General features: G+C 61.7%; 58 protein-coding genes and 1 tRNA gene (2 of these 59 cut by a window edge). 28 read left to right on the top strand and 31 right to left on the bottom strand.

The genetic code is table 11. From position 1 onward, the window contains the following. The 5 genes from DM826_RS11860 to DM826_RS11875 form a co-directional block, all read right to left on the bottom strand. Positions 1-154, bottom strand: partial view of an argininosuccinate synthase gene (locus DM826_RS11860; protein ID WP_120103631.1) — the start only. It extends 1,073 nt beyond the left edge of the window; only the first 154 of its 1,227 coding nucleotides appear in the window; the start codon lies at positions 152-154; its stop codon lies beyond the left edge, outside the window. A gap of 107 nt (positions 155-261) precedes the next feature. Next, positions 262-402: a hypothetical protein gene (locus tag DM826_RS13120; protein WP_165853311.1), complete on the bottom strand. Its 141-nt coding sequence runs from the start codon at positions 400-402 to the stop codon at positions 262-264. A gap of 61 nt (positions 403-463) precedes the next feature. After that, positions 464-1,081 carry a diacylglycerol/polyprenol kinase family protein gene (locus DM826_RS11865; RefSeq protein WP_120103632.1) on the bottom strand — a complete coding sequence of 206 codons (618 nt, stop codon included), beginning with the start codon at positions 1,079-1,081 and terminating at the stop codon, positions 464-466. A gap of 49 nt (positions 1,082-1,130) precedes the next feature. Next, positions 1,131-2,924 carry a glycine--tRNA ligase gene (glyS, locus tag DM826_RS11870; protein ID WP_120103633.1) on the bottom strand — a complete coding sequence of 598 codons (1,794 nt, stop codon included), beginning with the start codon at positions 2,922-2,924 and terminating at the stop codon, positions 1,131-1,133. After that, a complete protein-coding gene (locus tag DM826_RS11875) occupies positions 2,924-3,781 on the bottom strand; it encodes a CBS domain-containing protein (protein ID WP_120103634.1) in 858 nt (285 codons plus the stop codon). The genes glyS and DM826_RS11875 overlap by 1 nt, the downstream gene beginning before the upstream one ends. 103 nt (positions 3,782-3,884) lie before the next feature. On the opposite strand from DM826_RS11875, the gene DM826_RS13125 reads away from it, so the two are divergent. The 3 genes from DM826_RS13125 to DM826_RS11885 all read left to right on the top strand — a co-directional run bounded on the left by DM826_RS13125 (position 3,885) and on the right by DM826_RS11885 (position 5,454). Beyond that, positions 3,885-4,052 carry a DUF7556 family protein gene (locus tag DM826_RS13125; protein WP_165853312.1) on the top strand — a complete coding sequence of 56 codons (168 nt, stop codon included), beginning with the start codon at positions 3,885-3,887 and terminating at the stop codon, positions 4,050-4,052. Positions 4,053-4,216: 164 nt separating this feature from the next. Then, positions 4,217-4,501, top strand: a complete 285-nt coding sequence (locus DM826_RS11880) for a hypothetical protein (RefSeq protein ID WP_120103635.1) — start codon at positions 4,217-4,219, stop codon at positions 4,499-4,501. A gap of 653 nt (positions 4,502-5,154) precedes the next feature. Beyond that, the gene (locus tag DM826_RS11885; protein WP_120103636.1) at positions 5,155-5,454 is read left to right on the top strand and encodes a hypothetical protein; all 300 of its coding nucleotides are present in this window, start codon (positions 5,155-5,157) and stop codon (positions 5,452-5,454) included. A gap of 118 nt (positions 5,455-5,572) precedes the next feature. On the opposite strand, the gene polC is transcribed toward DM826_RS11885, so the two are convergent. Together polC and DM826_RS11895 are read right to left on the bottom strand one after the other, a co-directional pair. Beyond that, positions 5,573-10,639, bottom strand: a complete 5,067-nt coding sequence (polC, locus tag DM826_RS11890; RefSeq protein WP_120103815.1) for a DNA polymerase II large subunit — start codon at positions 10,637-10,639, stop codon at positions 5,573-5,575. A gap of 107 nt (positions 10,640-10,746) precedes the next feature. Then, positions 10,747-11,166: a PPC domain-containing DNA-binding protein gene (locus tag DM826_RS11895; protein WP_120103637.1), complete on the bottom strand. Its 420-nt coding sequence runs from the start codon at positions 11,164-11,166 to the stop codon at positions 10,747-10,749. Here DM826_RS11895 and DM826_RS13310 point away from each other — a divergent pair. Together DM826_RS13310 and DM826_RS11900 are read left to right on the top strand one after the other, a co-directional pair. After that, positions 11,165-11,293, top strand: a complete 129-nt coding sequence (locus tag DM826_RS13310; protein WP_267899986.1) for a hypothetical protein — start codon at positions 11,165-11,167, stop codon at positions 11,291-11,293. The genes DM826_RS11895 and DM826_RS13310 overlap by 2 nt on opposite strands. A gap of 84 nt (positions 11,294-11,377) precedes the next feature. Further along, on the top strand, positions 11,378-11,662 hold the full coding sequence (locus DM826_RS11900) for an amphi-Trp domain-containing protein (RefSeq protein ID WP_120103816.1): 285 nt from the start codon (positions 11,378-11,380) through the stop codon (positions 11,660-11,662). A gap of 20 nt (positions 11,663-11,682) precedes the next feature. Here DM826_RS11900 and DM826_RS11905 read toward each other — a convergent pair whose 3' ends face one another. Both DM826_RS11905 and DM826_RS11910 read right to left on the bottom strand, forming a co-directional pair. Then, positions 11,683-12,726 (bottom strand): enolase-like domain-containing protein, encoded by a 1,044-nt coding sequence (locus DM826_RS11905; RefSeq protein WP_120103638.1) that lies wholly within the window; start codon positions 12,724-12,726, stop codon positions 11,683-11,685. A 104-nt stretch (positions 12,727-12,830) separates the two neighbouring features. Then, on the bottom strand, positions 12,831-13,010 hold the full coding sequence (locus tag DM826_RS11910) for a hypothetical protein (RefSeq protein ID WP_120103639.1): 180 nt from the start codon (positions 13,008-13,010) through the stop codon (positions 12,831-12,833). 141 nt (positions 13,011-13,151) lie between these two features. Here DM826_RS11910 and DM826_RS11915 point away from each other — a divergent pair, with 141 nt between their 5' ends. Continuing rightward, positions 13,152-14,270: a sulfite exporter TauE/SafE family protein gene (locus DM826_RS11915; RefSeq protein ID WP_120103640.1), complete on the top strand. Its 1,119-nt coding sequence runs from the start codon at positions 13,152-13,154 to the stop codon at positions 14,268-14,270. A 95-nt stretch (positions 14,271-14,365) separates the two neighbouring features. Here the strand turns inward: DM826_RS11915 and DM826_RS11920 are convergent, their stop codons facing one another. The 5 genes from DM826_RS11920 to DM826_RS11940 all read right to left on the bottom strand — a co-directional run bounded on the left by DM826_RS11920 (position 14,366) and on the right by DM826_RS11940 (position 18,035). Beyond that, positions 14,366-15,376 carry an NADP-dependent oxidoreductase gene (locus DM826_RS11920; RefSeq protein ID WP_120103641.1) on the bottom strand — a complete coding sequence of 337 codons (1,011 nt, stop codon included), beginning with the start codon at positions 15,374-15,376 and terminating at the stop codon, positions 14,366-14,368. A 285-nt stretch (positions 15,377-15,661) separates the two neighbouring features. Next, positions 15,662-16,021 (bottom strand): NifU family protein, encoded by a 360-nt coding sequence (locus DM826_RS11925; protein ID WP_120103642.1) that lies wholly within the window; start codon positions 16,019-16,021, stop codon positions 15,662-15,664. Between the two features lie 156 nt (positions 16,022-16,177). After that, complete coding sequence (locus tag DM826_RS11930) at positions 16,178-16,498, bottom strand: DUF5783 family protein (RefSeq protein WP_120103643.1); 321 nt, start codon at positions 16,496-16,498, stop codon at positions 16,178-16,180. A gap of 245 nt (positions 16,499-16,743) precedes the next feature. Beyond that, positions 16,744-17,364 carry a DUF7504 family protein gene (locus DM826_RS11935; RefSeq protein ID WP_120103644.1) on the bottom strand — a complete coding sequence of 207 codons (621 nt, stop codon included), beginning with the start codon at positions 17,362-17,364 and terminating at the stop codon, positions 16,744-16,746. A 209-nt stretch (positions 17,365-17,573) separates the two neighbouring features. Continuing rightward, positions 17,574-18,035 carry a chemotaxis protein CheW gene (locus tag DM826_RS11940; protein ID WP_120103645.1) on the bottom strand — a complete coding sequence of 154 codons (462 nt, stop codon included), beginning with the start codon at positions 18,033-18,035 and terminating at the stop codon, positions 17,574-17,576. Between the two features lie 245 nt (positions 18,036-18,280). On the opposite strand from DM826_RS11940, the gene cheB reads away from it, so the two are divergent. The 5 genes from cheB (at position 18,281) to DM826_RS11965 (ending at position 24,568) form a co-directional block, all read left to right on the top strand. Continuing rightward, complete coding sequence (gene cheB / locus DM826_RS11945; protein ID WP_165853315.1) at positions 18,281-19,303, top strand: chemotaxis-specific protein-glutamate methyltransferase CheB; 1,023 nt, start codon at positions 18,281-18,283, stop codon at positions 19,301-19,303. Beyond that, complete coding sequence (locus DM826_RS11950; RefSeq protein WP_120103647.1) at positions 19,300-21,609, top strand: chemotaxis protein CheA; 2,310 nt, start codon at positions 19,300-19,302, stop codon at positions 21,607-21,609. The genes cheB and DM826_RS11950 overlap by 4 nt, the downstream gene beginning before the upstream one ends. Then, positions 21,606-22,418: a CheR family methyltransferase gene (locus tag DM826_RS11955; RefSeq protein WP_120103648.1), complete on the top strand. Its 813-nt coding sequence runs from the start codon at positions 21,606-21,608 to the stop codon at positions 22,416-22,418. Before DM826_RS11950 ends, DM826_RS11955 begins: the two co-directional genes overlap by 4 nt. Before the next feature lie 5 nt (positions 22,419-22,423). Continuing rightward, positions 22,424-23,632: a HEAT repeat domain-containing protein gene (locus DM826_RS11960; RefSeq protein ID WP_120103649.1), complete on the top strand. Its 1,209-nt coding sequence runs from the start codon at positions 22,424-22,426 to the stop codon at positions 23,630-23,632. 72 nt (positions 23,633-23,704) lie between these two features. After that, on the top strand, positions 23,705-24,568 hold the full coding sequence (locus DM826_RS11965; RefSeq protein ID WP_120103650.1) for a CheF family chemotaxis protein: 864 nt from the start codon (positions 23,705-23,707) through the stop codon (positions 24,566-24,568). A gap of 53 nt (positions 24,569-24,621) precedes the next feature. On the opposite strand, the gene DM826_RS11970 is transcribed toward DM826_RS11965, so the two are convergent. Next, positions 24,622-25,491: a CheF family chemotaxis protein gene (locus DM826_RS11970; RefSeq protein ID WP_120103651.1), complete on the bottom strand. Its 870-nt coding sequence runs from the start codon at positions 25,489-25,491 to the stop codon at positions 24,622-24,624. Positions 25,492-25,648: 157 nt separating this feature from the next. Between DM826_RS11970 and fer the strand changes: the two genes are divergently transcribed. Next, positions 25,649-26,038 carry a ferredoxin Fer gene (gene fer, locus DM826_RS11975; RefSeq protein ID WP_120103652.1) on the top strand — a complete coding sequence of 130 codons (390 nt, stop codon included), beginning with the start codon at positions 25,649-25,651 and terminating at the stop codon, positions 26,036-26,038. Between the two features lie 116 nt (positions 26,039-26,154). Here fer and hmgB read toward each other — a convergent pair whose 3' ends face one another. The 4 genes from hmgB to DM826_RS11995 all read right to left on the bottom strand — a co-directional run bounded on the left by hmgB (position 26,155) and on the right by DM826_RS11995 (position 29,708). Beyond that, a complete protein-coding gene (hmgB, locus tag DM826_RS11980; RefSeq protein WP_120103653.1) occupies positions 26,155-27,495 on the bottom strand; it encodes a hydroxymethylglutaryl-CoA synthase in 1,341 nt (446 codons plus the stop codon). A gap of 71 nt (positions 27,496-27,566) precedes the next feature. Further along, entirely contained in the window at positions 27,567-28,157 is a 591-nt protein-coding gene (locus tag DM826_RS11985; protein WP_120103654.1) for a DUF2150 family protein, read from the bottom strand. A gap of 22 nt (positions 28,158-28,179) precedes the next feature. Beyond that, a complete protein-coding gene (locus DM826_RS11990) occupies positions 28,180-29,070 on the bottom strand; it encodes a TatD family hydrolase (RefSeq protein ID WP_120103655.1) in 891 nt (296 codons plus the stop codon). Positions 29,071-29,138: 68 nt separating this feature from the next. After that, on the bottom strand, positions 29,139-29,708 hold the full coding sequence (locus tag DM826_RS11995) for an HIT family protein (protein ID WP_120103656.1): 570 nt from the start codon (positions 29,706-29,708) through the stop codon (positions 29,139-29,141). A gap of 101 nt (positions 29,709-29,809) precedes the next feature. Here DM826_RS11995 and DM826_RS12000 point away from each other — a divergent pair, with 101 nt between their 5' ends. Both DM826_RS12000 and DM826_RS12005 read left to right on the top strand, forming a co-directional pair. Beyond that, entirely contained in the window at positions 29,810-30,037 is a 228-nt protein-coding gene (locus DM826_RS12000; RefSeq protein WP_120103657.1) for an antitoxin VapB family protein, read from the top strand. Continuing rightward, entirely contained in the window at positions 30,024-30,437 is a 414-nt protein-coding gene (locus DM826_RS12005; protein ID WP_120103658.1) for a type II toxin-antitoxin system VapC family toxin, read from the top strand. Before DM826_RS12000 ends, DM826_RS12005 begins: the two co-directional genes overlap by 14 nt. Positions 30,438-30,478: 41 nt before the next feature. Here the strand turns inward: DM826_RS12005 and DM826_RS12010 are convergent, their stop codons facing one another. The 3 genes from DM826_RS12010 to map are packed head-to-tail and all read right to left on the bottom strand — an operon-like array spanning position 30,479 to position 32,156. After that, positions 30,479-30,898 carry a PIN domain-containing protein gene (locus DM826_RS12010; protein WP_120103659.1) on the bottom strand — a complete coding sequence of 140 codons (420 nt, stop codon included), beginning with the start codon at positions 30,896-30,898 and terminating at the stop codon, positions 30,479-30,481. Continuing rightward, entirely contained in the window at positions 30,895-31,194 is a 300-nt protein-coding gene (locus DM826_RS12015; protein ID WP_120103660.1) for an AbrB/MazE/SpoVT family DNA-binding domain-containing protein, read from the bottom strand. Before DM826_RS12015 ends, DM826_RS12010 begins: the two co-directional genes overlap by 4 nt. Before the next feature lie 56 nt (positions 31,195-31,250). Then, the gene (gene map / locus DM826_RS12020) at positions 31,251-32,156 is read right to left on the bottom strand and encodes a type II methionyl aminopeptidase (RefSeq protein ID WP_120103661.1); all 906 of its coding nucleotides are present in this window, start codon (positions 32,154-32,156) and stop codon (positions 31,251-31,253) included. 432 nt (positions 32,157-32,588) lie between these two features. Between map and DM826_RS12885 the strand changes: the two genes are divergently transcribed. Together DM826_RS12885 and DM826_RS12025 are read left to right on the top strand one after the other, a co-directional pair. After that, complete coding sequence (locus DM826_RS12885; RefSeq protein WP_133304677.1) at positions 32,589-33,548, top strand: hypothetical protein; 960 nt, start codon at positions 32,589-32,591, stop codon at positions 33,546-33,548. Next, entirely contained in the window at positions 33,545-34,144 is a 600-nt protein-coding gene (locus DM826_RS12025; RefSeq protein WP_133304678.1) for a PGF-pre-PGF domain-containing protein, read from the top strand. The genes DM826_RS12885 and DM826_RS12025 overlap by 4 nt, the downstream gene beginning before the upstream one ends. A 1-nt stretch (position 34,145) precedes the next feature. Here DM826_RS12025 and DM826_RS12030 read toward each other — a convergent pair whose 3' ends face one another. Continuing rightward, positions 34,146-35,891 (bottom strand): ATP-binding protein, encoded by a 1,746-nt coding sequence (locus DM826_RS12030; protein ID WP_165853313.1) that lies wholly within the window; start codon positions 35,889-35,891, stop codon positions 34,146-34,148. A 186-nt stretch (positions 35,892-36,077) separates the two neighbouring features. Here DM826_RS12030 and icd point away from each other — a divergent pair, with 186 nt between their 5' ends. Beyond that, on the top strand, positions 36,078-37,340 hold the full coding sequence (gene icd, locus DM826_RS12035; RefSeq protein ID WP_120103664.1) for an isocitrate dehydrogenase (NADP(+)): 1,263 nt from the start codon (positions 36,078-36,080) through the stop codon (positions 37,338-37,340). A gap of 134 nt (positions 37,341-37,474) precedes the next feature. Next, positions 37,475-38,446: a polyprenyl diphosphate synthase gene (gene uppS / locus DM826_RS12040; RefSeq protein ID WP_120103665.1), complete on the top strand. Its 972-nt coding sequence runs from the start codon at positions 37,475-37,477 to the stop codon at positions 38,444-38,446. Positions 38,447-38,461: 15 nt separating this feature from the next. Here the strand turns inward: uppS and DM826_RS12045 are convergent, their stop codons facing one another. Next, on the bottom strand, positions 38,462-39,067 hold the full coding sequence (locus DM826_RS12045; protein ID WP_120103666.1) for an undecaprenyl diphosphate synthase family protein: 606 nt from the start codon (positions 39,065-39,067) through the stop codon (positions 38,462-38,464). 122 nt (positions 39,068-39,189) lie between these two features. Here DM826_RS12045 and DM826_RS12050 point away from each other — a divergent pair, with 122 nt between their 5' ends. Beyond that, a complete protein-coding gene (locus DM826_RS12050) occupies positions 39,190-40,521 on the top strand; it encodes a DUF92 domain-containing protein (protein ID WP_120103667.1) in 1,332 nt (443 codons plus the stop codon). Next, complete coding sequence (locus tag DM826_RS12055; protein ID WP_120103668.1) at positions 40,521-41,003, top strand: GNAT family N-acetyltransferase; 483 nt, start codon at positions 40,521-40,523, stop codon at positions 41,001-41,003. Before DM826_RS12050 ends, DM826_RS12055 begins: the two co-directional genes overlap by 1 nt. Here DM826_RS12055 and dnaG read toward each other — a convergent pair. Then, positions 41,000-42,625, bottom strand: a complete 1,626-nt coding sequence (dnaG, locus tag DM826_RS12060; protein ID WP_120103669.1) for a DNA primase DnaG — start codon at positions 42,623-42,625, stop codon at positions 41,000-41,002. The genes DM826_RS12055 and dnaG overlap by 4 nt on opposite strands. 225 nt (positions 42,626-42,850) lie before the next feature. On the opposite strand from dnaG, the gene DM826_RS12065 reads away from it, so the two are divergent. The 5 genes from DM826_RS12065 to DM826_RS12085 all read left to right on the top strand — a co-directional run bounded on the left by DM826_RS12065 (position 42,851) and on the right by DM826_RS12085 (position 47,705). After that, positions 42,851-43,066 carry a DUF3311 domain-containing protein gene (locus DM826_RS12065; protein WP_120103670.1) on the top strand — a complete coding sequence of 72 codons (216 nt, stop codon included), beginning with the start codon at positions 42,851-42,853 and terminating at the stop codon, positions 43,064-43,066. Further along, positions 43,059-44,600, top strand: coding sequence for a sodium:solute symporter family protein (locus DM826_RS12070; RefSeq protein ID WP_120103671.1), 1,542 nt, complete (start codon positions 43,059-43,061; stop codon positions 44,598-44,600). Before DM826_RS12065 ends, DM826_RS12070 begins: the two co-directional genes overlap by 8 nt. Before the next feature lie 285 nt (positions 44,601-44,885). Then, positions 44,886-45,335, top strand: coding sequence for a hypothetical protein (locus DM826_RS12075; RefSeq protein ID WP_120103672.1), 450 nt, complete (start codon positions 44,886-44,888; stop codon positions 45,333-45,335). Between the two features lie 67 nt (positions 45,336-45,402). Beyond that, positions 45,403-46,236, top strand: a complete 834-nt coding sequence (locus DM826_RS12080; RefSeq protein ID WP_120103673.1) for a DUF7504 family protein — start codon at positions 45,403-45,405, stop codon at positions 46,234-46,236. A 53-nt stretch (positions 46,237-46,289) separates the two neighbouring features. Beyond that, entirely contained in the window at positions 46,290-47,705 is a 1,416-nt protein-coding gene (locus DM826_RS12085; protein WP_120103674.1) for a cryptochrome/photolyase family protein, read from the top strand. A 12-nt stretch (positions 47,706-47,717) separates the two neighbouring features. On the opposite strand, the gene DM826_RS12090 is transcribed toward DM826_RS12085, so the two are convergent. The 4 genes from DM826_RS12090 to trmY all read right to left on the bottom strand — a co-directional run bounded on the left by DM826_RS12090 (position 47,718) and on the right by trmY (position 50,102). Then, on the bottom strand, positions 47,718-48,449 hold the full coding sequence (locus tag DM826_RS12090; protein ID WP_120103675.1) for a hypothetical protein: 732 nt from the start codon (positions 48,447-48,449) through the stop codon (positions 47,718-47,720). A 36-nt stretch (positions 48,450-48,485) separates the two neighbouring features. Next, on the bottom strand, positions 48,486-48,959 hold the full coding sequence (locus tag DM826_RS12095) for a hypothetical protein (protein WP_120103676.1): 474 nt from the start codon (positions 48,957-48,959) through the stop codon (positions 48,486-48,488). Positions 48,960-49,385: 426 nt separating this feature from the next. Continuing rightward, positions 49,386-49,458 (bottom strand) — tRNA-Pro (locus DM826_RS12100). 50 nt (positions 49,459-49,508) lie between these two features. After that, positions 49,509-50,102: a tRNA (pseudouridine(54)-N(1))-methyltransferase TrmY gene (gene trmY, locus DM826_RS12105; RefSeq protein ID WP_120103677.1), complete on the bottom strand. Its 594-nt coding sequence runs from the start codon at positions 50,100-50,102 to the stop codon at positions 49,509-49,511. Positions 50,103-50,345: 243 nt separating this feature from the next. Between trmY and DM826_RS12110 the strand changes: the two genes are divergently transcribed. Then, positions 50,346-51,869, top strand: coding sequence for a globin-coupled sensor protein (locus tag DM826_RS12110; RefSeq protein WP_120103678.1), 1,524 nt, complete (start codon positions 50,346-50,348; stop codon positions 51,867-51,869). A 26-nt stretch (positions 51,870-51,895) separates the two neighbouring features. Here DM826_RS12110 and DM826_RS12115 read toward each other — a convergent pair whose 3' ends face one another. Further along, positions 51,896-52,705 carry an ABC transporter permease gene (locus DM826_RS12115; RefSeq protein ID WP_120103679.1) on the bottom strand — a complete coding sequence of 270 codons (810 nt, stop codon included), beginning with the start codon at positions 52,703-52,705 and terminating at the stop codon, positions 51,896-51,898. Beyond that, positions 52,702-53,754: an ABC transporter ATP-binding protein gene (locus DM826_RS12120; protein ID WP_120103680.1), complete on the bottom strand. Its 1,053-nt coding sequence runs from the start codon at positions 53,752-53,754 to the stop codon at positions 52,702-52,704. The genes DM826_RS12115 and DM826_RS12120 overlap by 4 nt, the downstream gene beginning before the upstream one ends. Positions 53,755-53,968: 214 nt before the next feature. Between DM826_RS12120 and DM826_RS12125 the strand changes: the two genes are divergently transcribed. Both DM826_RS12125 and rnhB read left to right on the top strand, forming a co-directional pair. After that, the gene (locus tag DM826_RS12125; protein ID WP_120103681.1) at positions 53,969-55,270 is read left to right on the top strand and encodes a tRNA pseudouridine(54/55) synthase Pus10; all 1,302 of its coding nucleotides are present in this window, start codon (positions 53,969-53,971) and stop codon (positions 55,268-55,270) included. A gap of 6 nt (positions 55,271-55,276) precedes the next feature. Then, a protein-coding gene (rnhB, locus tag DM826_RS12130) for a ribonuclease HII (RefSeq protein ID WP_120103682.1) crosses the window boundary here: on the top strand, positions 55,277-55,500 show its start. Its footprint extends 436 nt past the window's final position; 224 of the gene's 660 nt are visible here — the first part of the coding sequence; it begins with the start codon at positions 55,277-55,279; its stop codon lies beyond the right edge, outside the window.

Raw genomic sequence — 55,500 nt, forward strand, 5'->3', positions numbered from 1 at the left:
CAGTCTCCCGAGCCTCCTCGAACTCATCATCCGGCTGGCCGACATCGACGGTGACGCCGATCACTTCGTCGTAGCCGTACTCCTCTTCGAGAACCGGCACGCAGACGGTGGTATCGAGCCCACCGCTGAACGCCAGTGCCACGCGGTTTGTCATTACCTACACCAAACGGGGAGTAGGCCTTAAATTCAGTGATTTACAAATCCGAAAATAGCCGGATAGACGGTTCTACATGGCTGAAAACAGGATTTTCGCGGAATGAATCAGCGACGGTCGAACCGAAATGAGGCCTCCCGGCCCGACCGTCGAGACGAGGCGAGGCCGCCGGTCGGCCCCGCTCGCGGTAGTCGCCGCAGCCGCCGCTGGCCGACAACAGGCACAGCAGAGCGACGGTCAGCGGTCATTAGTGGTTCCTTGGTGGTCGGCTACAAAACGATTTCGTGATCGCTTCGTGTGGAGCCGATTTCAGGCCCACAACGGATCGAATCCAACGTCGACGCCGAACAGCCAGAACGTGACGACGATGCCCGCGGCCGCGACCGGCGGAATCGTGAGGTTGTCGTCGACGCCGATGCCACGGATGACCGGCTTGACGCCGTCAGCGACCGCGCCGACGGCCGCACCGACCCCTGCCGCGGCGACGCCGACTGTAGTGCTGCTGCCAGCAACTGTGAACGGCACAGCCAACAGAAAACAGACCCCGAACGTCGCGGCGACGACGGCGGGCCGTTTGTGCTCGTCGGCCGCGTTGTCGCCGAGCATCCCGCTGACTGGGTCGCCCAGAATCAACATCAACATCGCCGGAATCGTCACCGACGGGCCGAACAGCACGGCGACGGTGGTCATGCTGAGCATATAAAGCGCGTAGCCGGCGACCGCGTGCTGTTCGTACGGGCGGGTGATCTCGTCGTAGAGCCGGTGGTTGAGGCCGACGACCAGCCGGAGAAATTCGAGGGTGAAGACGATCCCCGTCACGACGAGCATGAAGTATCGGAGCTCCCGCCACGTGACGATGTCCAGCAGGTAGATCGCCGGCATCCCGACGCCGCTGGCGTGGATCGCCCGCCGGCCGTACTCGCTCATGGGCGTTGTCTCAGGACTGACCAGGATGTCGATACTGCTCGGTGCATCGTCAGTCAGTCGTCACGTCGGTGTCGACGCGCTCGTAGCGATCCTGCAGATCGGCGAACTCGCGGTCGCCGTCGAAGACAGCTTCGAGTTCGGCGGCGAGCTCAGCGACCGGCAACCGGAGTTGGGCCGCCGAATCGCGCTCACGCAGGGTGACCGTCGTCTCGTCGTCGCCCTCCAAGCCGTCCTGGTCGACAGTCACGCAGAACGGCGTGCCGACCTCGTCCTGGCGGCGGTATCGCCGGCCGATCGAGCCGGAGTCATCGTAGCTGACAGAGATGCCGGCCGCTCGGAGCTCGTCGGCGAGGTCGCTGGCAACGTCGATGAGTGCATCGTCGTTGCTGATCAGCGGAAAGACGGCCACATCGGTCGGCGCGATCTCGGGTGCTAACGAGAGGTAGGTTCGCGTTTCGTCGTCGACTTCGTCCTCGCTGTAGGCGTGTTCGAGCAGCGTGTAGACTGTCCGCCCGACACCGAAGGAGGGTTCGACGACGTGCGGCGTGATGTGTTCGCCGTTTTCGGTCTGTTCCTCGACGGAGAAGTTTGCGACCTCGGTGTCAACGGTGTAGCTCTCGCCATCGGTCTCGACAGTGACTTCGTCGCCATCGAAGGCATCGGGGTCGCTCTCGGCGAGCTCCTGCAGGGCATCGGCCACGTCGCCGGCCGCGCCGCCGAACTCGGGGCCGAGGGCGGCCATATCTGGATCGACGGTCGCGCGTTCGACCGTTTTCGGCTCGTCGTAGCGTTTGAACACGGTAAACCGATCCTCGGAGTGCTCGCCGTGTTTCGTGAGATCGTAGTCGCCGCGGTAGGCGAAGCCGGCGATCTCAATCCAGTTACCGCCGATCTCGCTTTCAGCATCCCAACAGTCGGCGGCGTAGTGGGCGCGCTCGCCGGAGAGGTGCTGGCGGAACCGGAAGCGATCCATGTCGACGCCGACCCGTTCGTACCAGCCCTGGGCGACACCGAGGAAGTAGGCGACCCACGGCGAGGTGATGATCGCGTCATCGACCGCCTCGCCGATGGTTGTCTCGATATACTCGCCGTCGTCGGCGTGCTGTTCACTGACAGGGTAGAGCGTGACCTCGACATCTTCGACAGCTTCGAGCGGCGGCTCATCTTCCTCGGGATCGATGAACTGTTCGAGTTCGGCTTGGGTGAACTCCCGGACGCGAATGATCCCGCGACGCGGGCTGATCTCGTTGCGGTAGGCCGGGCCGATCTGGGTGATGCCAAAGGGGAGTTGCCCGCGAGCGTACTCCTTGAGTCGCGGGAACTCGACGAAGATCCCTTGGGCGGTTTCTGGTCGCAGATAGCCGGGCTGGCCGCTGCCGGGGCCGATCGAAGTCTCGAACATGAGGTTGAAGTCCTCGACCGGTTCGCCGGCGAGGTCGGCCCCGCAGGTCGGACACGCGAGGTCGTGCTCGCGGATGAGTTCTTCAACGCGGTCGACGCCGAGGGCTTCGGCGTCCTCGATGTCGGCGACGGCGTCTTCGATCAGGTGGTCGGCACGGTGACTTTCGCCGCACTCGGCGCATTCGATGAGCATGTCGTCGAAGCCGTCGAGGTGTCCCGAGGCCTCGAAGACGGGTTCGGGCATGACAGTTGGGGCTTCGATCTCCTCATTGCCGAGTCGGAGCGTGAACTGCTCGCGCCACGCGGCCTCGACGTTACGTTTGAGGGCCGCACCCTCCGGGCCGAAGGTGTAGAAGCCCGCCGTCCCGCCGTAGGCCTCGTTGGCACCGAAAAAGAAGCCCCGGCGTTTGGCGAGTTCAGTGAGAGCCTGTTGGCTGGCCATCAGAGCCCCTCCAGCAGGTCGATATCGCGGACGATGCCGATCAGCTCACCACCCGAAACGAGCGGGATCTGCTCGATCTCGTTGGAGATCATCGTCTGGGCGGCGTCGGTCGCGGTTTTCGTCTTACCGATGGTGATCACATCGCTGGTCATGATCTCAGCGACCGGTTCCGCGGGGATCTCAACGTTGCGGGTCGGGAAGTAGCTGTTACCGACGGCCTTGATTCCCTCCCAGGCCCACTCGGAGTCCTGTTCGGCGATGGATTCGCCGGTGTCATCTTCACCTTCGACGACGCGGGCGATTTCGACGATGTCGACCTCGGTGAGCATCCCCGTCATGTCGCCGTCGTCGTCGAGGACGACCGTGTAGGGGACGTTTGCGTGGTAGATCTCGCGTTCGGCAACAGTGAGGGGGGTGCCGACGTAGGTGGTGTTGATATCGCGGGTCGCCAACTCGCCGACCTGGGTGTCGCCGGGGATCTGTTCGCGGGCGATGGCGCGTACCACGTCGGTAACGGTGATGATCCCGTCGAGTTCGTCGTTGTCAGTAGGATCGACAACTGGCACGCGGCGGGCATCGTTGTCGACCATGTGAGCCGCCGCATCGAGGATATCAGTGTCGGGGGTCACCGTCTCGACCTCGCGGGTAAGCAAAGCGAGTTGATCCTCATCAGGGCGTTCGATCAGCGAATCCCGGGAGATGATCCCCCGGTAGACATCGACGCCATCGACGGCTTTGGTCACCGGAACCGACGAAAAGCCGTGGTCTTGCAGGTACGTCAGGACATCGTCACGAGTGCCGGGCAGCTCAACAGTGACAAGCTCGTCACGGGGTGTCATCGCGTCAGCGACGTTCATACCCCGGCTACCGTCGGCCAGCCTCTTGTATCAACCGAAGGCGGCCGTCGGCGCGACGGTCGGTTCCGACATCATTAAATACCTGAGCGTGTGACAGTATTCCATGACACAGGATCACACGCCTGTTGGGGATGCCGGAACACCCGAAGTCATGGCCGCCGTCGACGACGCCGACAGCCGGCCCTCATATGTCATCGCCGACATCAGCCGGGACGGCGCGTGGCTCTCCGTCCACGAAACCGACGCTGTGATCCTTTCTGAGTGGTGTTGAGGCCGACCGCCCACACCTGCCTGTTGCTGTATCGGTGACTGCGAGTCAGCTGTTGCTACCCTCGATAACGGCTCATATGCGCTCACAGCAACCACCGATCACCTGATTCCATGCTCCCGGGATAACCCGGTGCAGTCAAATCCCCACACCGAATACCACCACGTATGCCGAAAGACATCCCGGATCCCAGCGAGACGCGGCGGTTCGAAAACGGGAAAGTCATCGAAATCAAGGTTGACGGCGAGATCGTCATGCGGATCGAACGGCAAAACGAGATCTTTACATCACCCATCGAAGACGCCGGGATTTGGGCCGCTCTCTCGGGCATCATCGACTCCATCGACGAAACCCTAGAGGACAAACTCGACTCCGAGCCCCACGAGATGCTGTCCGAACACGAAGTCGAGATCCGCGCAGGACATGCCGGCGACTGGGATCAGATCAACTGAAAGCCGGAGAACCCACTGTGTCGAAAACCGCCCTCCCGTCTGTATGACGGGATCAGGCGATACCAAACCAGTGTCAACGTGTGTTGACTGTTCAAACCGCCTGCCCGGAAAGGTGGCGGTTTCCGCCTGCCCGGAAAGGTCAGACGGTATCAGTACTATGGAATGGATTGGTAATAAAGCTATCCGTGAAAGTCTCAAAGAAAATAATTTCCCGAGTCGGTCGGTTCGCGCCGTCTCAAGCAGAGATCCGGACTGCAGTCGTGTTGGTTGGACTGCATTATTTGATTTGATATTCTGAACACCACTTATTTATATCACACGTCGGAATCAACAGGCGTCGCCGTGTCAACGACGGCGACTGTCGAACACGCCTGCCCGGAACAGGTCGGGAAGTGATACGTACTTCCCACTCTACGTCTCTCAACGATGACTGTTGGAACCCGGTCGCTGTTCGTTGCTATCAGTTCACAACACTGACGCCGCCATCCACTGTGACTGTCAGCGACAACGCGATACCCACACCTATCAGATCGGTAGTACAATCGTTTTTACACGCGGAACACAACAGCATAGCTAACGGGGGGTTTAGAGTGCGACAGCAAACCAACGGGGACAGACCGAGGGGTAGCGATAGCATCGGAACAATCGTGTCAATGCCAGCACAGATACAGTGCTGGATCGCCGAGACATACTTTTCTGAGCAGTTAAAGACAAATCCGAACTCGGATACCTTGCTGCTCTACGGGGGGACATTCATGATCGGCGGGCTTGTCGCGGTCGCGCTTTCCTTTGGCCTGAATCTGTTCTCGTTTGTCGTCGCCCGTGTAATGCTCTATACAAGTGCCGCGCTGCTGGTTGTCGGCCTCGCTCTTTGGGTCGTCCATGCGACCTGTCTCAGCCTCGGCTACCTCGCCCGGATCGAACACCAACTATCGGGAGACAGTCCGCAGTAGTTAGCTTCGAAACAAAGCGTTTCCGCTGAGACAAACATCCACATCGTCTCCGAGGTGTGCTCCGTTTTCGGTGGCAAGCAACCGAGTAAGCGCAGCACCGTGCTCGCCAGCCCGAGCTTCACATGAAGTCCGCGATCCCGCTTTGTTTGTTTTTGTCATTCTCGAAGATCGATTCCAAAGAACGCTCAAGAATACGAAGTCGCTGTTTGGTGTACTCCCGACAGCCGAACCGGTCGGCGACGGCGATGGCGGTGTCCATGTATTTGTTGACCGATCCCTCGTGAACAGTCAGGTTCACCCGGCCGCCACACTCCCGGCAGTCACCAGACAGCGGCATCCGGCGGTAGCTCTCCCCGCAGTCGAGACACCGAGTTTCCTGCCGGGAGAAAGCCCGGAGGTTACCGATCAGATCGGGCAGGAAATGGTACTCGATGACGCGTTCGGCCACGTCAGTTTCGTCAACTGCCCGGAGTTTGCGCGCCAACTCCAGTTGGGCGTCCATCTTGTCCATCATCGAATCCAGCGTCTTGTACGCTGAGAGACTCGGCCCCATGTGGATGTTCGTTGTCGAGTGGGTGTGTTCGAAGCCGTGGTACTGCTCGGTCGTATCGAGAGTATCCTCGCCGGTTGTGATGTCGACGCTCTCGGGGTCGGCCATCTCACGGGTCGCCTCGTAGAATTCCTGGGGGTACGTCGAGACGATATCCATGTTGTGGGCCTCGTCGTCGATCTCGGTTGGATCGACACGTGAAGACATGACCAGTGGGGCGTCCATCCGGCCGCCGCGTTTGTCCGGGAGAAATTGTCGGCTAAAGTTCAAAAGGCCGTCCATCAGCAGCATTACGCAGTCCTCGTCGCCGTCACACTGCGATTCTAACGTGTCATTTACCACAAGTGTATGGGTGTCTTCGACCGTCAGGCAGTAAGTGTACTCCTCTTCCGACTCGGCATACTCGATACTGGCCACGGAATCAACAAGGAAGTCGCCGTTCCCGCCATCGAACACACGTCGTTTCCGGTGCGAGATAGCCTCGACTTGTTGCTGGAGTTGTGTCTCCTTTCGCGTGAGGTGGAAGCCGACCGTCTCGGCAAACGCCACGGCATCGTGTGAACTTATTCGGAGTTTGTAACTCTGTGCCGCCAACGACAAGTCATCACTGTCGTAGAATTCCGGGAACTGTTCGGCAAGTTGTACTGGTTTGGTGGTCGTCACTCTGCCTGCGATGTTGAGACGCGTAAGCAACGCCAGTACGTCCTGTTTGAGCTCCGGACTGACTGTCGTCGCTGACACGGTGAGGCTGTCCGCAACGATGCTTCCATCGCCACTGAAGTAGCCTCGGAGATAGGCCGCGATAATCGGTTTGGGTGCGTTGAAAAGACACTGTGGTACGCGCTTTGTCTCCGCGAAGATGCCCGCGTCTAACACCGTATCGAAGAACGTCCGCGGCAACCACCCCGAGACGGTGATTTTCGCGTCGTTTTCGCGGTACGGCTCGACACCGAACTCACGTTCGAACACATCGATGTAGAATTCACGTGCTTCTGTCTCTGTCCCGCAGATCGTCGTCTGATGGATCACTCCTTTCGGTGTCTCTTGTTCGCGGGCGAACCCCTCGGCAGCGTAGTACCCCAGCAGCGTCGCTACGTCCTCGGTGAGTTCCACTATCCGATTCATTTCAGCGGAATCGCGTTTCATCCCCAGCGTCACGTCGTCGGGGACAAAGTCGAGAACAGCCTCAACTGAGTCGCACAGTTCCAGAAGGATATGTGCCGGAACACTCCCACGATAGAGGTAGTTACTCAGCGTTTTGTGCGACATCTCGAAATACTCGGCCGTGTGCTTCAGCGGGTAGAACTGTCCGTCCCACTCGGCGGCCAGTTTCGCCTCGAACAGGTCGTAGAGCGTGTCCTTCTCGATGCCTTTGATCATCAACCGCTCGTTGTCGACAGTATCGGCTCGGATGAACTCCGCTAACAGATCGAACCGCTGTGGCTCCGCGGACGGCTGCACGGTATCGAGATGCTCGGGTGTGATGAGCGAATCCGCCGTCGTGAGTTCGTTGGCCCGCTTCGTTCGTCGTTCGCCGTCCTCGAAGACCTGCATCTCGTGATCCGGTGTCACGGTGAGTTCTCGCCCACTCCGGGTTTCGATCTCAACCATGTGATCGGGCGCGGGATGCTTCGAGAGTGCCTCGACCGGCTTCGTCACGATCGCTCCGTCATCGTCGATACTGGGCACCGAAACCGCGCCGTCGATCTCCTCGATTAGCGTTCCGAAGTCGTCCTCGCGGGGATCATCTAAGCGGTCTTCAACAACCGCCCGGATCGTTTCGTGGTGCCACTCGCCAGCCTCGTCCTCGAGCCAGAGTTTCGTGTCTGGGTGGAAACAGTTCCGGCGTTTCGCGGCATGAAAGTACGGATGTGCGTAGCCGACGGCGGCACTCGTAAATCCGATCACACGGCCGACAACTGCGGCACTCGTGTGGGGTGCCATCCCGAAGACGAGTTCGCCGACGAGGTCGTCGCGCTCGTCGATATCGTAGAACGCCGGCAGCCCGTAGAACCGCTCCAAAAGGTCGTCAACGAAGTCGGCCGTCTTGATCATGTGTTCGGCCGCGCCATCGGAAAGGACGATGTCCTGTACCTTGAGTTCGACCACCTGATCGTCGTGACGCAGCGGGTCGCCGTCGATGTCAGTCTCGTAGCCGAGTCCGCGGAAGTGGTCGGCCGTTACGTCCAACTCCTCAGGTTTGACCGCCGTGACCGGGAGGTCGGTCATGTCGTAGCGGACGGTGCCGTCTTTAAATGAGGAGACACCGTGTTTCGCTCTGAGGATCCCCTTCTCCATCGGTTCGGGCGTCTTGTTCGCCGACGACAACCCCTTGACGCCTTTCAGGATCTGAAAGTTGCCTTCGCGTTCGTTGATCTCGTCGAGGGCGTCGTGATACTCGGCGTTGAGATCGACGGTTTCCCAGCCGGCGGCGTCAACCTCGCGGCCACAGCTCGGGCATTCGACCCGGCCGGCCTCGTCGGGCTCGCAGACGATCTCGCAGTCCTCACACTCATAGTGGGGATCGGTGTGGCTGCCGCAGTCCGGACACTGCAGTTTGAACGTCGCAGCGTCGCAGTCGGGACACCGCCGCTGGCCGATCTGCATGTCGTGGACGCCGCGGCGACCCTGCTCGTCCATCGTCGTCGCAGCCTTGGCGACATCGCGCTGATTGCCGCCGGCTTCGGTGATCGGGAACAGCGTGTGGACGGCCGGCGAGAGGTCACGTTTTTCGGATTTCTCGGGGCGGCCCATCCGCGCGCCGATCCGGGTCGGTGCACGCTCCCGGATCTCGAAGGGCGCAACCTCGTTGACAGCGCTGATCGCGTTGTCGCCGCCGTCGAACTCCCGAGCCGCCGCTGAGAGCTCGTCCCACGGTTTCGTCAGGTCGTCGTCGAGGCCGAGCGACAGCGCGAGCGGTTTCCAGTCCTCGATTTCCAGTGTTTCTCCGCGCTGATGGTGGCCGACGAGCAGCGTTTCCAGCGTCTCCCGAACCGACCCAGTGCGGTCGACGACGAGGTGGCCATCCTCGGTTTCGGCATCGGCGACCGCCGCAGCCAACGCTTCGAAATCGGTGACTGAGATATCGTGCCAGAGGTAGGTGTATTTCGGGTGCAGTGGGCAGTCGTACTCGGTCGCCCACTCTATAGCTTCGCCGGCTGAGGGGTTCTCAAGATCGACCCGGGGGTCGTCGTCAAGGGCCTGCACGTCCGCGCCGGCGTCGTCGAACTCCTGCACCCACCATTCGGGCGCGTACGCGGCGGGCGCGAGCGGGTGGTTGTTCTCGACGAACTCGCCGTAGTTGACGAGGTATTCGCCGAGATCGAGGATCTTCTCGACGCCGTTGCGGAGTTCGAGTGCCTCCTCGGGGTCGTCGATCCGCCGGACCTCGCCGGTCGCCAGCCGGACGGTCGGTCCCTCGATGGAGTCGACAGGGATGATGCCGGCGGCCTTGCCCGGTCGTTCGGTTTTGATTTGGGTACCCGTCGCCAGGAAATCGTCGATGATGTGCATCGTCGCCGGGTGGACGCCCGCGGTCGCAAAGCCGAGGTTTCGCGCCCGGCCGTAGCGAAGTCGGAACCCACCGGCCTCGGAGGGGTGGCCGAAAACGGGCCGGCCGGCGATTAGATCGAGCAGATACTTCGATTTCGGTTCGACGCGCGGCGGGCCGGTGGGGGCATCGGCTGCGGGGTCGTCAGCGTCGCCATCGGCGTCGTCGGCGTCGCTGTCGTCGGCAGCATCCTCGTCGCCGTCACTGCCGTCATCGTCGGAATCGGCTGCGTCGTCGCTGTCTTTCCCGATGGTGCCGTCGATCAGGTCTTGCAGCCACGGCCACTCAACTTCATCGAGTTGGCGGGTGTAGCGTTGGATCTTCGGGGCCTTGAGTGCGATTCCCTCGGCGGCGACCAGACACATCCCGCCACGCGCGGAGTTGGTGTCGACGCGGTCGAGATCGCGGTAGCCAGAGACCTCCTCGTCGCCGGTCGCCTCGCCGTCGAGCATGATCGGCATGTTGGTGGCGATAAACCGGCTCTCCTTGTCCTTCGGCGAGTACTGAAGACCGGTCTCCTTGTCGTAGAGGTTGATCTCTTCGACGTAGCGTTCGATCTCGTCGTCTCGGCCCTTGTATTCGGCGAGGCCGAGGATGCTCCGGGTGTAGTCGGCGACCAGCACCGAGAGGGCCTGAGCGGTGCCACCCGCAGAGCGGATCGGCCCGGCGTAGTAGACGTTGACGAACTCGGTGCCGTCGTCGTTTTCCAGCAGTTCGACGCGGTCGATTCCCTCAATCGGCGCGGCGACGACACCCTCAGTGAGGAGGGCGACGGCGGTTCTGACCGCGCCTTCGATCTTGCCGGCTTTGCCTTCGTAGTCGCCGACCCGCCCCTCCGCGAAGTCCTTTGCGAGTTCGAGGGCGGCCTCCTCGCGGGACATCTCGCCTTCGAGTTCGCGGACGCGAGCGGCGACATCGGGTATCCCGAGGATGTTCTCGACGCGATCAGCCATGTCTTGAGCGATGGGGATCTCGACTTCGGGTTCGGGATCTTTACCTTGGCCCTTGGCGCGTTCGGCGACCGTCATCGCCTCGTCGAGACCTGCCTCAAGGCGGTCGAAATACTGCTCGTCTTCGGGCCGCATCGGTGTGCGATTGGATTCGCCGGCCTCGCGAGTCTCGGCGGCGGCGTCGGCCGCGTCGCTCTCAGGAGCGTCGCTGTCGCCGTTTCCGTCCGGATCGCTCGTTTCGCTCACAGCCAGAGATCCAGCGCCGTGGTGTCGTCGTATTCGCGCGTCAGCGGTTCCTCGAAGGCCCGAAAGTAGAGTTCGCCCGCGAAGACTGTCGCCGTGTTGATGTGGCCGGCGAGAGCCTGTCCGCTTCGACGGGAGAGCACAGCATGCGTGTGGGCGAACAGCTCGCCGTCGAGTAGGCTGACATTGCCAACGCAGGCGGCGACCTCCAGCGGTTCCTCGAAGTCGACCGACTGGTACTCGCCGTCGTCCTGATCGTAAAACCAGACTTCGGCGTCTTCGACCGAGCCGATCGCCGAAAACCAGCCGGCCTCGGCGTCGACCTCGCTGGCGAGCGATTCGATCTCAGCCCGCCAGTCCGCCCCGGTTTCGAGTCGAGCGACGTACTCGCCGGTGACGGTGACCTCGCGGTAGTTCATGGAACCATCATCGGTACTGGAGGGCAAAAAGGTTCAGTTGTCGATGGTGACCGCCACCACCCACGGCGGCGGCGGCAACCAACGAACAGAGCACGTCATGTTTGCACGTACCACGATACAGAACTGATCTACCGCTGCGCCACGAGGAGGCACACACATGCCCACCGCAGAGAACGATCCGGACGACAACGAAGCGGCTGGCGATGAGGAAATGACCAACGACAGCGATGAGCAAACAACCATCCGCACCGGCCGCAACTTCGAGCAGACCTACCGGCTGTCGACCGCCGAGGCCGGCGAGTTTCTGATCGCGGTCGGCGAACAGCTCCGCGATAGCGACGAGATCACGATCACCGACGAGGAGTGGGAACTTCCCTTTGCCTTCGGTGAGCCGGTCGAAGTCGAAGTCGATTTTGAGGGGATGGACGATCCCGAACTCGAACTGGAGATCGAGCTCCCCGGGCGGCCGGACGACACCGCCCCACAGGTCGAGTAAGCGAGCACCGACACGAGCGGCTACTCCCAGCGAAACCCGCGGCTGTCGGGCGGCGACAGGGGGCTCGTCGGCAACGCATCCCCGACCGCCGGCTCGTTGTAGGCTCGCGGGGCGATATCGTTGGGGCCATCAGGGTAGAACAGCGACGCCAGCAGTTGGAGCTGTCCGCGGCCGACACCGAGTTCAAACTGCCCGCCGCCGTAGCAGCGAATCCCCTGTTCCTCACAGTAGGTCAGTGTTTCAAGGAGTGATTCGAGGCTCCCGAACCGCGAGGGTTTGATGTTGAGCCAGTCGGGTTCCCACGGCAGTGAGCGCACGTCAGCGAGGCTCTCGATCGGTTCGTCCCACGAGACCCGGCTCCGGACGGCGTCGTCCTCGAACAGCGGCCGCGTCTCCGCTGTCAGCGCGGGATCCTCGATGATCGCCTCCGGAAACCCCTCGATGATCCGCTCGTAAAGGTCGGGATCGGCCGGCGAGTCGACATCAGTACCCTCGTAGTGGCCTTTGAGATCGAGGATCCGGACGCGGTCGGTGTCGGCCAGCGTTGCAACGAGGCCGTCATCCCACGCCTGGGTCGGATCGAGTTTGAACTCGACGTCGGGTACCCGTTCGCGGAGCGCGTCGATCCGCTCGGTCGTCGGGGGGTCGCCGAGCCGCATGCTCGTGACAAACCGCACCGGCTCGCGGCGACGATCAAGCAGCGTCGGGAGATCGGTCTCGTTTTGTCGCAACGCAAGATCGAGGGCGGCCGATTCGAGCGCCCACTGTCGGTAGTGTCGGGAGACCGGTCGCTCCGGCGGCGAGGGAAACAGTGACGCGTCGGCGACTCGCTCCGAAAACTCAGCAAGGGTGTAGTCGCCGGTGAGATCAGGTAAGCCCGCAGCCGCGAGTTCGTCGTGGGCATCGGCCTCGTAGACCACATCCTCGCCGCGACCCGTCTCGCCGTCGCCCGACAGGACGATCCCGGTTGTCACCCGGGTGAACTGTGAGGTCTCGCGTTCGTGTCGCTCGGTCGACACCGACGTGATCGACACCGGCAGATCGAGGAGCTCGGCGACTGTCATACCACCAGTTGGCGAGCCACCAGCAAACGGTTTGGGGTCGTTGCCTGCAGACATCCGCACTCAGCAGAACGAACCACGACGAAACGGGGAGAAACAGCGAGCCACTATCGGTCAACGCCGGTGCGGGCAGCGACGCGCTGTTCGACGTACAGCCGCGCCCACTGCTCGAAGTGCCGTTTGAGCCGACCAAGTAGGCCGTCGGCGTCGGTGGGCGGCTCGACAGTCGATAGCGAATCCTCACGAGCCTGTGCGTCAGAATCAAGCTGCCCATTATCGACACTCATCGTGGGAAAATGTAGCACGGAGTTGTTCATAAATGTTGCTGTAGAACACGCCCGGCAGCAACTATTGCTCATGATTAGTGACGTGATTTTGACGAACGGCAAAGCATTTACTACCGAATCATAAAAGGCGCTGCACTTGCAATGAGCTCGCCCTCGTCATCGGCGCGCGCACAGCGGACGTTTCTGGAGTATCAGTACCTCTTCGTGTTTCTCGCCCCGCTGGTGTTCGTCATCGGGGTGATCCTCGCCGCGCCGCTGCCGGCGGCCGCCGGGGAGGGCTACTGGCTGGAGTTTTGGTGGCTGTTCCCGGTGTTTCTGCTCGGTGCCACCATCGTCAACACGGTGGGGATCAGCGGCTCGGCATTGTTCGTGCCGTTTTTGATCTTCCTGTACCCCATATTGGCGGTGCGGCTCTCCCCTGAGACACTGACCCAGCCACCGCTGTCGCCGGAGACGATCGTCAAGGTCGGCCTGATCAGCGAGTCCTTCGGGCTCTCAAGTTCCGCCTTAGCGTTTATCCAACACGGGTTGGTCGATCGGCGGCTGGCTGTCGCCCTCGTTGGCGGGTCGATCCCGTTCGTTGTCGGCGGCGCGCTGCTGTCGTTTGTGATCCCCGAACCAGTCTTCCAGCTGCTGTTGGGGATCGCGTTGCTGGCGGCATCGGTACTGCTGTTTAAGGCCGATCTGGGCCACGATGAGCCAGGCGAGGCTGACGCCGGGGCAACAGGCGTTGAAGCCGACGGCGGTGCCGCCCTGCCGGATGATGACGCGAAACCGGGATCGGCCGGTGTCGAAACCGACGACGACGGCGTCGTCACCCGCGTCGATCGCGGCGGCTCGGATTATAACTACGACCGCGGCGGCTATCTCGAACGGTTTGCCAACTACAGTATCGGCGGCGTCTTCCAGGGGCTGGCCGGCTTCGGGATCGGCGAGCTAGGAATCATCTCGATGCTGCGAACCTCGGTGCCCGTCCGGATCGCCATCGGCACCAATCACATCGTCGTCGCCATGACCGCTGTCTTGGCCTCGCTGGTGCACGTCTTCGGCGGCGGACTGGTCGGCGGCCACGCGATCGATCTCGCGTCGACGCCGTGGAACATGGTCATCTGGACGGTGCCGGCGACGGTCACCGGCGGGCAGATCGCCCCGTATATTTCCTCAACGCTTGACACCCAGATTCTCAAGCAGGCCGTTGGGGTGCTGTTTGCGATCATTGCGACCGCGCTGTTCGTGATGGCCACCGGCGGCCTGCTGTGAGCGTGTCGCCGGCGCGAAGTGATTAATAACCGCTCGGAGGAGAGGGCATCTCGCTGTCGCGGGTGCAATCACGTATCGCCCGGGCAGAGCCGCGCTTATTCAGCCGCGACTTGCACGACCTGCTTGCCGATATTATCGCCAGCAAAGAGCCCAAGGAACGCCTCGGGTGCATTCGAAAGCCCCTCCACAATACTCTCTCGATGCGTGAGCTTCCCGGCGGCGACCCACTCGCTGAGCTGTTCGGTCGCCACCTCAAAGCGGGTGGCAAAGTCACCGACAAGCAGCCCCTGTACCGTTGCTCGCGGGGCGATCAACTGGGGCAGCTTTCGCGGCCCCGTCGGCACCGACTCAGCGTTGTAATGAGCAATCTGACCACAGACAGCGACAGTTGCATCCAGATTCAACTGCGTGAAGACCGCATCCGTGATCGGGCCGCCAACGTTGTCATAGTAGACATCCACGCCATCTGGGGCGGCGTCCGCTAAGGCAGCCTGATAGTCGTCGGTGGTCTTGTAGTTGATCGCAGCGTCGAAGCCGAGATCCTCAGTCAGCCAGCGTGTTTTCTCATCAGTGCCAGCAAAGCCGACGACGTGACACCCATTCAGCTTCGCAATCTGGCCGACCACAGAGCCGACTGCCCCAGCAGCCCCTGAGACGACGACCGTGTCACCGGGCGCCGGATCGCCGACCTCAAGCAGGCCGAAATACGCCGTCCGGCCTGGCATCCCCAGGATACCAAGGTAGGCTTCAGGTGGTGCCACAGACGGATCAACTGGGGCGACATCAGCAGCAGCAAGGAGACTGTACTCTCCCCATGTGCCTTGGCCTGTGACGAGATCGCCGATGTCGTAGGCATCACTTTCAGTTTCGACAACCTCACCGACGATGCCACCTTCGAGTGGCTCACCGACGGCCCACGGCTCTGCGTAGGATTCTTGCTCGCTCATCCGACCTCGCATGTAGGGGTCAACTGAGAGATAGCGGGTTTCGACGAGGAGTTCCCCATCAGTTGGCGCGTCAGTGTCGGTCTCGCGGAGTTCAAAACAATCAAGATCAGGTTCACCGGCCGGCCGCTGGGCGAGAACCCACTGGCGGTTTGCGTACATTCACGTTTTCATCGCGGCGGCGGGCGGAATAGGCTTGTTAAACACACACCAAACAAGGCAGTAGTTTATTTGCGGTTGGAGTGGCGCTGCCGTTGAAAACGCAAATCACGGGACGACTTAGCCATACACAACGAGAACGGTCAGAGTTCTATTCACCCTGAACAGCAGATTCGCGAGCTCCAGCAATTTTGTATCGCGGCATATCATTTATTCAAACGATTTCACAGTCACCGCTCACGAGCATGCAGTCTGTGGAAACACAGCGAAAACAGCCGAAATGCGGCGTTAGAACGGAGCCTGCGGGCCTTCGTCGTTGTCGTCGCCACCTTCACCGGGGAAGGAGGGACTCATCCCCTCGGTTTCGCCCATATCCGGCTCGGCACCTTGTCCGGTGTTGGCGTGTACCTCGTTGATTTCGGGGATCTCCTTGACCATCCGGCTTTTGATCGCCTGGATCGTCATCGGCGAGATGCCACAGCCGGAACAGGCACCGCCGAGTTGGATCTCAACCTCGCCGGTCTCAGCGTCGAGGCGCTGGATCGCGGCGTTGCCGCCGTGCATCTGAATCTGCGGGAAGTTGCGCCGCAGGAAGTTCACCACGCGGTCTTGGAGGTCAGAATCGGACGCTGCGGAATCGGTACTCATACCGACTGATTACATAGCAACGGGCTTAGGCCTTTGGTTCAGGTGGAGCGAGGCGTGTGATCACACCGCTTCCGTCCGCCATCACTGTTCGCGGTTCTCACGTCACGACCACGATGTTCGCCGTCCCCACGTCACGATAACAACTCGACCAACAGCTTACTCGGTCAACTCGAAGAGTTGGTGGAGCTCAGTTTCGATCTCCTCGGTGTAGCGATCCAGCGTCTCCTCGAAGGTTTCGCGGTCGACAACGACACCCGTCAGCCGGTCGTACGGATCGTCCGGCAACGCGACGGTAAACCCGTCGTCGGGGTCGTATATCGGCTCGCTTTCGTTGAGCACCTGTTGATCGATGCCGTGGATCAGCGTCGAGTCGTAGGCTTCGTTCATCGTGTTGAATGCGTTCTTGTAGGCCCGCTGGAGCTGTGGAAAGTAGTGTTCGTACTTGTCTTCGAACTTCTCGGGATCGAACTCGACCATTGGCTGGTAGTTCGGAAGGAGGCCAAAAAGCAGGGCGATTCGCCGCGATAAATTGTATAGCGCGATATCAAATGCGATTCGGTAGCGACCGATCGCCGAAGTACCGGCTGTGTCGTGATCTACTCCTCCGCCAACACCGCTTGAAAGTCCTCGACGCCCTCAGTCCACCAAGAAAATGCCTGTTCAGCTACGCATCGCTACGTGGCTGTCGAAATCGACAACTCGGAGCCAAGTCGAACGGCGAATCAGAACTGTTGCCACGGCGTCGGCGAGGAGAGCCGACCACGAATCCGAAGTTCACGGCCGTCGTCGGCCGTTCGGGTGTCGACGACGGTCTCAAATGGATCAAGCAGCGTGTGAATCGTCTGTTCGTCGTGCATCGTTTCGTTGATCACCGCGATCGTTGGCCACTGTTCGTTTTGGGTCTGGCCGAGCAACACCCGGGTGAACTGGTAGATCCGGTCGGCCTCCCAGTACATCAGGAGTTGGGACAGCGAGTGCAGCCCGACTGTCAGGTCGTCGTCGGCCATCGCCTCGGTCAGCTGTGTGAACTTCACGCCCAGATCGGTGAGGTTCTTCGGCGAGGAGATGTATTTCGTCAGTTCCGTGTCCTCGACATCCGATCCCTGCTCGCGGCTGACACAGTCGACAACGCCGATCGTATCGCCGTCGTGGCCGGTGAGTGTCTCATAATCCTCGCGGACGGTCGGAGCGTCATGGCCGGTCGATAACACGAGCGCGCGATCGGCGCGCGCGCCAAAAATCCGATGCATGAGCTCGTATTTCCCGCTCATCGGCGGCCCGGCAATGATGATACTCGGCGTATCGGTGAGCCGGTCAGCCAAGGGGAGTTCGGTTACGGACATTGGATCGGACGGAGCCGCCGACAAGCCGGGCGACGCGGCGCGTAGTGAGGAGTCGATTCGGAGAACCCGCCGTTCGGCAGGGTGTGGAGAGTGTCCCCCCCGAGAAGCGAAGCGAGTCGGTGACAGACGGCGGGGACGCTCATAGATAGATACGTCTCACAGTGGCAAATAAACATTGGCCTCAAATTCTCACAGGTGAAACCAGTCCGCTACTCGGCGGTGGCGACGTTGGGGTCAACCCACACAACGAATCGGTCGTCGTCTTTGACAATGCCGTGGACGTTTTCGTCGTCGGCGGTCGTCGTCTCGTCGACCTCGTCGGGGGTGACATCGGTGACCTGATAGACTTCATCGACGATCCACGCGACGGTCGCCTGGTCGTCCATGGCATCGGGATCGAAGACGATGATCCGTTCGCGGGCCCCGCCTTCCTCGATATCGAAGATCGTCTTCGGGTTGATAATCGAGGTTGTCCGCCCTCGAAGATCCATGACGCCCTCGACGTGTGGCGGCGAGTTCGGGATACGGGTGAGATCACCGGCATCAACGATCTCGTCGATCACCCCGATATCAAGACAGTACGTCTCGTCGCTGAGCCCGAACTCCAGCACTTTGGTTGCCTCGCCCGTGGCGGCGTCAGCATCGGCGGGTTGGGCTTCACTCTCGGACATGTGCGTTATTGACGGGGTACCGGTAGTTAACTCTGTCCAATAACGTATCAATCACCCGGAGAGAGCCGGTGGGTTTATTCTTGCCCTTTTTGTAGTACCTACAACAATGTGGGGCGAGACCCGACGCAGGCCGCTGGGCGAAGCCGCCGTATCCGGTGTCACCGACAAGCCGCCCCGCCGGCTGTGGGCCGGAGGTGACAGCGGTGCGTAAGCCACGGACGGTCGTCGTCGACGACTCCCGGTTTATGCGTGGACTGATCTCCGACCTCCTCGATGAGGCCGGGGTACCCGTTGTCGGCGAGGCCAAAGACGGCGTTGAGGCCATTGAGGTCATCGCCGAGGAGGATCCGGATGCGGTGACGATGGATCTGGAGATGCCCCGAATGAACGGCATCGAGGCCGTCGAGCGTATCATGGACGAGCACCCGACACCGGTGCTCATGCTGAGTGCCCACACCGAGGACGGCGCGGAGGTCACTTTCGAGGCCCTCGAAAAGGGCGCGGTGGATTTCTTCTCGAAACCCGGCGGCGAGGTGTCGATGGGCGTCTCCCAACACGCCGACCAACTCGTGGCGACGCTGCGATCGGTCGCCGACGCCGACCTCACACAGGCCAGCCGGCAGGCCGCTGAGACCCAGCGCCAGCCGGCGAGTCCGGGTGCTGGCGGCGCGGCGACCACGGGGATCGAGGCCTTCGACGACCAACGCACCGTCGTCATCGGCTCCTCAACCGGCGGCCCCGACGCCGTCGAACAGGTGATGAGCGAGTTGCCGGGCGGCGACTGTCGGGTGATTATCGTCCAACACATGCCGGAGGCGTTCACCGAGCGGTTCGCCGACCGCCTCGATAACGCCTCTCGGTACACCGTCCGAGAAGCAACCGATGGCGCGCGGATCGGTGCCGGCGAGGCTGTCGTCGCCCGCGGCGGGAGCCATCTCGGGATCACAGGCTACAGCAACGGGCGGATCCGCGTCGAGTTGATCGAGGAGGATCGCGGCCACTCGGTGCGACCCGCCGTCGACGAGACGATGACATCGGTCGCCGCACAGATCGACGATCCGCTCACCGGGGTCATCCTCACTGGGATGGGCTCGGATGGCGCCGAGGGCATCTGTGCGATGCAGCGGGCTGGCGCGACGACGATCGCCCAAAACGAGGAGAGCTGTGTGATCTACGGGATGCCGAAACGCGCGATCGAGGCGGGCTGTATCGATGAGGTTTGCCATATCGATGACATTGCGACAACAATCAGGGAGCTGGTACAATGAGTGACGCACACCGCAAGGCCTTCGTGGCTGAAAGCGAGGAAGGTATCACCGAGCTTAACAACGCGCTGCTGGATCTGGAGTCCGACCCCGACGACGACGAGGCGATGGACTCGATCTTCCGGATCGCGCACACGCTGAAAGGAAATGCCTCAGCGATGGGGTATGAGTCGGTCAGTGAACTGGCCCACGAGATGGAAGATCTGCTCGATGAAGTCCGAGAGGGCAATATCGATGTCGATATCGAGCTGATGGATCTGCTCTTCGACTCCGTCGACTATCTCGATGCGATGGTCAGTGATATCGCCGAGGACGGCGAGACGGATATCGACGCCAGCGGCGTCGAAGCCGATCTCAGAGAGAAGATGGAGACCGGCAGCGTCAGCGACGGAGACGGCGGGGGTGAGAGCGGGACGACGGCACCCGACGACACAGCCGATGAACCCGACGACGCGGCCAGCGACGACACGACCGCGGAACCAGCCGATGACACGGCCGCGGAGACAGTTGACGACGACGGTGACGACACCGCCGACGAAACAGCCACCGAGGCGGCCGAGCAACCGACGGCTGATACCGGTGGCGACGAGACCGAAACGATCGGCATCGACGACCTCCCAGACGAGATCGCCGACGCCGAGTTGGAGACAAGCGAGGCGGTCTACCGGGCGGAGATCGGCCTCGGCGACACCGAGATGCCGGGCGTCGAGGCGATCTTCATCATGCAGGAGATCGAGGACGCCTACGACCGGCTCGGCACCGATCCGGCCCAGGATACGATTGAGGACGGCGACTTCGATGAGACCTTTGACGTCTTCGTTGTCGACATCTCGGCCAGCGAGATCGAAGGGATTCTCGGCGAGTTGGGCAAGGTAGAGTTTGCCTCCGTCAGCCCGGTGACGCCGAACGTTGATGATCCGATGACTGTCGCCGAGGCGGTCGAATCAGCCGGCGGAGCAGGCGACGCCGAGAGTGAGCCGACTGCAGAATCGGGCGACGCCGACGCAGACCCTGAGACAGCAGCCGACGACGAGAGCGACACCGCCGAACGCGACGACACCAGCAGCGATGCTGACAGCAAGACCGACGACAGCAGTGACAGCAGCGACGACAGCGGGGGTGGACGATCCACCCCCGATTCGGGCGGTCGCTCCGGGCCGGGCAGTTCCGGTTCCGACGACGCCGACATCCAGTCGGTGCGAGTCGATGTCAACCAACTCGACGAACTCTACAATCTCGTCGAACAGCTTGTGACGAGTCGGATCAAGCTGCGGCGGGAGATGGAGCGAGAGGGCATCGACTCCGACAATCTCGACGAACTCGATAAGATCACCGGCAACCTCCAGGATACGGCGATGGACATGCGGCTGATCCCGCTGTCGAAGATCGTCGACACCTTCCCGCGGCTGGTGCGGGATGTGGCCCGCGAGACGGGCAAACAGGTGAACTTCACCGTCACCGGCGAGGACATCGAGCTCGACCGCACCATCCTCACCGAGATCCGCGATCCCCTGATCCACGTGCTGCGCAACGCCGTCGACCACGGGGTCGAGCCACCGGAGGAACGCGAAAAGAAGGGCAAAGATCCGACCGGCAACGTCTCGCTGACGGCGACCCGCGACCGCGATCACGTCAACATCGAGGTTTCAGACGACGGCGCGGGGCTCGATCCGGAGATGCTCAAGGAGAAAGCCATCGAGAAAGGCGTCAAAACCGAAAGCGAACTCGAACGGATGGAGGAATCAGAGATCTATGATCTCGTCTTCCATCCGGGCTTCTCGACGGCCGAGGAGGTCACCGACGTGAGCGGCCGCGGCGTCGGGATGGATGTCGTCCACAACACCGTCAAACAGCTGGATGGGACGGTCAACGTCGAAAGCGAACTCGGCGAGGGAACGACCGTCACCCTCCGGCTGCCGGTGACCGTGGCGATCGTGAAAGTGATGTTCGTCGAGGTCGGCGGCACCGAGTACGGCATTCCCGTGAAAAATATCGCCGAGGTCACCCGTGCGGACGATATCCGGACGACCAAAGGCGACGAGATCATCAACCACGACGACGAGATCTATCCGATCCTCCGGCTCAGCGAGGCCCTCGACGAACCGAGCAGCGTCAACGGCGACGGGATGCTGTTGCGGATTCGGGAAGAACACCGCAAAGTCGCCCTGCATTGTGACAAGGTGATCGATCAAGAGGAGGTCGTCGTCAAACCGCTTGAGGGCGTCCTCAGCGGGATCCCCGGGCTCAGCGGGACGGCCGTGCTGGGTGATGGTGATGTGGTTGCTGTCCTCGATGTGGTGACACTATGAGACAGTTCGAAGACGAAGGCTTTGGCCGGGTGATCCGGCATATTCAGGATGAGGTCGAGTTCGAGCCGGAGTACTACAACCCGGACTATCTCGACCGGCGGATCACCGCTCGGATGCGACGCCAAGAGGTCGAGGAGTATGACGACTACCTTGAGATACTGCAGTCGGACAGCCGCGAGAAGGAGGCGTTGATGGACTCGCTGACGATCAACGTCACCAACTTCTTCCGCAACCAAGAGATGTGGGAGGCCCTCCGGCCGGTGTTGCGCGATCTGACCGACGAACATCGCCGGGTGCGAGTCTGGAGCGCGCCGTGTGCCGACGGCCGAGAACCGTACTCGGTGTCGATGCTGTCCCGTGATGACCGAAAGATCGACGACAGCCGGCTCACCATCGTCGGCACCGACATCAGCGACGAGGCGCTCGAAAACGCCCGGGCGGGTACCTACGAGACAACCCGGACGACCGATATCGGCGAGGAGCTCAGCCTGCTTGACGATCCGGAGAAATACGTCAATGTCGAGGACAACACGTTCACCGTCAAACCGGAGATCCGTGATTCGATCCAGTTCGAACGCCATGACCTGATCCAAGATGGGCCACGACGAAACTGTGATCTGGTCTTCTGTCGGAACCTCTTGATCTACATCGACAGCGAGTTCAAGATCCCGATCTTCAACACCCTGACCGACTCGATGCAGGATGGCAGCTATCTCGTCATCGGGATGACCGAAACCATCCCACAGGAGTTGCGGGATGAGTTCGAGCCGGTCAACAAGCGCTGCCGCATCTATCAGTACACACCCTAGTGCCAATGTCGTTGTACGATCTCGCACGATCCGGTGATGTCGACGGGCTCGAAGAGATGCTGCTGGAAAGCGACAGCCCAGCGGTGCGGAAACGCGCCTGCGAGCTCCTCGGCGAGATCGCCACCAAAGAGGATATGGATGCCATCGAGACGCTCGTCTCGGTTGCGGTCACCGACGAGTCTAGCGCAGTCAAGGCCGCCGCCGTCGACGGCCTCGATGAGATCGGCGCGGAGGCTGTCGAACAGCTGCTGGTCGAGATCACTGGCGAAAAGATCGACGAGGGTGCGGACTGGGCGGTCGCCAAGCGGTTCGCCAAGGCGCTCTCCTCAAACATCCCCGAGTTGCGGATGGCGGCAGCCTCCGCGCTCGGCAAGCTCGGCGACGAATCCGGCATCAACTCGCTGAAGAGCGCGCTCTCGGATGAGGATCCGCGTGTCAGACAGCGGGTCTGTATGGCCCTCGGCGAGATCAACCATCCCTCAGCGGTGCCGGCGTTGATCGATCGGCTCTCCGATCCCAACGGCCAGGTGCGTCATGAGGCGGCGATCGCGCTGTCGGCGATCGGCACCGACCAGGCTCTTGGCGCGCTGAAAAACATGATGGACGCCGACAACACGGCGATCCGGCGAATTGCGGCCTCAGCGCTGGGGGAGGCCGGCACCGCCGACGTGGTCGAGCCGCTGGCGGCGGCGTTGAACGACCCCGACGAAGGGGTGCGAAGCGCGGCGATCTACTCGATTATCGAGTTGCTGTCGAACGTTGATACCCAAAAGAGCCACTCGATCCGCGAGCGGATCGTCACCGAACTCCAGGATGCCGACGACGCAACTGTCGAACCGATCGTCGAGATCCTCGAAGAGAGCAGTCAGCAACGCCAACGCCGTAATGCCGCGTGGTTCCTCGGGCGGGTCGTCGACGAACCAAACCGGAAAACCGTCGACGTACTCGTCGATGCGCTGGAAAGCGATGACACCCAAACCGCCCAGTTTGCGGCGACCAGCCTCGCGGAGATGGGCGGGGAGTTGGTTGAAGACGAATTGCTGGAGCTGGTCGAAAGTGATGCCCCAGACGACGCCCGTGCACAGGGCGTGTTCATTCTCGGGAAGGTTGGCGGCGAGCGATCCCGCGATGTGGTCGAAAATCTTACTGAGGATGATAGTAAACAGGTTCGCAAGCGGGCATTCTCGGCCATTTCAAAACTCAAAGGTCGATAGTGATATTACAGAGGGGCGAGACAGTACAACAACATGTATCGATCGACACCCCATGTGGGGCGGTGAGTTCCTATGAGTGAGGGTGAGTACAAGATCGCGGATACGAAAGGCCGGTTCGCCATGGCGGTCAAGGATGGGCGACAGCTCAACAGCGTCGACTGGTCACAGGGCCGGATCCTGCTGTCGAACCGCCGTCTCATCCTTGCCGGCAACGACGGCAAGCGGACGATCGCCCTCTCAGATATCACCGGCTTGTCGGGCCGACAGGATGCCAGTCAGTCGATCGCGGCGGCCTCGAACTATCTGGCACTCAAACTCGGTGAGGATGTCATGCTGGTGTCGGCCGCCGACCACGAGGAGTTCAAGACAGCGTTTTTCAAAGCGGTACTCGATGAGAATATTGTCAAGGCCAAACACCCGGCTGTCGAGGGTGGTGTCGTCCAGGATACTTCCTGGGAGAAAGCCCGCCTGAAAGTCGAGGAAGATGCGATCGCCACCGCGCTTCAAAGCGGGAAATTTGTCGAACTCGAATTAGAGGAGATCAGCGAGATCAACACCGAACAACGGACAATGGGTGGCGAGGAGCGAACCGTGATTCAGGTCTCCCACGTCGAAGGGCAAACCTCCGTCGAGACCCACATCACGGGGCCGCAACGAACCTGTGTCTTTGTCCAGTCGTTCCTCAAGGAGGGCGAACGCCGCAGTGAGGCCAACGTCGATCTCGCACCCTCGGAAAAAGAGGTGCTGATGGCGCTGTACTCCGGAGTCTCACCGTTCGAGATCCCGGCGTTCATCGGCCAGGACGTCGACAATGTCGAAGAAACCTTCGAGAAGCTCATCGAACTCGATATCGTCGATGAGGTGCGAACCCGCCACGAGGTCACGCTCAACTCGCGTGGCCGCAACATCGCCAGCGAGGCGATGAACGAGCAGTAAGCACCTAGATATTCTGAAGAATAGGCCGGCAGCCCAGAGCCGCGTTGTCGTCGTCAGGCGTTGACGGACTCGATTTTCTTGTTGACGATCACTTGGCCTTTCGCCGTCAACGACAGCCCTTCATCGCCGTCCTCGACGAGTTCCTTGCTTTTGAGCTTGTCAACGATGGCTTTTGTCTCGTTGATATCGCCGGTCACAAGCATGCCAAGTTCCGCGCTGCCGCCGGCACTGTACAGCGAGACGAGGGTTTCGACCTCCTCTTCGCCGACCTCGATCTCTTCGAGATCCTCCATGATGTCGCTGTATTCGAGCCGGACATACCGACCAAGCAGGTTGAGTTTGCGGCCGTTTGGCAGCGTGATCAGCGTCGTCAGTGTCGTCCCAGCCTCGGAGTGATCGACCGACAGCGTTGGCCGAGTCTTGCCGCCGATATCGCGCTGTTCGCGGCCGAAGTCGATGACGCCGCCGAGGTCGATGGTCACCGTTTCGTTGTTACCTTTGAGATCCAACTGACCGCGTTTGAGGCCGAGTTTCATCTTGCGGTCGCTGGCGTCGGTGATCCGCCCACCGCGTTTGGCCGGGTGTTTGACGATCACGGTTTGACCGCCGATGATCACCTTGAAAAAAACGGTCTTGAACTTCTCGACGTTTTGGCCGGTGCCCTCGATGACCGCAACCTTCTGTTGGCCGTCCTTCTTGTAGGCGATGGTGACAGTGTCGTTGAAAAACTGCTTGAACGCCTGTGGTGGCGAGCCGATGTTGGTGTCGACAACCGAGGACAGCGGGATGCGTGTCTCCTGGTCGTCGGTGACCAACACCAACTGCTTGCGGCTGAGGAGCACGCGGCCGGTGATCGGTTCCATCGTCTCCATCTTCTCGGTGTAGAACCGACCGGCGAAATCCGCCACCACTGCCTCGCTCATATACTACTGTTCGTTCCGCAGTCCTCTTCATTGTTTCGCGCTGTCGATGACACAGTACCGGTTCCCATGTGGCCGAGAGCCCGACACAGACGGGGGGCGGATTCCGCACCTGCGGGAACAGCAAAGTCTAATGCGGTGGGTACCCAACCGTCGGGTGATGCCAACGGTAACCTACCTCAACTACGAAGTGCTCGACGATCACGGCTGGGAGATGGACGACGACGACCTCTTCGAGAAAGCCGAGGACGCAGGGCTTGACGGCGAGGACTACGGCGAACTCGATGTCAACGAAGGCGAGTACATCCTCGAATCCGCCGAAGCCCAGGGCTACGATTGGCCCTTCTCGTGTCGCGCTGGTGCGTGTGCAAACTGTGCCGCCATCGTCAAAGAGGGCGACATCGACATGGACATGCAGCAGATCCTTTCGGATGAGGAAGTCGAAGAGAAAAACGTCCGACTCACCTGCATCGGTAGCCCGGACGCCGACGACGTGAAGATCGTCTACAACGCCAAACACCTCGATTACCTCCAGAACCGCGTCATCTGAACGCTGGACTGTGTCCAGCACTCGACACATCCTCGCGTGAGGGTGTGACCATTTTTATCCACACGTAGCTACAGCTATTGCGGCTGTGTATGCAAATTACAACACGGTTGTGAGTGCTACTCGACGTACTCGTACTGTCGCTCGTTCATCCGGCCCCAACCGGTAAACACGAACTCGTCGCTCGGCTCGGTGAAGTCATCGATATCGACAGCCCCCTTCTCGTGGTTGTGGCTGTCGTGTACGTGTTCGTACTCCGAATACGAGAGATCGTATCGAGCCTGGAGTTGGGCGTCAACGTTGAGTTGGGCGATTTCCTGTTCCCAGTTCGGCTGGACGGTTTCGGCGTGGATTTCGGCTTGCGCGCCGGAGCCATACGACCCGACCAGCAGCTTCTCACCGGCGAGATCCCGATCTTCCTCCGCGGCATATTGGAGTGCAGCAATACGGGCGATATGTACTGACCCGGTGTACCAGTTGCCGACCTGCCGGGAGATGTTGAGCGTCGGCTCGATGGTGCGATCGTACCACGCTTGATACTGCTCGGTCTCTTTGAGGTCATCCATATACTCGCGGATCGCGTCCTCGTAGGCCTCTCGTGAGGCGTAGTCGTCCTCCCGTGGCTGGCGACCGATCTCGTCGGCGAGGGCGTCTTCGATCTCGGTGTCGCGGCTCATATGCCGGTAGCCAAGCAAGGCTGCCTTTCGCACCATCCCCGGGAACGGGGTGTGGAACGGGACGTAGGCGAAATCGTCGGGATGCATATCCCACGCAACGGATTCAAAATCCTCGACGGCCTCGCGCATGCGCGAGAGGTACACTTGCATCGACCGCTTGCCGTCGACCGACGGGAACTGCTGGTTCGGCTTCAGAAAGTCGGTTTCGTCCATGCTGCCGTACCCCTGCTCGTTCGATATCTCGACGAGATCGGGGTCTTCGTCGATGAGCATGGCGACCGCGCCCGCACCCTGTGTCGCTTCGCCGGGGTCACCACGAGCGTAGAGGGCGGTGTCGGTGGCGATGACCAGCGCGGCCCGCCCGCGGTTGCGACCGGCGCGAATCCAGTTGTAGGCGTCGTCGATGGATTGGGTGCCGGCGACGCAGGCGAACTTCCGTTCGCCCTTGTTGGCGTGGCGGAACTCGCCGTCGAAGTACTGTTCGAGACAGCCGGCGATGTACGTCGACACCGGCTTCGAGTTGTCGAAGGCTGACTCAGTGGCGACGTCGATCCGGCCGATATCGTCGGGGGTGAGCCCCTTGCGATCCATGAGTCGCTTGGCGGCGTTGGCACCCATGGTGACGATATCCTCGTAGAGATCCGGGAACGAGGAGCCGACGAGGCCGATCCCCTTGCGGTATTTGTCCGGATCCTCGCCTTTCTGTGGGGCGAACGTTTCCGGCAGATCGAGTTTGAGCTTGCCGGTCCAGACCTCAACCGCGTCGATGCCGACAGGTTCCATACGCGAGGTTGCCCGAGGTGGCTTATGGGTGTGTCGATACGAATGACGTCGATCGTCGAAGAACAGCCCGATCAGTCGTCGTCTTCTTCGATGACTTCAGGGTCAGCAAAGGCGTCCTGCAAGCTATCAAGCCCGTTGAGCCACTCGGAGACGAGCCAGGAGTCGAGTTCCTCGATGTCGCTGCCGTCGAACTCGGTGCCGTCGATGATCTGGGTGCCGGCCTGAACGAGGTACGCGAGGGCAGCGTCCTCATCCTCCTCGGCGGCACCAGCAACCGCATCGGTGATGTTGTCATCGAGCGGCTGTTCCTCGACAGCCCCACCGATCAGGTACTCCTCGGCGGCATAGAAAACGGGGATGAGGCTGGTCTGGACACTGTCGAGTAAGAGTAGCTTGTTCTCGGCGTCGAACTCCGGTTCGGCGAGGACGATGTCGTTGATGAACTCGAGTTTGTCGAGGGCTTCCTCCTCGTCAAGATGGCCGTCCTCGACGGCGGTGATAATCTTGGCGATCGCGATCGTCGTGTCGTTTTGGAGATTGAAGTAGAGCCGGGCGAAGTCCTCGCTTTCGGGATCGAGATCCTCCTCGCCGACCCGCGTCAGCCAGTTCTGCCAGCGGTCTTCCGAATAGAAGGTCTCGGCTGGCTCGTCGTCGTCGGTCATACATGTGTCTCCGCGGGCGCACTCAAAGGCCTTTCTTCTCGTTTGGGCCGCTACCCACCCGTTCTGTGGCCTCCCCGAGCGTTCGGCGGGTGTCAATGCCGTACACCCGATTCGGCGTCTCGACGTGAGCGGTCTCGATGGCATCGTCGTAACCCTCCTCGCGGAGCCACCGAACGCGCCGGGGGACGGTTTTGGGCCCCATAACCGCACCCGGTCGGTCGGGGTCGTCGATGTAGTCGGTTTCCATCAGAAACGGGTCGCCCGATTCGGCGGCGGTATCCAGCCAGTCTTTCTTGCACATCACACTTGGTGTCGGGCCTGCGAGGCGACCGCTGGCGTAGTGTTTGACGACATGGAGCGGGTCAAGGCCGCGGTCGTCGGCCCAGTCGGCGATCTCGGTGAGATCCTCGCTGGCCTCAGTGTGGAGCTGGACGACACAGTCGAGATCAGCCCCAAGCTCGAAAGCGTGTTTCATCACGTCGTTGGAGGCCGCCCAGACGGCATCATCGACCTCGTAGTGTGGTCGCCCGGATTTCAGCGCGAGTGCGTCACCCCGTTCGACGTACTCGGCCGCGATATCGAGAACGCGTTGCATCAGGTCGGCGGCCTCGTCCGGCGAGCAGCCACGGTCGTCGATGAGCCGGCTGATCAGGCCAGGGTGAACGCCGAGGATCGGCCACGCGCACCCCGGCAGCCGCTCGGTCGCGTCGGCGACGATGTCGATGGTGGTCTCGAAAACCGAGCGGAAATCTTCCGGATCGGTCGATTCGACGCCGAGATGCCACGAGGGTTTGTTGACAACAAGCAAGTGGGTGCCGCCCAACTGGACGAAGTCGTCGACGGCGTCCATCCCGCGGGCGGCGTCGGGATCGAGATGCATGTGGTTGTCGAGCACCGGCGTGTCGTCGTCCATGGCTGTGGGTTGGCAGCGACGGGCAAAAATCGGCTGGTCTCGGCGGTCGACGGGCTGCGGCGATATCGCTACGCGGTGTCGTCGTCGACCGCGAGATCAAATTCGAATGCGACCGCTGTCTCCGTACCGTCGACGATGGCTCCAGGCTGAGCAGCGAATCCCTCGTGGAGTCGCTCGTAGGTATCGTCGACAGCCTCAACGATGACGTTCGTCTCGCCGATCACCGGCATGAAGTTTGTGTCACCCTCCCATCGTGGGACGATATGTGTGTGGAGGTGGTCGCCGATAGAGCCACCCGCGCCCTCGCCGAGGTTCATCCCCATGTTGAGGCCGTCGGGGCCGAGACCGTCGTGGAGTGCGTCGATAGCGACCTGTTTGAGCCGGGCGTGATCCAGTAGTTCGGCGCGGCTGAGGGCTTCATACTCGCCGATGTGGCGGTTCGGGATGATCATCAGATGGCCCGGATTGTAGGGATAGTTGTTGAGTAGCGCGAAACTGCGCTCGCTGCGGGCGACGATCCGACTCTCGCGGTCGGCGTCGCGCTCGGGGAGGACGCAGAACGGACAGCCGTCGATCGTCTTCTCCTCGGGGTCGCGTTCGACCCAGTCGATCCGCCAGGGGGCGAAGATCTGATCCATACAGGAGGCTATTGCTTCGGGGTGTTAGTGGTACCGTCGGCCGCGCTTGGCGGTCACTCCCGCAAGCTATCTTTTTGTGTATGGGTACCCATACGTAGCGTATGAGCAAAAATATCGCCATCAGCGACGAGGTGTATCGTCGACTGAAACGAGAGAAAGGCGACCGGAGTTTCAGCGAGGTCATCGATGCGAAACTCGACAGCGGTGGGACGCTTGCTGAGGTTTCGGGCCAGCAGATATTCGATGCTGAGACGGCCGACCGCGTCAGCGATGAAATTGAATCGCTGAGCCGCGGAACGGTCGAGCGGATCACCAATGAAACTGCTTGATACCTCCGTTGTCGTCGGTATCGACCGCGGCGGTGTTGACGACAAGGTCGCAACCCTCGACGAGCAGGGTCGCCATCTGCTCAGCATGGTGACGGTGACCGAACTCCAGTTAGGTGTCGAACTGCAGTACGACCCCGGAACCGACGCCTACCGGGAGGCACAGGACAAGCTTACCCGACTTCTCGCTCGCTTCGATATCCACCCGATCTCACGGCCGATCGCAACGACAGCCGCACAGATCATCGGGTCGCTCAAACAGCAGGGTCGGCCGCTCGATGACCTCCACGATGTTTACATCGCCGCAACGGCCCGGACACAGCAACTCCCTGTTGTCACCGCCAACGTCGACGATTTCGAGCGGATCGACGATGTGGAGATCGTCGATTGGGAGACATTTTGAAACGATCAGTGATCAACTGATCTGAACGAAAGCCAACGTGACTAGCCGGCTTCATTTCTGAATCGTGTAATCGATACGTCGTCAACAGCATCGTAATCGTCGTCGGCCCCGACGAGCAGGGTCGCGTCCAGATGATCCGCCGTCGCCAACGCGAAGGCGTCGCCGAGTGCTGGATTGTGCGAAAGCACGTGGTCGGCAGTCCCTTGCCAGCAGTCGGCGACGCCGACCGGTTCGATACCGAGATCAGTGAGCCAGTCGATGTACTCGTCGGCAGTCCCACGGTCGTATTTCTGCGAGAGGATGTACCGAACCTCGGTGAGCGTGACGTAGCTGACATAGCCCGTTGTATCGTCAGCAGCGACGGCGTCGAGATAGTCTTCGACAACCTCGCTTCCGGGTTCGTCGTCGGCGTGTGCGACCAACGGTTCGGCGTCGAAGACGACACGGTCAGAGATTGTCATTCGGTTTCGGTCAGTTCGTCGCGTTCGGCTCGATCTTCGGCGCGTTTCTCACGGAGGAGCTGCGTCGCGGGCTTGTCAGTCGTCGCCTCACTCCGAGCAGCGAACCCCCGCATCTCACTCGGTGACCGAACGCGCTCGACGGTGATCGTTCCGTCGTCTGCCTCCCGAAACAGCACCTTCCCGGGGGCGTCGATCCCGAGCTTCTCGCGGAACCGCTTAGGGATCGTCGCTTGGCCGTGTTTCGTGACCGCGACGATCTCTTTTTCGGAGTCGTCACTCGATTCTGATTTGCTCACAGTTCATAATTTATCGCTATTCATACCTAACTCTTGTGTCCAGCCGAAGCCGGGTCTCAGTCGAAGTCGTGAATCCCCGCTGTCGTCACCTCACAGCCGTCTTCGGTGACGATCATCGTGTGTTCGGCCTGACTAATAAGCTGGCCGTCAGCTTCCTTCAGCACGGGATACCCCTTGATGATATCCGCGTTTTTCAGCGTGCGAAGGGCCATCGCCGCCCGCGAACTGTCGAGCCAGCGGGCCGCAAACGGGAGGTCGTCGAAGGCCTCCAGTTCATCCATGACCTGTCGGGCCCGCCGATCCCGAACTGAGCCGTCGCCGACCTGTTCGTAGATCTCTTCGGTCGCGCCTTCGCCGACTTTGCCGCGGCCGTCGGTGGCGAACGGCTCGATGGCGATCACGTCGCCGACCTCCAGTTCGACGCTGCGGTCGACCGCGCGGTTCGGGATGCTCGGCCCGGTGTGGGCGTCGTAGCGTTCGACGCCATGGCCCGTGAGGTTTAGAATAGGCGTGTAGCCGCGACCCTCGATGGCGTTTTCGATCGCCGCGCCGACCGTGCCGGTTTCGACGCCCGGGCCGACCGCGCCGACAGCGGCTTCGAGTGCGTCCTCGGCGGCAGCGACCATGTCGTCGTGGCCGGTGTAATCGACGGTGACGGCGGCGTCGGCGATGTAGCCGTCGACGTGGACGCCGATATCGAGACAGACCATCTCGTCGCCAAACTCGGTGTCATCGTCGCGGGCGGGCGTCGCGTGGGAGGCCGCTTCGTCGACGGAGATGTTGACCGGGAACGCCAGTCCCGCGCCAGCCTCGCGGATGGCATCTTCGGCGTATTCGGCGACTTCGAGTTGGCTAACATCGGGCTCAATCATCTCGCGAGCCTCGTTCATCGTCTCGACGAGGATTGCGCCGGCCTCGCGGTAGCTCTCGACGGCGTCGACATCGAGTTCACCAATGCTCATAGATGAGTGTTGGCTGGTGGCCGCAAAGCGGTTTCGACCGGCGTGTTTAGAAACGGACGCGGGCGGTCAAGGGGGTAGCGTCGCAGAACCGATAAGACAAAGTAGGTATCGATCAATTAATACAATAATACGGCGGTGTCCCGGGTATCCGGGCAGGATCCGAACACGCTGAAACGAGGAGACGCCAGTATGAATCGACAGGAATCAAGGGCAAGCTCAAACGAAACCGCCGGGCATTCGCGTGGAGAGTACACAGTCCACGTCACATACCGGCAATCAGTGGCCTCATGGGTCGATAAACGATGACGACAACGAAGATCCAGATCCGGGCAATGCTGCTTGTGGTGGTCATGATAGTGTCAGCAGTAGCAATGGGAGCCGCGTTTGCCGGCTCAACTGCTGCCCAAGCCCAAGGCGGCGACAACCCTGGCGGTGGTAACGGCAACAGCGGCGGGGGTGCTGATTCTGGCGGTAGTGGTGGAAGTGATGCTGGTGGTGGCGGCAGTAGTGATGGTAACGGCGGTGGCAACGATGGTGCCGGTGGCGGCGGTTCTAATTCTGATGGCAGTGGTGGAAGTGATAGTAGCGGTGGTACGGGAAGTGATGGTGGTAACGGCGGCGGCAACGACGGCAGCAGCAGAGAGGGTTCCAATTCTGGCGGCAGTGGCGGCGGTAATACCGGGTCAGGTTCTGATGGCGGTAGTGGCGGAGGGGATGGTGACAGTGGTGACGCTAATAGTGGCTCTGGCTCTGCCGGTAACGACGGAGATAGTGGCGGTAACAGCGGAAACAGTGGGAGCGGTTCTAATGCTGGCAGTGGTAGTGGTGATTCTGACTCTGGCGGTAGCAATGGCGAGAACGGTGACACCAGTAATGGAAAAAGTGACAGAGGCAACAGCGACAGTTCTAATTCTGCCGGTAATGGTGGCAGTTCTAATCCTGGTGACAGTAATAATGGTAATAGTGGTTCTGACTCTACCGGAAATAGCGGCGACAGCTCTAATGCTGGTGGCAGTAATGGTAACAGCGATAATTCGGCTGGTGGAAACGGTGCCAGCAACGGTGGCTCGGATACCGCCCGAAGGTCGACTCCTGCTGGCAACAGCGACAGTAGCGGCAACGCGAACGAGAACAACGCTGGCGGGAATAACGACAACGCTGCCGGGAGCGGCGCGTCAAACACAAACGGACAGGGAGTGGCCGGCAACAGCCCGGATATCAGGGAAGTCGCCGACAGGGTTCGGAGTTCCAATCCCGACGCAGCAACCGAAGTCGAGATCGACGACACCCGACCTGACACACCGGGAGCCACAGTTCGACCGGAAACAACCACCCAGACCGTCACTGAGGTCACCCTCGATGACGAAACGCTCCGTGGCAGCGTCGAGGTGAAAGAGTACACCAACCCACCGGCCGAGGTGACCGACGCGCTCACCGCAAGTGTCGCCAGTGATCTCGCCGACGCTGCGGCCGATCCGAGTGAGCGAGGCACCAGCGACGAGGGATTTGACAGCGAAGGCGACGAAGAGAAACCCACTGAGGATTCGACCGCTGAAACCGGCGAATCGGCCGTCAATGTCGTCACCGTCGCCGACATATCCGTCTTCGACGAGGCGGGCGAGCCGGCCAGCGACACCCCCGCGACGGTGACCATGCAGGTCGATACAGCCGAACTGAACGAGCCGGAGAACGCGGTCGTCGTCCACGAAACTGACGACGGCTGGGAACAACTGGAGACAACAGTTGAAACCACCACAGCTGAAACGGTTACCCTGCGTGCGAAAACCGGCGGATTCTCGCTGTTTGCTGTCGCGGAACTCAACGGCGAGGACGACACCGATTCTGAAGAGACGGCAAACGCAATCAACGCGACGACGGCAGCGAATGCGACGGCAACGACGACCAACAGCACCCTCGGCTTCGGGATCGGGGCCAGTTTCATCGCACTGGCGGCGACAACGCTGCTCGCGTGGCGACCCGGTCGGTAGCTTAGGTCGGCGAGGGCTCCTCGACGAGGTCGGGAGGAATTTCAACCCGGACGCGCGTGCCCGTTGCGTCGGTGTCGAAGGTGGCTGTCCCACCGAAGCTGTCGGTGCCCCATTTGATCAGCCATAGCCCGAGTCCGCTGCCGTGTTCAAGATCGGTCTCCTCGGCATTGTCGAGGACTGCGATCTCGTGGCTCGGGAGCCCCGATCCATCGTCGGCGACAACGAGGGTCGTCTCCTCGGCGTCGTAGCTGATCGTGATCTCCGAGCAGCCGCTGTGCCGAACCGCATTGGAGAGCAACTCCTCGATGATCGACTGGAGGACAACCGGATTGATGCGGACAGCCATCCCGTCGGGAACGGTCACTGTGGTCGGTATCGAGTCGATGTCGGCGTCGATCGAATCGATTGCGTTGTCGATCAGCTCCGAGAGTGCCGTTGAGTCGGTCGACAGCGGGTTGGCGGCCAACACGGTTTCGGTGCGTTGGGCCTTATCGCCCATCGTCACGAGATTCTCAAAGATAGCGTCGATCTTGTCTTGGTACTGTTCGACGCCGTCATCGATATCCAACATGACGTCGACGTACCCCTGGGCAATGTTGAGATCGTTTCGCAGGTTATGCCGGAGCACGCGGTTGAGCACCTGAATCCGTTGTTGCCGACGCCGCTCGTCGGTAATGTCGGTGAAAACGATGGTCTCGCCGATCACCTGTCCGCTGTCGTCGGTTGCGGTCGTCATCGCCGCCTCAACGACCGTATTGCCGGCCGGTAGTTCGAACGTGATCGGTTCGGCCTGTCTGAGCGCATCGCCGTCGACCGTCTCGGGCAGCAGCGAATCCAGCGGCGCGCCGATGCTATCGAGTTCAGCGGCCCCAAATAGCGCCTGGGCCGCCGAGTTGAGATCCGAGACGTTGCCGGCGTTGTTGACGACGACGATGGCGGTATCGGAGGCATCGAAGGCGGTCTTTCGACCTATCGTTCGGGAGGCCGGCAGTTGCTCAAAGAGATCATCCCGGGTGACCGTCAGCCACAACCCACCGAGCCCAAGCGTGAGCGCACTCGCACGGAGCGCACTGACAGACGCGAACTCGGTGACGAGACCGAACTGATAGAGGTAGCCGACAAGCCACGGGAAGACGACCGCCAGCGACAGGCCGATAACGCTCCGCCCGCGGAAAGGGTGATGACGGGTCGCGGTCGTGTACAATAGCGCAATCCCGACGCCGATCGCAACGCTTGTTCCGAGGACTTCGAACACGGTGGCAAACTGGTGGATGCTCGTTCGAAACGTCGGCTGGAGTGCAATGACCCCAAAGGCTGCCGCCGCACCGGTGAGACCGTTGGCCGCCGAGATGAGGAAGGTGCCCCCGCCGAGGCCGCCGATGGCGATCTTCTCCCGGCGACCGATTCGCTGGGTGTACTGGAGGACAAACCAAAGCCAGACAAAGATTCCACTAACCGTAAACAACCCAGCGAGGAAATCGACACTGATCAGGAGGGGTTGCAGCGTCGGCGGTACCTGCGATCCGAGTTGGGTGAGTTGGGCACCGTTGGTGATCCCGAAACTCGAAAACGCAAAGATGACCACCGCTGCCGACAGAAAATTTCCACCCCAGAGCCCCAAAAAGAGGCTAAGACTGCGGACACCGATCCCCTCATAGCGGCTGAGGAGGTAGCCACCGAATGCGAGGTAACCGAGGCTCACCAAGCCAGTTACTGCGGCGACCTGCATTGAGACGAACTGCCCCACTAAGTAGTGGTATCGGTGATACCGGAAAGTAGTTTGTGCACTCATCTTGTGTAGGCGATGCCAACTGCGGAGGGCGTAGGACAAACCGATCCCGGGAGCAGAATCGTGGCGTAGCGTTGCCGACGAACAGGTGTCACACGGAGAACGGCAGGCCTTTTACTTTGGTTCCAGAATCCTTCACCGTCTATGAGCTACGACAAGATTGAGGTTCCCGAGGCAGGCGAGCAGATCACGCTCGCCGACGAGGACACCGGGGAACTGAACGTCCCAGAAACACCGATCATTCCGATCATTCACGGCGACGGAATCGGCTCGGATGTCGGCCCGGCCGCCCAGCAGGTACTCGACGCCGCCGCCGAGGCGACCGGCCGCTCAATCGCCTGGATGCGCGTCTACGCCGGCGGGTCGGCCCGCGACAAATACGACGAAAATCTCCCACAGGAGACCGTCGACGCCATCCGCGAACACCGCGTCGCGATCAAGGGGCCGCTGACGACGCCGGTCGGCGCGGGCTTTCGCTCGCTGAACGTCGCACTCCGCAAACGGCTGGATCTCTACGCGAACGTCCGACCGACCTACCACCTCGACGGCGTCCCATCGCCGGTCAAAGATCCCGAGGCGATGGATATGGTCACCTTCCGCGAAAACACCGAGGACGTCTACGCCGGCATCGAGTGGGAAGCCGGCACCGACGAGGTCGAGGAAGTCAAAGGGTTCGTCGAAGACGAGATGGGCTTCGACAACACGATCCACGATGGCCCCGTCGGCATCGGCATCAAGCCGATCACCGAATTCGGCTCGAAGCGGCTGATTCGGGAGGCCATCGACTACGCGCTGGCCAACGATCGGGACTCTGTGACGCTTGTCCACAAGGGCAACATCATGAAGTTCACCGAGGGCGCGTTCCGCGATTGGGGCTACGAGGTCGCCGAAGAGGAGTACGGCGAGGATGTCATCACCGAGGACGAACTCTGGGAGGAGTACGACGGCGACGCGCCCGACGGGACGCTCGTTGTCAACGACCGCATCGCCGACAACATGCTCCAGCAACTCCTGACCCGTACCGACGAGTACGACGTGATCGCTACGATGAACCTCAACGGCGATTACATGTCCGACGCCGCCGGCGCACAGATCGGTGGCCTCGGCATCGCGCCGGGCGCGAACTTCGGCCACGGTCGCTGTCTCGCCGAACCGGTACACGGCTCCGCGCCGAAATACGAGGGCGAGGACAAGGTCAATCCGACCGCGATGATCCTCTCGGGCCGCGAAATGCTCGATTACCTCGGCTGGGACGATGCCGCCGAGCTCGTCCGCGATGCCGTCGAGCAGACGATCGTCGACCGGACGGTCACCTACGACCTCCACCGACAGATCGAGGGCGGCGAAAAGCTCGCCACCAGCGAGTTTGCTGACGCCGTCGTCGACAACATCGAACAACTTTCGTAGAAAGCCGGTCGGGCTCTGGCGGTGAAGCCGCCAGAACAGCCACGACCTCCCCTACCGAATCATCGCCAGCGGTCGCTGCGATTGTTGAGTGAGATAGAAAAACACACATAGCCCCATCCGCTGGGTAGGGGTAGATGTACGGGTGGCTCAACCGTCAGTTTCGCCGTGGCTACGAGCGGCTGCTCCGCCGGGAGATCGGCGAGGGGCCGACCCACGTCGCCATTATTCAGGACGGCAACCGTCGATACGCCCGCAAACAGGGCGAGGACGCCCCTGAGGGCCACCGTGAGGGTGCCGACACCGCCGAGCAGGTACTCAACTGGTGTGAGGAACTCGGCATCGACGAGCTAACGCTGTATGCCTTTTCGACCGAGAACTTTGAGCGGCCACCCGAAGAACGGGAGCCACTCTTTGATATCATCGAAGCCAAGCTCTATGAACTCGCCGACAGCGACCGTGTCCACACCAACGAGGTCTCGATCCGAGCGATCGGCGAAATCGAGCGACTCCCTGAGCGCGTCCAAGACGCCATCGCCTACGCCGAAGCCGAGACGGCCGACTACAACAGCTTCCGACTCAACGTTGCGCTCGCCTACGGCGGCCGAAACGAGTTGCTTCGGGCGGCCCGCGAAGTCGCGACCGCCGTCGACAACGGCGACCTCGACGCCGACGATGTTGATCCCGAAGCAATCGAGAACCGTTTGTACCGTCAGCCGGTACGAGATGTCGACCTGATCATCCGCACCGGCGGCGACGAACGCACCTCGAATTTCCTGCCGTGGCACGCCAACGGCAACGAGGCCGCCGTCTACTTCTGTGCGCCCTACTGGCCGGAGTTCTCGAAGATCGACTTCCTGCGAGGGATTCGTACCTACGAGGCCCGCGAGGAGTCGTGGCAAGAAAGCAAGATCGACCGCGCTGTCGCGCTGGCCGGCGCGGTCGGCAGCCTTGAACTCAAGGAGGCCAGCGAGTTGGTGAGCCGACTCCGCGGGAAGCTGCCGCAAGCCGGCCGTCGGGCCGTCGCCGAGGAACTTGAGACGGCGACGCCAGCCGACGATGACTCGGAGTCGCCGGGGGCGGATGCAACCCTCGACCTTGCTGACTAAACCGCCTGCCAACTGTTATTTGCCGAACCGTCGCTGGCGATCAGCGTAATCGAGCAGCGCGCGCAGGTAGTCGCGCTTGCGGAAATCCCGCCAGTTCACGTCAGTAAAGTAGAGCTCGGAGTAGACGGACTGCCAGATCATGAAATCCGAGAGCCGCTCGGCCCCTGTTTTGATGACGAGATCGGGCTCATCCCGGAAGACGAGCCGCCTGTCGATATCGTCGGCCTCGATCGCTTCCGGTTCAAGATGGCCGTCGTCAACGGCTTCGGCAAGCTGGCGGACGGTTTCGGCAAACTCGCGTTTGCCGCCAAGGCCGATACTCACCTGAATGGGGGCATCGGCGGATTCGGTGTCGCCGGGGCGGCGTACCGCCAGCGGCAGCGGTGTCTCTAAGGCGGTGAGCTCGCGGCTGAGCGTCGGGATGACAGCCTCATCAAGGACGCTCACGGAGACGGTGATCCGGTCAGCACCGTACTCGACAGCCCATCCGAAGAAGTCCCGCAACGTCTCGTAGGCCCCCTGTTCGAGGAGATCGCGTTCGGTGATGACGACAGCGACGTGTTCCGGCGGCGGGTTCGACTCCCGGCGAAGCCGCAACGAAAGATAGGCCTCGTAGAGCACTGTCGTCGGTTCGGGTCGGTGGTGCAAAAAACTGCGGTGGCACGAACTGGGCGTGTGAGGCAGCCACACACCGGATTCGACATGTCGGGAGCGTTAAGTGGCCGTCAGGGATACCCGGTGGTGTGACATCACGGGTTCGTCGTGCCGGCGCGTTCGCCCTCGTGGCCACGCTGTCGCTTGTGGCCCCGATTGCCGGCGCGGCGACAGCGGTTCCCTTCGCCGCCATCGGCGTGGCCGCGGCAACACTCATCAACGACGGCCCCGTCTTCGAGTTATTTGCCCGACCGGGCGATCGGCAGGACGGCCGGCTCAACGGGCTGGCCGGCTTCGGCTTTGCAGCCGCTGGGTTGGCCTTACTGTTGGCACTGCCGCAGGCTGGGCTCCCAGCGGAGATCTTTGTCGCCGCCCTGTTGGTACTCGGCGTCGGCAACCTCGGGACTGAGATCGCCCGCACCCGCAGTAGCGATCCATTTCTCGCCGTCGCCGGCTTTCTTGCCGGCGGGATTCCGGCAGCGATCGCCGGCCAGTTCGTCGTCGGAGTCGTCAACGGCGAGACCGTCGCGTGGTCGGCGGTGATCTTTCTGGCCGTGATCGGCGGGCTGATCGCCGCGCTGCTCAGAGAGTTGCTGTACGAGCGTGACGATCCGGTCGTCGTGTTGTCGGTCGGCCTCGCCAGTTGGTTTGTCGCCACGTTGGTCGGCACAGTCCCAACCACGGAGTTGATCGCCGCCGTCATCGTGACCGTCGCCCTCGGTGGGATCTCCTACGGGCTTGGGACGGCCAATGTCTCCGGAATGCTGACCGGGATCTTGCTCGGCGTGTTGACGATCGTCCTCGGCGGCTTCGGCTGGTTTGCCGTGTTGATCGCCTTCTTTGCGATCGGCGGGCTGGCCTCGAAGTTTCGCTACGACCGAAAGGCCGCCCGCGGCGTCGCCGAGGACAACAACGGCGCCCGCGGGATGAGCAACGTCCTTGCCAACTCGGGGGTTGCCCTGCTAGCGGTCATCGCGGCCGCCGCCGGGGAGCTGGTCGAGCCAGCAGCCATCGTCAGCCTCGCCATCCCGTTTGCCTTCGCCGGCTCGCTGGCGACCGCTCTCGGCGACACGCTGTCGAGTGAGATCGGCTGTCTCTACGACCGGCCGCGGCTCATCACCACCTTCGAGCGTGTCGACCCCGGCACCGACGGCGCGGTGACGTGGCAGGGCGAACTCGCCGGGCTCGTCGGCATCGGGATCATCAGCGCGTTAGCGACGGCGACGCTCCCGCTTGGGCCAGGTGGAGCGACCGGCATCGCCGCTGGCATCGTCGCCGCTGGCGGGCTCGCTGGCATCACGACCGATAGCATACTGGGGGCGACCATCGAGGGTGACCGACTCGGCAACCAACTGGTGAACTTCTGTGCAACGCTGACCGGCGGCGGCGTCAGCGTCGCCCTCGCAGTCGTCCTGTTGTGATGCGGTCGACGATCCGCCACGCAACAGCCGCTGATGCGGCAAGGATTCGCACGCTGCAAGCAGAACTGACCGAGCCTGCACCAACTCTGTTGGACGCAGCACTCACCCAAGTAGACACAGCAAGCAACGCGGGAGCCACAACAGCCGACAACACGTCACCAGCGATCGGTGAGTCGTTTGGGCTGTTCGTCTCGGTCAACAACGCTGATCTGGCCGTTGGCTATCTGCTCGCAGTGACAGGCGAACCAACGCATATTGCTGAGCTCGTTGTCGAGCCAGCATATCGCCGAGAGGGGCGAGCGAAGGCACTACTTGCCACCATGCTCGAACAATACGGCCATCCGATAACCGTCCACGTCGCTGTCGACAACACGGCGGCACGATCGCTCTATGAAGCAGTCGGGTTTCAGGAACAGGCGCGAAGCGACGATCAATTCGACGACACCACCGGGGTGACGCTGCGGTATCCAAGCGAGGATTAGGCTTCCAGTTCCGGCTCTGGTGGCTGCAGTTCCGCGGCGGTTACCACCCGCGTTCCGATCGGCTTTTTGACGAACTCGCCGGTGCTGGCGGCGACAATGTGATCGAGACCGTGTTGGGCAGCAACATCGAGGATTCGCTGGCTGCATTCGCCGTCGAGTACCAGCGCGTACGGCTCGTCGGCGGCTTCGATGGCCTCAATGAGTGCTGCTGGCTCGGTCTCGGTGATGACCCCAAACTCGGCGTCAAGGAGTCGGGCGGTGCCAGTCTCCGCATCGATGACCGCCTCAACGTGGCTGCGTAGGGTCACTGGCTTGGCGTCGTCATCGGCATTGGTAGCGTCGTCAGATTCGTCGGCGTCGTCAGCCGAGGGCTCGGCGTCGACAGCCGAATCGGGGTCATCGTCCGCATTGTCGCTGACCGCAGGTGTCGTGGGAGAGCCAGCGTCAGCCGGGGAGTCAGATATCGCATCCGGTGGGGTAGCCCCATCGTCGGAAACAGGTGCTGCCGCATCGGCATCGGCCGTCGCGGCGTCAGCGTCAGCCGTGTCGTCGACGGCCCCAGCAGCGTCGACAGCTGACTCCGCTGTGACGGCTTCGTTATTTGTGTTTGACTCAGCGTCCGCGGCGGCGACCCGAGATGATGTGCCGGTAGGAGGCTGGTCGGACGGCGGCGACGGCGACGCCGCAGGGGAACTCGTCGGAACGACCTCGACCTCAGTGTCCTCGTCGTCCGGCGGCAGGTGGTCGTCGGCCGACCGGGGTCGCTCGTCGGCGGTTTCGTCGATGATGTCGGCGATCGCCTCCCGGACGTTTGGCGCGCCGCGAAGCCGGTCGGCGATGACCTTCTGCCGGAGGCGATCAAGCACGGCTGCTCGGGACAGATCCTCAACCGACTGATCGGGCGGCGCAAAGGCGACGAAGTCAACATCACCGACCTGCAGCAGCTCCCGGAGGATGAGCTCGCCGCCGCGGTCGCCGTCGACAAAGACGGTCGTCGTTCGCTCGGCGGTAAGATCGGCGACGGCGTCGGGCACGTCGGTACCCTCGACGGCGATGGCGTTTTTGATCCCGTAGGCCAGCAGCTGACGCACGTCGGCCCGGCCTTCGACGACGATCACCGCATCGGAGCTTTCGACCCGCGGGCCAGCGGGCAGCCCCTTGTAGTCGACAACATCGGCGACGCGGGCCGAATCCCGCACGTCGTCGACGAGATCAGCACCAGAGACGCCGGTTTCGTCGAACGCTGTCGCCAACAGCTCCTTGGCACGGTCGACGATCTCCCGGCGTTTGGCCGCCCGGATATCCTCAATGGCGGTGACCTCGATGTCGGCTCGACAGGGGCCAACACGGTTGATCGTTTCCAGGGAGGCCGCTAAGATCGCGGTTTCGGCCTTGCCGAGGCTGGTGGCGATCGTCAGCTCGCCGAACGATTGGCCATTTTCGGAAGAGATCTCAACGTCGATCCGGCCGACCTTCGAGGACTGCTGGAGGTCACGGAGATCCAACTCATCGCCCAACAGCCCCTCGGTTTGGCCGAAGACCGCGCCGACGACATCGCTGCGCTCGACGATGCCGTTGGCGGCGATCCGGGCGTGAATCAGATACTTAGTTGTGTCGTCCATGGGAACACTCCAGCGACGAACGCGAGTGGCATGATGCCGCTGATATCATATATAAACGCTACGATCTGAAATACCTGTCGTCACCGCTGGCCGCAGGAGCAACGCGGAGAGAGGGTGATCGAAGACACAACAGTCTGCGTCGAGATGAAGAACATTTGTCTTCAAGACGGCTGTCTGGGAAGGAGTAGCAATATTTAGGCGTCGCTGTCGGCTAGGACGCAACGAATGAACCCGTCGATGCGCGCTGTCGGCTGGCTGCTCGCGTTTGCCATCGTCGTCGCCGGCGCGGTACCGTGGTTTCTCTGGGGGAACAGCCAACTGATCGGTGGCCTCCCGCTGTGGCTGTGGTGGCATATCGGCTGGATGATCGTCGCCACCGCCGTCTTTGCGGCTTTCACCCGCCACGGCTGGGATCGGTATCTGGGAGGCATCGATGCCTAACCCGGCCCTGCTGTCCGGCGGCGGGCTGTCGACAGCGGCGACATCGGTTGAGTTGCTGGTCGTTGTGGGCTACCTACTTGTCGCCCTCCTGGTTGGGCTCCTTGCCTACCGGCTGACCGGCACCGACGCCGAGGACTACTACCTGGCGAGCCGATCGCTCGGCACGCTCGTCTTACTGTTTACGACGTTTGCGACGTTGTTGTCGGCGTTTACCTTCTTTGCGGGCCCGAATCTCGCGTACGCCCAGGGCCCTGAGTGGATTCTGGTGATGGGAACGATGGACGGGATCCTCTTTGCGATCCTCTGGTATCTCATCGGCTACAAACAGTGGCTGATCGGCCAGCAACACGGCTACGTCACGCTGCCGGAGATGCTCGGAGATCGTTTCGGTTCCACCCGGCTTCGCGGGCTGGTGGCAGGCGTGAGCCTGTTTTGGCTCTTTCCGTACGTGATGCTCCAACAGATGGGCGCCGGCGAGGCGTTGGTCGGCCTCACCGACGGCGCGGTGCCCTACTGGGGTGGGGCCGCGCTGATTACCGTCTTCATGATCCTCTATGTCGGTCTGGCGGGGATGCGCGGGGTTGCCTGGACGGATACGATCCAGGGGCTGTTCATGCTGGGCGTGATCTGGATCGCTGTCGCATGGGTGTTGTCGGCGATCGGCGGGCCCGCGGTCGCCGCCGCGGGACTGGAGGCGAACAACCCGACCTTCCTCGCGTTGGGGAGCAGCTTCTACACCCCACAGTATATCATCTCGACGGCCGTTGTCATCGCCTTCGGGGTGACGATGTTTCCACAGATCAACCAACGGTTCTTTGTCGCCGAGTCGGCAGCAGTGCTAAAGCGATCGTTTACGCTGTGGCCGGTGTTGGTGCTGCTGCTGTTCGTCCCGGCGTTCCTGTTGGGGACATGGGCGGCTGGCCTCGGGGTGAGTGTGCCCGAGGGCGCGAACGTACTACCGGTGTTGCTTGGGGAGTACACCCCGGCGTGGTTCGCCGCGCTCGTGATCGCCGGCGCGATGGCGGCGATGATGTCGTCGTCGGATTCGATGCTGTTGTCGGGCTCGTCGTACTTCACACGGGATCTCTACCGGCCATTTGTCGAGCCCGCCGTGACAGCCGACCGGGAAGCATGGCTCGCCAGAGGCGGCGTCGTCGCCTTCGCAACCGGAACCTTCCTCGCCAGTCTCACCCGCCCGGGGACGCTGATCCAGGTCGGCAGCACCGCTTTCGGCGGTTTTGCGCAACTCGCGTTGCCGGTCATGGTCGCCCTCTACTGGCCGAAGACAACGCGACTCGGGATGCTTGCCGGGATCGGCGGGAGCCAACTGCTGTATCTGAGTCACGTCTTCGTGCCGACGGTACCGATCGATGTCGGTGGCGTCACCATCGCGCTGTTTGCGCGAACGTACGGTGGCTGGGACGTTGCTCTCGCTGGGATGGCACTAGGGGCGGCACTAACCATCGGTGTCTCGTGGGTGACCACAGCCGGCATCGACGAAGCAGCCGAGCGATTCGTCGTCAGCGCGGATTGAGGCGACGCCAGCCGGCACGATCCGATACTGGGGTTCTGTCTGTCGACTCCGAGAGACAGGTGACCATCGGGTACGGTGAGCATGTGTGGTGACTAATGGCACATATAGCACACATGGCACACATAACACACAATAGAACAAACCCGTTTTGTGCTAATATATCAGACAATAGCAGCTGTTTCAAATCTTATCCCCAAAATACCTGAACAACTATTACTGTTTTTGCCCAAAAACTTATTACTCGTTGACTGCTTGTTCCAGCCGCAAGGGCGAAAGGATTGACGTATGAGTTCAACAAATCTCCACGGCACCGGGCAGTCGACGATGACGCCGACAGCCGGGCCGACCGATCCGACCGGCGAGGGCGCAACGATTCCGGAAACGATCCCACAGGCCGAACGGACGGTCTACCGGGACAGCGACACCGTCATTCGGATCCATCCAGCAACAGCGGGCGACGACGCGCTGTGTGTCACGCTGTACGTCCCACTTGATGAGGTGACGGCGTCGATGACGCCAGCACATGCCTCCATCTGGCGCGAGCAGTCCTTCGAGACCGGCGCAAACACCGTTGATGCACTCCCAGCGGAGCTGTACGAGCTGTACAGAGAGACGGTCACCGAACTCACCGAGCGGTTCGCCGTCTCGATCAGCGAGCCGACGAGCGGCTACGGGCGGTGTCACCGTCGTCACGACGGCCCCGAGATCGTCTCCTTCCGCACACGGCTGCGGTAGCCGTAAAACTGCGGGGCTTGTTGGGGAGTATCCCCAGACTTATTTGGGTATACATCGCACCTTCGCTATGGTCTATCGGTGGCGGTCTCGGCAGGCTGCCTACACGGTGTGGGGAGCCCAGCGAGAGCCGATGGCCGAGGAGATCAAGCAGCATCTCTTCGACCATCACCAGGATTATCTATCGCATGAGGATCCGGGCGTCAGCTGGGAGTGTCCCTACTGCGATCGATCGGAGATCAGCTACGACGAGGAAAAGACGATCCAGCATTTCAAAGACCACCTCTTCGAACACGAAGACCAGTTCATCGAGTCGGGCGTCCACGTCGCCGACGACATCGACCGGTCGGGTAATATTCTTGTGAAGGCACCACAGGGCAGTCCGGGCATCAAAAACGCCCGGATTCACTTTCTCGCGCCGGGCGATATCGTCATCCTCGTGACGACGAATCCGGCAGCAAGACTCCGGTTGCTGCGGGAAGAACTCGGCAGTTGGCCGGCGCTGACGGTCGTGTTGACAACGAAGGATAACCCCGCCGAGGACATCGCCGGGCTGGATGTCTCCGATGTGCCGATCGAGATCGTAAAGCTCAGCAAACGACTCAGCCTCTCGAAGCTCGGCAATACGATCTCACAGGTACTCGACGAACATGGCCGCTCGGAGGGGCGGATCACCGTCGAGTTCGACATCCTCTCGGAGATCATCGACAAGTTCGGCGAAAAGCCCGCGTTCAAATTCCTCCAGATCCTGACCAACCAGTTCAAAACGGTCGGCGGGATCGCCTACTATCCGCTGGATCCCGACGCCCACGACAAATCAACGCTCAGTCTCCTCAACGACTCCTTTGATCTCGTGATCCGAGCAACCGAAACCAACTTCATCGCCGACAAGGATAATCGCTGATCCCCACGAGAGCCGGCACACAGATTGATTTCACTGGAACCCCATAGTTGGGTATGCACCTCTTTTGGCACCGACGGGATCTCCGGGTTCCAGACAATCGCGGGCTGGCGGCGGCGACAGCCGACGACACGACACTGCCGGTGTATATCGTCGATCACGACATGCTTGCGCGGCTCGGCCGGCGACAGCGCGCATTTATCATCGACGGCGTCCGCGCGCTCAAAGCTCGCTACCGCGAACTCGGCAGCGATCTCCTGATCAGAGAGGGCACACCAGCGACAACACTCCCGTCGGTAGCCGAGCGCTACGACGCCGACACCGTCTACTACAATCACCACTACCGGCCGGCGCGACGACATCGCCACCAGCAGGCCGACGAACAGCTACCGACAGCGAGTGTGATCGATCTCACGCTCGTCGATCCCGCAACGCTGGCCCCGTCGTATCCGAATCACAGCCAGTTTCACAACGACTGGGAAGCCGAGCCGAAGCCGACGCCGGCGACCGTCCAGACGGACGCATTGGCCGCTATCGACGATGCGACAACCATCGATGATATCCCGATCAGCGACGAAGCCACCGTTGACGACGAAGCCCCTGACTCGGGTGCAGTCAATATCGATCGGCCACCAGCCGGCTACGCTGCCGCCCGAGACCGATACGACACGTTTCTGGCCGATGGGATCGAGACCTACAACGATACCCGCGATGACATGCAGGCCGCGGTGGAGCGACCGGTCGGGGCGGTCTCGCGGCTCTCACCGTATCTCGCCGCCGGTATGATCGGAATCCGTGAGGTATGGGCCGATGCAACCGAGCGATACAACGCCGCCGAGGGAAACGCCGCTCGCAAAATCGACAAATACCGGTATGAGCTCTCCTGGCGGGAACAAAACTACCACCTCCTGCACTACAATCCGACGCTGCTGACAGAGAACTACAAATCCCTCCCCAACCGGATCGCCTGGGAGAACGATCCCGACGAGATCGCCGCCTGGAAGGCCGGCGAGACGGGGTATCCGCTCGTCGACGCCGGGATGCGACAGCTGAATCAGGAGGGGTATATCCACAACCGACCCCGGCAGAACGTTGCCTCGTTTTGTACCAAACACCTCCTGATTGATTGGCGGATCGGCGCGCGGTATTTCGCCGAACAACTCCTCGATCACGACCCCGCAAACAACTACGCCAACTGGCAGTGGATCGCCTCGACCGGCACCGACAGCGTCGACGTGCGGATCTTCGATCCCGTCGCCCAACTCTCAAAATACGACGCCAACGCCGACTACGTCGCCGAATACGTCCCGGAACTCCGCGGGGTCGCCAGCGACGCGATCGTCGAGTGGCCGACGCTGTCGGCGGCAACGCGAGAGCGGCTGGCCCCCGACTATTCGGAGCCGATCGTCGACCGGGATGAAGCCTACGAGCGCGCCCAGCGAGTCTTCGAGACGGCGCTCGGCAAGCGATAATCCGCGGGCTGGTCAGGCCGGGCCGAGAAGTGGTCGTGCCAGCCGCCGGAGCAGGCTAGTGAGTCCACCGATGGCCAGCCGACCAACGCCGGTGACACCGAGCTGACGCGTGTTGAGTCCATACCGGGGTGGCTCATCGGCGGCCGCCGCCGTCTTGTCGGCGGTTGAATCGGCTGGCGGGTCGTCGACACGGACGATCGGCCCGTCGTCGCCGGAGAGCTCGATCGCCGCCTGCACCTGGCGTTCGGTGAGATCGCAACGGGCGGCAATCTCGGAGACGGTCTTCGGGCCGGCTTCGAGCGTGTCGGCGATGCGGTTGAGACGTAGCATCCGAAGCAGGAACGCACCGGGATCGAGATCGTCGACCGGATCGGTCTCGGTATCGGCGGTGTCGTACGCGAAGTCGACACGGGCGTCCAGTAGCAGCCAAAGCCCCCCGAAGACAGCCACAACGGGGGCCCACAGCGTCCAGCGCAGCGGCGGCTGCCGAAACTCGGCGACGAGCCAGACGAGACTGATAGCAAGCAGCACCACCGCCAGGCCGACCGTCACCCAGCGATTGTCGATGCCGGACGTGTCGATGAGGAACTGGCGGGTTTCAGTGATGAGAAACGCGGTCGCCAGCCCGGCGACAAGGGCGACGTTGCCGGTAAAAACAATGACGCCACCAGCCACAAGGAGATACACCAAGAGTGTCCGGAGTGACACGCGTTGTGTAACGCGGGCGGTGAGTGTGGAGGGCATACAGAGGGCTATCGGTCGTGTCGAATAAATGGACTGTTACCCCGACTGGTTTGCCTGCCGTTTGCGTTTGATCCGGCGGTGCATCGCTCGTTCGATGATCGTGCCGTCGCCGAGTTCCTCATCGGGGTAGGGGTAGGTGCGGTCGCAGGCGTCACAGACCCAGACGTGTTCGGTCAGAATGACCCATTTGGGCACCGTTTGAATCCCGAGGGCATGCTTGTCGTGGGGGCAGTACGGCCCATGCACGTAGGTGTAGGCGGTATCGTTGGCACTGTAATCGGACGACCGCCACTTGCCGTACTCACCCTGCCAGAGGACATCAAAATACTCCAGTTCGGCGGTCGTATACACCGTTTCGGGCTGATCTTTGGCACTGAACGAGTGTGGGTCGACAGTTTCGGTCTGCTGTTGCTGTCGGGACGATCGGTACTGAGAGACAGCAAAGCCAAACAGCCCCAGATAGACAAGCACTGACACCACCAGCGAGATGGCGATTACCGTCGGCAACATCGCGGAGATGGGTGCCGACGGGCGGTCAGTGCGCGGTACATAGGTGTTCGTTACCGGGTAGCACTCAAAAATACTCTGTTCGACACCACGCGTCGCTGCCGGGGAGTGTGTCGCCAGCGAGCAGTCGCTCGGTAGTTGTGAACGGTGGGTAGAAATGGGCCGGCACGAATTTGAATCACGGTCGCTCCCGCTGGTCGCTCTCTGATGCAAATTCGGCGTGATTCACACACCCGCACCACAGACTCGTCACTCCGTTCCTCGTTGTGATGTGGGAGAAGTGGGCCGGCACGAATTTGAATCACGGTCGCTCCCGCTGGTCACGCCCTCATTCAAATCGTGTGTGTTCAATACACCCACCGTTCGTAGTGCCTCGCTCGCGGCACTGCGTGCCGCAGTCGCTCGGCGGTGGTGAACGGTGGGTAGAAATGGGCCGGCACGAATTTGAATCGTGGTTACGGCCACCCGAAGGCCGAAGGATACCAAGCTACCCCACCGGCCCGCACTCATCGGCACGCCGCGGCCGAATTTAACCGTTATGATCGGCCCGACTCAGTACTCGGTGTAGCCGGCGGTATCCAGCCAGTTGTGGGCCACGGTGATCGTCTGATCGGCGTGCAGCGTCTCGGGGCCAACCCGAAGGCGCTGCTCGGCCTGGGCGGCCAGCAACTCGGCCTCGCGGTCGGTGAAATCGTTGTGATCAGAGAGCACGAAGACCGGATCGTCCGGGGGTGACGCCTCCGGGAGCGGCGTGCCCTCGGCGTGCAGGTGAACGACCGTTCCGTCGCTGGCAACGTCGTCAAGCGTCGCCTCGAAGCCGAGACGGTAGAGTTCCATTCCAGGGGAGACCTCAGCAGGCAGATGACCGATCGCGTCCGCCCGTTGGTCGAGAGCGTCCCGGATTCGGGCGGCGATGGTTCGCTCGTCGGGGTAGAGTCGCCGGAGGGTATTGCTGTCGAATCGAAGCGTGTACTCGTCGCTCACGACAAGGTGAATCCGCACATCGTCGCGGATGCCATGAGAGAGAAACACCGCCGCGCCGACGCAGCGACAAAGCACGTCGAGGCGGCCGGCTCCCGAGAGGTTGTCCAGCGAGAAGTCGGCTGTCGTTGGGGCGTCGTGACCGAGCACAATGAACTGACGCATACCGGGGCGTCAACAGCGAGGGGTTTAGTGTCGACTACTCACGGTGACCGCGGCAGCACCGACACACAGTAGCCAGTAGCAGGTTTGGCAATATTTACGCTCAGATCCCGACGACAGTATATGAACTAAATATATTAGCCAGCTTACAGTCATTATTCATCAGTATTTCCGGTTTAAATCTGCGTTATCAAAATCAACGCCTAGTAACGTAAGTTAAATTGATTGCGAACAAATGTACGAGATATGAGCAACTACGCCGATTCCTTTGGGGAAGGCGGGATGAACGATCAGGTTGATGTCGACTCACTCATGCGGGAGATCGGGATCGACCGCGGGGAGATCGAATGGCGAAAGGATTTCGTCAACTTCGACGAGGAAGATGTCGCACGACTGACCAACCTTCGACCGCTGTTTGAGGCTCACACCGAGGATATCGCCGAACTATTCTACGAGAATCTCACCCAGTACGACCAGACCGTCGAGGTGATCGGTCGCTCGGAGAAAAACGTCGAACAGCTGAAAGAGACTCAGCGAGCATACTTCGCCACGCTGGCCGGCGGCGAGTACGACTACGAGTACTTCACAAACCGCGCGCGGATCGGCAAACTCCACGACCTGTTGGAGATGCCGATGAAGCAGTACATCGGCCAGTACGGCGTCTACTACGACCTCATCCTCCCGTTGCTCACCGAGCGGACGACCGACCAGCTGACCGATCGGATTCAGGGGGCCGTCGACGAGACCGCCAGCGACGACGAGATCGAGAGGATCGTCGAATCGGAGATCAATGAGCTCAGAGCCGATATCACCAGCGTCCTCCGGATCATCAACCTCGATATGCAGGTCGTCGCCGACACCTACATCCACTCCTACGGCCAGAAGCTAGAGCGGGAGATCGAGCAACGCGAGCAGTTGGCCCAAGAGGTCGAAAGCGATCTCGAAAAACCACTGACCGATCTCCAGCGATCCTCCACCGAGGTCGCCCAATCCGCACAGGATATCTCCGATCTCACCGGCGAGCAATCCGAGCGCATTCATTCCATTTCCAGTGAAGTCTCCAATATGAGCGCGACCGTCGAGGAGATCGCCGCCTCCGCCGACGAGGTCGAGAACAACAGCGAACGCGCCCGCAATCTCGCCGAGCAGGGTGAGGACGCCGCCGACGACGCCATGGGTGTCATGGACGACGTGGGGGAGGCGGTCGATGAGGTCTCAACCGATGTGGACGATCTCCAAGCCCGCGTCAGCGAGATCAACTCCGTCGTCGAGGTCATCAACGATATCGCCGAACAGACCAACATCCTCGCGCTCAACGCCTCGATCGAGGCCGCCCGCGCCGGTGAGGCCGGCGAAGGGTTCGCCGTCGTCGCCGACGAGGTCAAATCGCTGGCGACGGACTCCCAAGACCGCGCCCAGGAGATCGAGGATCTCGTCACAGCGATCGAGAAGGATACCGAACAGACCGTCGACAGCCTTGAGACGACGACCGAGCAGATCGACCGCGGCGTCGAGCGCGTCGCCGAGGCGATGGAACTGCTCGGCGATATCACCGAAGCCGTCGAGGAGACCGCCGACGGGATCCGTGAGGTGTCGGATGCAACCGACCAGCAGGCCGCCAGCTCAGAGGAGGTCGCCAGCATGCTTGACGAGCTTGTCGAACAGGCCGACACCGTCGCCGCGGAGGTCGAAGAGATCGCCGCCGCCAACGAACAGCAGGCCGACACCATCGAAGATGTCTCCGACGCCGTGAGTCGGTTGACAGAGTAGCCGCGCCGCCCGCTTGTTTCTCTGCTTCAGTCAGTCAGCCCGTAGCCGCGTTTGAACAGCCAGACGTTGAGCGCAGCGACGACGGCCGTTCCGCCGGTCAACAGTGCCAGCGAGAGTTGTGGATCGACCTCCGAGACGCCGAGGAAGCCGTACCGCACGCCGTTGACCATGTAGACCATCGGGTTTAGCAGCGAGAAATCACGGAGCAGCGGCGTCAGATCCTCAAGTGAGTAGAAGACGGCTCCAAAGAACACCAGCGGGCGGAGCAGGAACTGGTTCATCATCGTCAGGTCGTCGAAATCCTCCGCCAGCAGGCCGCCGACGATGCCGAGACTCGAAAACAGCATCGTGATCACCAAGAGGAAGGCGACCAGATAGAGCGGCTGCTCGACAGGAACCGGCTGGTAGAGCCCGCCGATGATGAAGAAGCCGAGCACGCCGATCAGCGTCCCGACCAACACGCCCCGCAACGCCGACGACAGCAGGTACGCCCACACCATCTGGGTGTACGACAGCGGCGAGGTCAGCGTCTCGTCGATATACTCGTTCCAGCGGCCGTGGAAGATCGAAAACGAGGCGTTCTCGAAGGCGTTCGACACCGCACCGAGGACGACGAGGCCAGGGAGGATGAACAGGATGTAGGGAACGCCGATGATCTCGCCGACGCGACTGCCGAGAACGACGCCGAACACCGAGAAGTACAGGACGTTCGTGATAAACGGGGGGACGAAGGTATTCTTCGGTCGGCGGACGTACCGGAGGATCTCGCGTTTGACCAGCGTGTAGAAACCCGTTGGAATGCCCGCAGCGGCGGCCGCGCGGTCGACGACGCTCATCGCTGGCCTCCATCGGGAGCGACCTGCTGTTCAGCCCGCGGGGAGTCTGTGTCGCTGTCGTCACCATCGGCGTCAGCATCGCTGTCGCCATCGCCCGCGTCGCCAGCAGCGGTGTCGCCGTCGTCGTGGCGCGTCATCTCGACGAAGACCTCCTCAAGAGAGGTGCGGGTGATTTCGAGATCGACGATCTCGATCCCTTCGCGGTCGAGTTCACGGACGAGTTGTGGGGCGACCAGCCCGCCGTTGCGAGCGGTGACGGTGAGTTGGTGGCCGTCGCGGTCGATGGCCTCAACGCGGTCGTCGCCGGCGAGCAGGTCAGGCAGCGTCGCTGGGGGCTCGCGAAGTTCGACCACGATCTGGTCGGTGCCGCGATCCTTCAGTTCGTCTGGTGTCGCCACCGCCCGCACCTGCCCGGAGTCGAGGATCGCGACCTCATCACAGAGACGTTCAGCCTCCTCGATGTAGTGGGTCGTCAGCAGGATGGTTTTCCCTTGGTCGTTGAGATCGGTGACCAGTTCCCAGAGGTCACGCCGGAGTTGCACGTCGACGCCGGCTGTGGGTTCATCGAGAATGAGGAGATCCGGATCGGTTATGAGCGCCCGCGCCAGCAGGAAGCGGCGTTTCATCCCGCCTGAGAGCCAGTCGAAGCGGGTGTCGCGTTTGTCGTAGATGCCGACCTGTTTGAGCACCTCATCGGCCCGTGCTTTGGCCTCGCTGGCGGGGATGCCGTGGTAGCCGGCTTTGTGCTCTAGGACTTCGCGGATCGGGAAGAACCGGTCGACGTTGAACTCTTGGGGGGCCAAGCCGATGGCGTTGCGCGTCTGTTGGTAGTCGGCCTCAACGTCGTGGCCGAAGACGCGGGCGGTGCCGCCGGATTTCCGGACGAGGCCGACGAGAATGTTGATAAACGTCGTTTTCCCCGCGCCGTTGGGGCCAAGCAGGCCGAAGAAACTCCCCTCAGGGACAGTTAACGAAACGCCGTCAAGGGCAGTTACATCGTCGTACTCCTTGCGGAGGTTTTCGATATCGAGGGCTGGCTGGCCACTCATTGTCTGCCCTCCTTGTCGGGTCGCGTTGGCCGTCTCATCGCGGCTTGCTGCGGTCGATTGTGACAGCAAGTAGAAAGAGGGGTCGTCCGGTTGGCTCCATCCATATCGTGATACTACAATACAGCAGGTAGGCGTAAATGCCCCCCGATCCGTGCGGCGGCGACCCACGGCGACGAAGGGCAAGACAATTGTCGCCGCCGCCGTTGCCGACTGTATGGACTTCCTTGCCGAGGCCCGCACGGTCATCGACGCCGGCCCGGTCTGTGATAGCTGTCTGGGCCGCGTGTTCGCCGACCGGAGCTTCGGGCTCTCGAATGCCGACCGCGGCGAAGGGGTGCGAACCGCCGTCGCGCTCGCCGACGACGAGCCCTACGAGGCGGTCGCCCCTGCAGACTGCTGGGTTTGTGATGGCGAATGCGACCGCTTCGAGGAGTGGGCCGATCGGGCGGTCGCCGCCGTCCAGACCGTCGAGTTCGACACCTATCAGGTCGGCACCCGAACACCGCCGCTGATCGAGGAAAACGACCGCCTGCTGCGCGAGGACGCCGGGCTCGATCCGGACGCCGGCGAACTGTTCAAATCGAATTTCAACCGGGAGGTTGGCAAGCGAATCGGTCGACAAACCGATACCGAGGTCGACTTCGGCCGCCCCGACATCCAGTTCACCCTCGATCTCGCCAATGATCGCGTCGACAGCCAGATCAACTCCGCGTTCGTCTACGGCCGGTATCGCAAGCTCGGACGCGATATCCCCCAGACGGAGTGGCCCTGCCGGAAGTGTCACGGCAGCGGTCGGCGGCGCGGCGAGCCGTGCGATCACTGCGACGGCGAAGGGTATCTCTACCCCGAAAGCGTCGAGCAGTTGACCGCGCCCGTCGTCGAGGAGGCGATGGAGGGCACCGACGCAACGTTCCACGGCGCGGGCCGGGAGGATGTCGACGCCAAGATGCTCGGCACGGGTCGACCGTTCGTGATCGAGGTCGAAGAACCACACCGCCGCCGGGTCGACACCGACGAACTGGAAGCCGACATCAACGCCTTCGCCGACGGGAAGGTCGAAGTCGAGGGGCTACGGCTGGCCGGCTATGAGCTGGTCGAACGCGTCAAGGAACTCGACGCCTCGAAAACCTACCGGGCCGCCGTCGAGTTCGATGCCGACGTGAGCGAATCCGCGCTCGTAGACGCAATCAGCGAGATCGACGGCGCAACGATCGAACAGGAGACCCCACAGCGCGTCGACCATCGGCGAGCAAGCAAGACCCGAACCCGCGAGGTGCTGTCGGCGAGCGCGGAACACGAGGACGCCCGCCATGCGACTGTCGACATCCACGGGGAGGGCGGCCTCTACATCAAGGAGCTGATCTCCAGCGACGACGGCCGAACCGAGCCAAGTCTCGCCGGTATTCTCGGCGTCGACGCGACGGTGACCGCACTTGATGTGCTCGCCGTCGAGGGCACCGAGGAGCCCTTCGAGCGCGAGGAATTTTTCATCGATAGCGACGAGGACGACACGTAGACAGCGATGTCACCGTATCAGATCGGCGTTGACGAAGCCGGTAAAGGGCCGGTCTTGGGCCCGATGGTCGCTGCCGCAGTTCGCGTTGATGAGACCGACCTCCCCGGCGGGATCGACGACTCGAAGCGACTCACCGCCGCAAAACGCGAGTCGATAGCGACCCAGCTCCGAGAGTCGCCGGCGGTCGCCGTCAGCCTCGGCGTCATCACCACCGACGAGATCGACGACCC

Origin of the sequence: Halonotius aquaticus (assembly GCF_003605575.1) — an archaeon.
In the GTDB taxonomy this organism is placed as follows: Archaea; Halobacteriota; Halobacteria; order Halobacteriales; family Haloferacaceae; genus Halonotius; species Halonotius aquaticus.

Bases quoted from the DNA above. Each gene is read 5' to 3' on its own strand.
- DM826_RS13120 (WP_165853311.1), bottom strand. From the start codon at position 402: ATGACCGCTGACCGTCGCTCTGCTGTGCCTGTTGTCGGCCAGCGGCGG.
- DM826_RS11865 (WP_120103632.1), bottom strand. From the start codon at position 1,081: ATGAGCGAGTACGGCCGGCGGGCGATCCACGCCAGCGGCGTCGGGATG.
- glyS (WP_120103633.1), bottom strand. From the start codon at position 2,924: ATGGCCAGCCAACAGGCTCTCACTGAACTCGCCAAACGCCGGGGCTTC.
- DM826_RS11875 (WP_120103634.1), bottom strand. From the start codon at position 3,781: ATGAACGTCGCTGACGCGATGACACCCCGTGACGAGCTTGTCACTGTT.
- DM826_RS13125 (WP_165853312.1), top strand. From the start codon at position 3,885: ATGACACAGGATCACACGCCTGTTGGGGATGCCGGAACACCCGAAGTC.
- DM826_RS11880 (WP_120103635.1), top strand. From the start codon at position 4,217: ATGCCGAAAGACATCCCGGATCCCAGCGAGACGCGGCGGTTCGAAAAC.
- DM826_RS11885 (WP_120103636.1), top strand. From the start codon at position 5,155: ATGCCAGCACAGATACAGTGCTGGATCGCCGAGACATACTTTTCTGAG.
- polC (WP_120103815.1), bottom strand. From the start codon at position 10,639: ATGCGGCCCGAAGACGAGCAGTATTTCGACCGCCTTGAGGCAGGTCTC.
- DM826_RS13310 (WP_267899986.1), top strand. From the start codon at position 11,165: ATGGAACCATCATCGGTACTGGAGGGCAAAAAGGTTCAGTTGTCGATG.
- DM826_RS11895 (WP_120103637.1), bottom strand. From the start codon at position 11,166: ATGAACTACCGCGAGGTCACCGTCACCGGCGAGTACGTCGCTCGACTC.
- DM826_RS11900 (WP_120103816.1), top strand. From the start codon at position 11,378: ATGACCAACGACAGCGATGAGCAAACAACCATCCGCACCGGCCGCAAC.
- DM826_RS11905 (WP_120103638.1), bottom strand. From the start codon at position 12,726: ATGACAGTCGCCGAGCTCCTCGATCTGCCGGTGTCGATCACGTCGGTG.
- DM826_RS11910 (WP_120103639.1), bottom strand. From the start codon at position 13,010: ATGAGTGTCGATAATGGGCAGCTTGATTCTGACGCACAGGCTCGTGAG.
- DM826_RS11915 (WP_120103640.1), top strand. From the start codon at position 13,152: ATGAGCTCGCCCTCGTCATCGGCGCGCGCACAGCGGACGTTTCTGGAG.
- DM826_RS11920 (WP_120103641.1), bottom strand. From the start codon at position 15,376: ATGTACGCAAACCGCCAGTGGGTTCTCGCCCAGCGGCCGGCCGGTGAA.
- DM826_RS11925 (WP_120103642.1), bottom strand. From the start codon at position 16,021: ATGAGTACCGATTCCGCAGCGTCCGATTCTGACCTCCAAGACCGCGTG.
- DM826_RS11930 (WP_120103643.1), bottom strand. From the start codon at position 16,498: ATGGTCGAGTTCGATCCCGAGAAGTTCGAAGACAAGTACGAACACTAC.
- DM826_RS11935 (WP_120103644.1), bottom strand. From the start codon at position 17,364: ATGTCCGTAACCGAACTCCCCTTGGCTGACCGGCTCACCGATACGCCG.
- DM826_RS11940 (WP_120103645.1), bottom strand. From the start codon at position 18,035: ATGTCCGAGAGTGAAGCCCAACCCGCCGATGCTGACGCCGCCACGGGC.
- cheB (WP_165853315.1), top strand. From the start codon at position 18,281: ATGCGTGGACTGATCTCCGACCTCCTCGATGAGGCCGGGGTACCCGTT.
- DM826_RS11950 (WP_120103647.1), top strand. From the start codon at position 19,300: ATGAGTGACGCACACCGCAAGGCCTTCGTGGCTGAAAGCGAGGAAGGT.
- DM826_RS11955 (WP_120103648.1), top strand. From the start codon at position 21,606: ATGAGACAGTTCGAAGACGAAGGCTTTGGCCGGGTGATCCGGCATATT.
- DM826_RS11960 (WP_120103649.1), top strand. From the start codon at position 22,424: ATGTCGTTGTACGATCTCGCACGATCCGGTGATGTCGACGGGCTCGAA.
- DM826_RS11965 (WP_120103650.1), top strand. From the start codon at position 23,705: ATGAGTGAGGGTGAGTACAAGATCGCGGATACGAAAGGCCGGTTCGCC.
- DM826_RS11970 (WP_120103651.1), bottom strand. From the start codon at position 25,491: ATGAGCGAGGCAGTGGTGGCGGATTTCGCCGGTCGGTTCTACACCGAG.
- fer (WP_120103652.1), top strand. From the start codon at position 25,649: ATGCCAACGGTAACCTACCTCAACTACGAAGTGCTCGACGATCACGGC.
- hmgB (WP_120103653.1), bottom strand. From the start codon at position 27,495: ATGGAACCTGTCGGCATCGACGCGGTTGAGGTCTGGACCGGCAAGCTC.
- DM826_RS11985 (WP_120103654.1), bottom strand. From the start codon at position 28,157: ATGACCGACGACGACGAGCCAGCCGAGACCTTCTATTCGGAAGACCGC.
- DM826_RS11990 (WP_120103655.1), bottom strand. From the start codon at position 29,070: ATGGACGACGACACGCCGGTGCTCGACAACCACATGCATCTCGATCCC.
- DM826_RS11995 (WP_120103656.1), bottom strand. From the start codon at position 29,708: ATGGATCAGATCTTCGCCCCCTGGCGGATCGACTGGGTCGAACGCGAC.
- DM826_RS12000 (WP_120103657.1), top strand. From the start codon at position 29,810: ATGAGCAAAAATATCGCCATCAGCGACGAGGTGTATCGTCGACTGAAA.
- DM826_RS12005 (WP_120103658.1), top strand. From the start codon at position 30,024: ATGAAACTGCTTGATACCTCCGTTGTCGTCGGTATCGACCGCGGCGGT.
- DM826_RS12010 (WP_120103659.1), bottom strand. From the start codon at position 30,898: ATGACAATCTCTGACCGTGTCGTCTTCGACGCCGAACCGTTGGTCGCA.
- map (WP_120103661.1), bottom strand. From the start codon at position 32,156: ATGAGCATTGGTGAACTCGATGTCGACGCCGTCGAGAGCTACCGCGAG.
- icd (WP_120103664.1), top strand. From the start codon at position 36,078: ATGAGCTACGACAAGATTGAGGTTCCCGAGGCAGGCGAGCAGATCACG.
- uppS (WP_120103665.1), top strand. From the start codon at position 37,475: ATGTACGGGTGGCTCAACCGTCAGTTTCGCCGTGGCTACGAGCGGCTG.
- DM826_RS12055 (WP_120103668.1), top strand. From the start codon at position 40,521: ATGCGGTCGACGATCCGCCACGCAACAGCCGCTGATGCGGCAAGGATT.
- dnaG (WP_120103669.1), bottom strand. From the start codon at position 42,625: ATGGACGACACAACTAAGTATCTGATTCACGCCCGGATCGCCGCCAAC.
- DM826_RS12065 (WP_120103670.1), top strand. From the start codon at position 42,851: ATGAACCCGTCGATGCGCGCTGTCGGCTGGCTGCTCGCGTTTGCCATC.
- DM826_RS12070 (WP_120103671.1), top strand. From the start codon at position 43,059: ATGCCTAACCCGGCCCTGCTGTCCGGCGGCGGGCTGTCGACAGCGGCG.
- DM826_RS12075 (WP_120103672.1), top strand. From the start codon at position 44,886: ATGAGTTCAACAAATCTCCACGGCACCGGGCAGTCGACGATGACGCCG.
- DM826_RS12080 (WP_120103673.1), top strand. From the start codon at position 45,403: ATGGTCTATCGGTGGCGGTCTCGGCAGGCTGCCTACACGGTGTGGGGA.
- DM826_RS12085 (WP_120103674.1), top strand. From the start codon at position 46,290: ATGCACCTCTTTTGGCACCGACGGGATCTCCGGGTTCCAGACAATCGC.
- DM826_RS12090 (WP_120103675.1), bottom strand. From the start codon at position 48,449: ATGCCCTCCACACTCACCGCCCGCGTTACACAACGCGTGTCACTCCGG.
- DM826_RS12095 (WP_120103676.1), bottom strand. From the start codon at position 48,959: ATGTTGCCGACGGTAATCGCCATCTCGCTGGTGGTGTCAGTGCTTGTC.
- trmY (WP_120103677.1), bottom strand. From the start codon at position 50,102: ATGCGTCAGTTCATTGTGCTCGGTCACGACGCCCCAACGACAGCCGAC.
- DM826_RS12110 (WP_120103678.1), top strand. From the start codon at position 50,346: ATGAGCAACTACGCCGATTCCTTTGGGGAAGGCGGGATGAACGATCAG.
- DM826_RS12115 (WP_120103679.1), bottom strand. From the start codon at position 52,705: ATGAGCGTCGTCGACCGCGCGGCCGCCGCTGCGGGCATTCCAACGGGT.
- DM826_RS12120 (WP_120103680.1), bottom strand. From the start codon at position 53,754: ATGAGTGGCCAGCCAGCCCTCGATATCGAAAACCTCCGCAAGGAGTAC.
- DM826_RS12125 (WP_120103681.1), top strand. From the start codon at position 53,969: ATGGACTTCCTTGCCGAGGCCCGCACGGTCATCGACGCCGGCCCGGTC.